We start from the raw sequence: 42,133 nt of genomic DNA, 5'->3' as shown, positions 1-42,133 counted from the left end.
AATTGGAAACCATGGACCGCGACGTCGCGCGCGAGAGCGTGATGGAGGCGATCAAGCTCGCACCGACCCTGGTGCCGGCCGCGGTGCTCGCCGCGAAATTCGAGAGCGAGGCACATCAGGTGCGCCGCGCCATGAAGCTGGTCGAGGCCGCCTGGCTCGCCAATCCGCATCCCGATCTCGCGGATGCCTATGCTCATGTGAAGCTCGGCGATTCCGCGCGGCAGCGCTTGCAGCGGGTCGAGACGCTCGCGGCCAAGACGCCTGCCGACAAGGCTGGTCAGATCGAGGGCCAGCTCGCGATCGCGCGCGCTGCGATCGACGCCGCCGAGTTCGCCCGCGCGCGCGAGGCGCTCGCGCCTTACCTCAACGATCCGACCCAGCGCGTTGCGCTGCTGATGGCCGAGATCGAACGCACCGAGCATGGCGACGGCGGCCGTGCCCGCGCCTGGACCTTGCGCGCGGTGCGGGCCCGCCACGATCCGGCCTGGACTGCGGACGGCTATGTCAGCGACCGCTGGCGTCCGGTCTCCCCGGTCACCGGCCGCCTCGATGCGTTCCAATGGCAGACGCCGGTCGCGAGCCTTCCTTCCGACAAGGGCGCCACGATCGAATCTTCGGCCTTCGAGGAGGCCATGCTGGCGGCCCCACCGCCGAAGCGGATGACGGCGGCTGCCAGCGAAGCTCCGGTGGAACCGCCGGTGGCGGCCCCAGTGCCGGCGCCGGCCGCCCAAGACAATTTGCCCCCTCCGGCCAAGGAACCTGCCAAGGAGGCGGCCAAGGAAACTGCCAAGGAAGAGCCGACGGTCACGGCCTCCGAGCCGGCTGATCCGGCGCCCGCGCCCGCCGAATCATCGCCACCGGCGGCAACGCCGGTGTTCCGGAGCCGGGCCGACCTCGGCAAACCCGGACCGGCCCCCATCCCTGCCGTGATCCCGATCGTCCGCGCGCCTGACGATCCCGGGATCGACGACGAGGGCCCGAGCGATGAATTTACGGAACAAATCGGCACGCCCAAGGCCCAGGCCGGCGGTTGGCGCGGATTCTGGTCCCGCTGGGGCGCGTGAGGCGCATTTCGCACGCCGCTTGTCCTTGCCAATTCGGGCCATGCCCGATATCAGGGGCGCGCGTATCGGAGCCGGCATCGTCCGGGCTCCGGCAGGGTTCGCCGCAATAGCTCAGTCGGTAGAGCACGTCATTCGTAATGACGGGGTCGGGGGTTCGAATCCCTCTTGCGGCACCAGCGTCTCCTTCCCATCCGACCGCCGCAAGCCCGACATTTTGACCAGCGCATCCAGCCTGCTTGAGCACACGGTTCGAGGCCGCAAGGCAGCCTGAGTGATCGTGATCACGTAACCTCAGGCGCGCTTCCCGTAACGTCCAGCCACGCCAACACGGGGAGATTTCACATGCGCAAGTTCATTCTGGTTGCCGCCATGCTCCTGGCTTCTGCGTCGGCCCAGGCAGGCGGGTCCCGCAGTCTGTCGCTGGCCGCGGCAGGCGAGCAGACCTTCGCTCCGCAAACCACGACGACGTCGGCGACCGCCGCTCCGACGCAGGTGAGCGAAGTCGCGCCAGCCACGGAGGCTCCGAAATATTCCGATCGTCCACCGGCCGTGTCGCTTTCTGCGCCGGCTGCGGCCACCGCTCCGGCCGTGACGACGCCCACGACGACCTCCGCGCCGGTCACGACGACCAAGCCCGCCACCAAGACCACGGCAACGGCGGACAAGCCGAAGCACAAGCGCAGCTGGACCGAACGCCGCATCATCAGCGAGCTGCACCGTCACGGTATCTACTGGTGAGGGAGTTGCGTCCTCCGCTCTCGCCGTCATGCCCGGGCGTGTCCCGCCTGCGCGGCCGAAGCCGCTTCGGCGAGGCGAAGGCCCGGGCATCCACGTTTGTTGACGAGAGCTCAAGAACGTGGATGGCCGGGACGAGCCCGGCCATGACGCAAGTTGAAGCTATCTGAGTGGATGGTCGCGCTTACTGCGAAACTGTCTGCACCACGCTTCCGATCGGACGCGCGCTCGAGGTCGGCACCTTCAGGTCCTTCAGCAACGCCTCGTCGTATTCCGGCAGCGTCTGGAAGGTGGTCTTGGCCTTCATCTGCACCACCTTGTAACCGCCGGCCTTGAGCCGCGCGAGCAGGGCCGGCAGGGCTTCGCCGGTGTGCTTCTGGAAGTCATGCATCAGGATGATGCCCTTGCCGAGCTTGTCCAGCCTGGTCATCACGGTCTCGACGATCTTCTCCGGCGTGGCGCCCTTCCTGAAGTCGAACGAATCGATGTCGGTCGAGAACATCGCGACGTTGCGGGTGCCGAAATAGGTCACCATTGCCGGATTGTGCTGAAGCTGCGGGAAGCGGAAGAACGGTGCCGGGTTGGTGCCGAGCGCGAATCTCACTGCGCTAAAACCCTTCTCGACCTCGTCCTTGACCTGTTGCTCGGTCATCTTCTTGCTGTTCAGGTTGACATGCGACCAGGTGTGCGTGCCGACCGTGTGGCCCTGGGCCAGCACCTGGCGCAGGATCTCCGGATGATAGGTCGCGTGCTTGCCGACCGAGAAGAACAGGCCCTTGGTGCATTCATCCGCGAGCGCCTTCAGCACCGCGGGCGTGTTGACCGGCCACGGACCGTCGTCGAAGGTCAGCACGACCTCCTTCTCAGTGAGAAAGTCGAATTGCTTGAAGTGCTCGAAGCCGAAGCCGGGACCACCTGTGGTATCGATCTCGACCACGCGGGCAACGCCCAGCGCGTTCGGATTGGCGCAGGCCTGCTTCTGCTGCACCGGCAAGGCCGGGACGGGCGCCGGGGCAGCTGCCGCCGGCTTGGCCGCGATCGCCGCGGTGGTCTCGACGTCATCCCTGGCGGCGAGCTTCGCCGGTGCCGGCAATGGATCGGCGGCACGGGCGGCAACTGTCTTAGGGGCGCCCTGATCGGCGCGCGCGGAATAATAAAACCAACCGCCGGCGGCGATCACGACCGCCGCAACTACACTGGCCAGCATCAGGCCCAACGCATTACGCATCGCTATTCTTTCCAATTACGCAACCAAACCGGCGGAATTTCCCGCGCGACGAGCCATTAATGCGAAGGAACAGTTAACGTGACACCAACGCGACAGCGGTCGTGGAGGAATTTCAGCGAGGTGCGCCAAAGTGACAGAAGTCACAGAGGCTGTGCCTGCCGTGACTGTCATCACAGTGGAAACCGTTTTGCCGGAGCATCGTAGTTCCCATCAACAACGGGCGCCGTTCCGACGGCACCAATGGGAGCTTCAAATGACCAAGTCTTCTTCTGCCAAACCTCTTTCTGCCAAGTCCCTGACCACCAAGATCCGCGACACCGGCCTGGCCCTGGGCTTTGCCGCCATCGCGTCGATCGTCTCGACGACCTCGAGCTTCGCCTTCTCGGCCGAGGCCCAGCAGATGTGCACCGGCGATGCCTTCCGACTCTGCTCGGCGGACATCCCCAACATCCCGAAGATCACGGCGTGCATGATCAAGCATCGTTCCGACTTAAGCGCCGGCTGCCGCGCGGTGATGGACAAGGACCTCGCCAAGGGCGCGTCGCGCAAGGTCGCTGACGCGCAGGACAAGCAGTAAGCAACACGGCGATCGTTGCGTCGGTTAGCTCCCCTCGCGATGTGCTCCGGCGTCAAGCCGGGGCCATGCGGCGGCACGTTGCAGCCAGTCAACAAAGCCGTTGCGGCCTCGGGATCATCGCACTAGCTTCGCCCGCACATTTCTTCCGGGTAAGAGGCATTGCGCGATGGCCAGATTTCTTTTCATTATTCCTTTGCTCCTGTGCGCATCGAGCGCGTTCGCGCAGCTGCAGCCCGGCCACGATGCCTGCGCGCGTGATGTCAGCCGCTTCTGCCGGCCCGTGATGAACAATGGCGATGGCGCCGTGCTCGCCTGCCTGAAGCAGAATCGCACCCGGCTGAGCAAAGGCTGCGACAAGGTGCTGACGGATCACGGGCAATGACCTTTGTCGTCCCGGCGCAGGCCGGGACCCATAATCACAAGCTGCAGTTTGGCGAAGACTGGGAGTTGCGATCGTCCTCGGTACAGCCAGCCGCGCGCGATCGATGCATCACGCGGTTTGGGTCCCGGCCTGCGCCGGGACGACGATAGAGTCTGACAAGAACTTAAGTGCTGCTTCCCGCTGCAGTCGCGACCACCGGCAGAACCTCGCTATTGGCGCGGTCCGGCGTCTCCTCTTTCCAGCGCACCGAGCCGAACGGACGTTCAAGCATGCGCCGGATCCGCACCGGCTCGGGACCGATGTGGAAATCGATCGCCTGCTGATGCAGCGCGCGTTCGGACTGGGTCGAACGGTTGCGCTGGCGTAAGTAGTCGAGCCAGGTCGGACAATGATAGCGCTCGGTCCATAATTCCGGATCGGCGATGTCGCGCGCGATCGACCAGCCATAGGCACCGTTGCGTTGCCGGGAGAGCTGCACGTCCTGCATCACATTGTGGAAGGCGCGGGCATTCTCCTGGCTCACCCGGTATTCGATCTCGACCACGAGTGGCCCACTGCGGCCGGTCAGCGACAGCTTCACCTCGGGATCGGCCAGCACCTCGGCATCCTCGTTGCGCGCGCCGACGCGCGGCATCGCCAGCCAGATGCCGAGCAGCGGCGAGATCAGCATCAGGCTGGCCGCGACCAGAAGCGCGACCTCGACCCCGGCATAGTCGGTGAGATGGCCCCAGCCCCACGCGCCGATCGCGATGCCGCCCGAAATCGAGGCCTGGAATGCCGCAAGCGAGCGACCGGCGACCCAGCGCGGCGCCGAGAGCTGCACGCCGATATTGAACAGCGCCACCGCGGCCATCCAGACCGCACCGGCCAGCACCAGCGCGGTCGCCGTCAGCACCGGCTCCGTGCTCAAGGCCAGCGCGGCCATCGCGAACGCCATCGAGATGGTGCAGGCGCGGATCGCCGCCTCGCCGCTCATGCGCTTGCGCAATTCATGGATGTTGAGCGCGCCGACCACCGCGCCCATGCCGAACGCGCCGAGCATGATGCCGTAGGTCTGCGCGCCGCCATGCAAGAGGTCGCGCGCGACCAGCGGCATCAGCGCCATCACGGCGCCGCCGATCAGGCCCATCACCAGCGTGCGCAGCAGCACGATCTTGATCGGCGGCGAGTTGGTGATGTAGCGGAAGCCGGAGACCATGGCGCGGTTGAGCTTTTCCCGCGGCAGGCGCGAGGGCTCGGTGCTGCGTCGCCAGAGCAGCAGCACCACGAGCAGCGGCAGATAGAGGACCGCGTTGCAGGCAAACGCAGCGACTGCGCCGGCTGCGGCGACGATGACGCCGCCGACCGCGGGACCGAAGCTGCGCGCGATGTTGTAGCTGATGCCGTTCAGCGCCACCGCGGACGGCAATGCATCGGGCGGCACCTGCTCGCTGACCGAGGACTGCCAGGCGGGTCCAAACAATGCATTGCCGCTGCCGACGACGAAACAGAACGCCAGCAGCGTTTCCGGGGTGATCAGCTTGAGCCCGGCCAGGATGGTGAGCGCGGTGGCGCCGGTCAGCGCGATCGACAGCGAGACCAGGGTGACGATGCGGCGGTCATACATGTCGGCGATGGCGCCGGCCGGCATCGAGATCAGCATGATCGGCAACATCAGCGCGGTCTGCACCAGCGCCACCTTGTCGGCCGAGGCCGCCATCTGTGTCATCGCCCAGGCGGCACCGACGCCCTGGATCAGGAGGCCGAGATTGGAGAGCAGGCTGGCGAGCCAGATGCGCCGAAACACGGTGTACCGCAGGGGTGCGGTGATGCCCTCGGCGGCAATTCTCTGGCGGTTCGTCTGCTCGGTCATATCCCCTTCCATATCGGGTGTCAGAAGTGGTCTTGGCGATTCCGGCAAATTCAGTGATGCCTGCGAAAGTCCTTCGCTGTCCAGTGGTTAGGCCGGTATAAGCGGTGCAAAGCGGCGTTTGCCGGGGAGGAACAGATGAAGCTGTCGCGACGGACGATCCTGCAAGGGGTCAGCAGCTTGCCTTTCGCAGTTGCGAGCTTGCGGGCGGGCGCGATGGCCCAAACCGCACCTGCCGCGACGCCAAGCACCGAGCTGCCGCCGATCCTGTTCGTCCACGGCAATGGCGACTACGACGCGCTCTGGATGACGACCTTGTGGCGGATGGAATCCAACGGCGTCGCGCGCGATCGCATGGCGGCGATCAATTTCACCGATCCGCTGGCGCGGAGCGACGACAAGGTCGAGCTGGCGAACCGGTCCTCGACCGAGGACCAGCGCCGCGAGCTCACTGCCGCCATCGCTGACCTGAAGCGCCGCACCGGCGCGTCCCGCGTGGCGCTGGTCGGCAGCTCGCGCGGCGGCTATGCCATCCGCAACGTCCTCAAAAATGGCGGTGCGGGGGACGTCAGCCACGCCGTGTTGTGCGGCACGCCCAATCACGGCGTGTTCGCGACCGACGACCAGCCCAACAACGAGTTCAACGGCCGCGGCGCATTCCTGCGCGGCTTGAACGAGGGCGAAAGCGAGGTGACGCCGGGCACAGCTTTTCTCACCCTGTGCAGTGACGGTCTGGACAAATATGCCCAAGCCGACGGGCGGTTCATCGGAAAGCCCGGCGTCCCGACCGGTGTTACCGCCGAAGGGCCGGAGCTGAAGGGCGCCACCAACCTCGTGCTTGGTGCGCTCGATCATCGCGAGGTTGCGTTTCATCCGCGAGCTTTTCGGGAGATCTACAAGTTCATCGCCGGCCGCGAGCCCACGCGCATCGCGATTGTGCCGGAGCCAAGCGTGAAGTTGAGCGGTTTGGTCACGGGCACGCCGGGCGGCGTGTCGACCAACCGTCCGGTGGCGGGCGCAACCGTCGACGTCTTCCGCGTCGACCCTGATACCGGAGAGCGCAAGGGCAGCGCGCTGCACAGCGCAAAGACCGGTGCCGACGGCCGCTGGGGGCCGGCGCAGGTTGATCCAGCCTGGTCGCTCGAATTCGTCCTGGTATCGTCCGACGCGCCGACGACGCACATCTACCGCTCGCCATTCCCGCGCTCGTCCGACGTCGTGCACCTGCGGCCCGCCCGCCCGCTCGGGCCGACTGACAAAGATGCGGGGGCCGTCGTGATCATGTCGCGGCCGCGCGGCTATTTCGGCCTGCCGCGGGACGTGGTGCTGCTCGACGGCAAGGAGCCGGCCGACGTCAAACCGGGCGTGCCCACGGATGCGGCAGCAACCCTGCGGCTTCCGGCCAGCGAGGTCGGACGTAACATCGTGGCCCAATTCGGCGAAGAACGGATTGTGGCACGCGCCTGGCCCGCCGCCGAGAACAGGATTGCGATCGCCGAGCTGACTTACTAGCTATTTACCTGCGTCACTTCTGCGGGAGCGAGCCATGAACATCGCCAGCGTGCGTCGGCCCCTCATCCCTCCGACGCCGCCGCGCGCGCCGGATGATATGTCGTTCTTTGGCAAGCTCGCGGTGATCCGGCAGAACATGATCGCGACCTGGGGACAGCGTGCCTATGAGGAAGACGTGATCCCGGGTCGCTTTTTTCTCCGCAACAGTTTCATCCTCAACCAGCCGGACGCGATCCGGCACGTCCTGCTCAGCAATTACGAGAACTATACGCGCACGCCGGCGGGCATCCGCATGCTGCGCCCCGTGCTCGGTGACGGCCTCCTGATTGCGGAAGGTCATTCCTGGACGTTTCAGCGCCGCACGCTCGCGCCGGCCTTTACGCCGCGCGCCACCGCAAATCTCGTCCCGCACATGACGGCGGTGCTCGACGAGACCATCACAAAGCTCGATACGCGAGTAGGCGAGCAGGTCGATCTGCGCGAGGTCATGCAGCGCATGACGCTCGAGATCGCCGGACGCACGATGTTCTCGTTCGGCATGGACCGGCATGGCGCGACCTTGCGCAACTTCATCATGGAATATGCCGCACGGCTGGGACGGCCTTATTTCCTCGACATGGTGCTGCCCGTGTCCTGGCCGAGCCCGATGGATCTTGCACGGGCGCGCTTTCGCAAGCGCTGGACCGAATTCGTTGCCATGCTGATCGCCGAACGGCGTGCGGCGGGCAAGAAGGACGGCGCGCCGCCGCGAGACCTGTTCGATCTCATGGACGAGGCGCGGGATCCTGAAACTGGCAAGGGCTTTTCCGACGAACAGCTCGTCGACGAAGTCGCGACCATGATTCTCGCGGGTCACGAGACCACGGCGACGGCGCTGTTCTGGGCGCTCTATCTGCTGTCGCTCGACCCTGACACGCAGGAGGAGGTCGCCACTGAGGCCCGCGGCGAACATCTCGACAGCATCGCCGACATCGATCGCCAGAAGTTCACCCGTGCCGTGATCGAGGAGACGATGCGGCTCTATCCGCCCGCCTTCCTGGTCGCGCGTGCCGCGCGCGATAAGGACAACGCGGCCGGCATCGAGATCGGCAAGGGCGATATCATCATGATCGCGCCGTGGCTTTTGCACCGGCACGAGAAACTGTGGGATCAGCCGAACGCATTCATTCCAAAGCGCTTCATGTCGGCGGAGCCCGATCGCTTCGCATATCTACCGTTCGGCGCGGGGCCACGCGTCTGCATCGGCGCGCCGTTTGCGCAAGCCGAATCGGTGCTGGCACTGGCCCGGCTGATCGGCGCGTTCCGCGTCGAGCTTGCCGATACCGTTCCCGTGATCCCGCATGGCGTCGTCACGACCCAGCCGGACCACTCACCCATGTTCCGCATCACCCGTCGGTAACGGACGCTCGTCTGGCCGATGGCGTGATCCAGCTTAGACAGAGCCCCGCCATGAGCGACATCCAGGCCCAGTTTTCCGTTCTGAAGCAGACCGCCGATGCAAAGGTGGTCGATGCGATTGCGCGCCTCATCGAGGACGGCGAGGACCACGAGCTCAATCGCGTCAATGTCCTCGATTTTTCCAGGCATCACGGCCTCGACGAAGAGCGCGTCATCTCGGCTTTCCTGCATTCGGCCAGGCTTGGTCTGTTCGATCTCGGCTGGAACGTGCTGTGTCCGGGCTGCGGCGGCGTGCTGGGCGCTCACTCGACGCTGAAGGCGCTCAAGCCCGACGACTATCACTGCGCGCTCTGCGCCTGCGGCTACAAGGCGTCCGTCGACGACCAGGTCGAGGTCTCTTTCACCGTGAATCCGCGCGTCCGGCGCATCGCGGCGCACGATCCCGATACGCTTCCGGTGTGGGAATATTTCAAGCAGGTGTTCTGGAGCTCCGGCGTCGACTTCAACAAGGAATCGTTTGCGACGCTGGCCAACGAGGTGACGCTGGATACGATGGAGCTGCCGGCCGGCGAGAAGGCGACGATGTCGCTGCAATTGCCGAGTGATTTCGTCATCATCTTTGAGCCGGTGACGCACGCCGCTCATTTCATCGATGTCCAGGGCGAGCCGACCAAGGACCGCCAGCAGCTCGCCATCATGTACAACAAGGTGCAGGCCCCGACGGGGACCACGACCATGCGGCCGGGTCCGCTGCGCCTGTCGCTGGAAAACCAGGCCGGTGTGCGCGTTCTGCCGTCGGTGTTCATCGCGGCCGAGGCGCTTCATCACCTCATCGGCAAGCGCAAGCCGTTCCTCACTGCCAAGCGGATGCTGTCGAACCAGACCTTCCGCGACGTCTTCAAGGCGGACAATCTCAGTCTCGACCAGCGGCTCCAGATCACCTCGCTGACGTTCCTGTTCACCGACCTGAAGGGATCGACAGCGCTTTATGAGCGCGTCGGCGATCTCGCCGCCTTCGATCTCGTGCGCGCGCATTTCCACGCGCTGCTCGAGATCATCTCCTCCGAGAAGGGTGCGGTGGTGAAAACGATCGGCGATGCCGTGATGGCGACCTTCGTCCGTCCCGAGCACGCCATCGTCGCGGGCCTGCGGATGCGCGCGGCGATGGACGAACTCAACAAAAAGCGCGGCACCGCCGACCTCATCGTCAAGATCGGCATCCATGAAGGTCCGTGTCTTGCGGTGATGCTGAACGAGCGCCAGGATTATTTCGGCCAGACCGTCAACATCGCCTCGCGCGTGCAAAGCCTGTCGACCGCGCAGGAAATTCACATCACCGGCCCGGTGCTCGATGCGCCCGCGGTCGCTGAAATCCTTCAGCAGCGCGAGATCAAGCCGATCCAGAAACAGGCCGCGCTGCGCGGCATCGCCGACAAGATGGTGGTGTATGAGATACCGTGAGGGATGCGAGGACGTCGCCGCATACTCCGTCATTGCGAGCGCAGCGAAGCAATCCAGAATCTCTCCGCGGGGGCAGTCTGGATTGCTTCGCTGCACGCAATGACGTTGTGGAGGCAGGTATGGGCCACGCTCTCCCGTCGTCATGCCCGAACATGATGTGAACGAGGCCGCCCATATTGCCGAAACGTAATGTAGCGCGCGGAACTGACGCACATTGCGCCGGTTGAGTTTGCTGCTCATATGATACTGGTAACGGCCGCCCTCGCGGCTTTATCGATCTCGGTAGGACTTTATGCTCGACGGCCTGCGCCAATTCATTGCCGACATTGTTGCTCCCCATGATCAGGACCGCGCATTTGGCGACAGCGACTATCGGCTGGCGGCCACGGCGCTGCTGATTCACGTGGTCTCGCTGGACGGACAGCCGAGCGCGGCCGAGCAGCGCAAGCTGCACAGCCTGATCGAAAGCCATTTTGGGCTCGATCGCGGCACCGCGGATCGGCTGATCGCCGACGCCACCCAGGTCGAGGGCGAGGCGGTCGATCTCTATCATTTCACCAGCGTCATCATGCGCTCGCTCGACGAAGAGGGTCGCAAACGCATCGTGCAGATGATGTGGGAGCTGGTCTATGCCGACGGTCAGGTCAGCGAATTCGAGGACAACGTCGTCTGGCGCGCCTCCGACCTGCTCGGGATTTCGCAACGCGACCGGATCGACCTGAAGCACGCGGTCGCGGACCGTGTCGGCGGCCAAGTCAAGGACAACGCTGTCGGCGGCTGACGGCTCTAGACACGACGAATCGCGGCCTGCCCGGACACATGACGAAACTTTAATTTATCCGCCGCCTGCGCTGAATCCGCCTGCAAATCAACGGTTTTTCAGCGCGGCCTGTCGTTCTGCTCAAGCGGCCATGCTGGCGGCGCAGCTTGCATGTCGCGCGCGGCCTGTGCTCTCGTTCCGCCATTGCGGGGCCAAAAACTTGAATTCAAGAGTCTTCGATCGTGACTGAGCGGGTGACGCTGATCACCGGTGCCTCGGCGGGCATCGGCACGGAGCTGGCGCGTGTGTTTGCTGCCAATGGGCATCGCCTCGCATTGACGGCGCGCCGGGCGGATCGGCTGGAGTCGCTCGCCACTGAGCTGGCCGCCAGGGGCGGCAAGAAGCCGATCGTGATCGCCTGCGATCTCGAGCAAGCGGATGCCGGGGAGAAGATCGCGGCAGCACTTGCCGCCGAAGGCGTCGAGCTCGATCATCTCGTCAACAATGCCGGCTTCGGCGTGTTCGGCGATGCGATCGAGCGCGATCGCGTCGCGCAGCTCGGCATCGTCGATGTCAACGTCCGGGCCCTGACGGATCTGTCGCTGCGCTTTGCCGATCAGCTCATCAAGAACAAGGGCGGTCTTCTCAATGTCGGATCGGTCGCCGGCTTTCTGCCTGGCCCCGGCATGGCCGTCTACTACGCGTCCAAGGCCTACGTAATTTCGTTCACCGAAGCCTTGCGGGCGGAGCTCGCGCCGCGCGGCGTTCGCGTCACCGTACTTTGCCCGGGTCCGGTGCCCACCGAATTCCAGGCGCGCGCCGGTGTCGGCTCCCAACATGATACGGCCGTTCTCAACGTCTCCGCTGCCGATGTTGCACGCGATGCATATCGTGGCCTGATGGCCAACAAACGGGCAGTGCTGCCTGGTCTGGGCATCAAGATTGTGCCGTTGGCGCTGCGTTTCTTCCCGCGCGGCTTCATCCTGGCCGCCACCAGCCGGTTTCAGAGGCGCAGGCACTAGAGAAAACTTTGAAGCACCCGTAGTGGCCCGGAGCTTGCTTCAATCGGTATGTGTGCGCGAACTCACACGATGTTAACCATCGCTTAGCTATGCTGGCGGTCTGAACCGATAGCACTCGCAGAGGCCATGTCGTTCCGGACGGACAGGTTTGGTGACGCAGAATTGGTGCCCTTCCGAAGGAGGACGCCGGGCGCGGCCGCCGCCGCTTCCGAAGCCCGGTTGCCGGTTCTGATCGTCCTGCACCAGGAATCCTCGACGCCCGGCCGGGTCGGCAATGTGCTGCGCGCGCTCGGCCATCGCCTCGACATTCGCCGACCCCGCTTCGGCGATCCCCTGCCCGCCACGCTCGATCGGCATGCCGGCGCCGTGTTCTTCGGCGGTCCGATGAGCGCCAATGATTCCGACGACTATATCCGCCGCGAGATCGACTGGATCGAAATTCCGCTGCGTGAGCAGCGTCCGTTCCTTGGCATCTGCCTCGGCGCGCAGATGCTCGCGATGCAGCTAGGGGCCCGTGTCGCGCCGCATGCGGATGCGCTGACCCAGATCGGCTATTACCCGATCAGGCCGACTGCTGCGGGCCACGCGCTCTGCCCGGATTGGCCTGCGCAGGTCTATCATTGGCATCGCGAGGGATTTGAGCTGCCGGTTGGTGCCGAGCTGCTCGCGGAAGGTGATGATTTTCCGGTGCAGGCGTTTCGGGCCGGCAACGCCTTCGGCGTGCAGTTTCATCCGGACGTGACCTACGCGATGATGCATTGCTGGACCACGCGCGGCTATGACGGCTTCAGCGCGCCCGGCGCGCGGCAGCGGCATCATCATTTCGCGGATCGTGCCGTCTACGACCTCGCGGAGCGCGCCTGGCTCGATCACTTCATCAATGGCTGGGTGGCGCGCCGGCCGGTGCTGGCGCAAGCCGCCGAGTGAATCGCGCCTGCGCGCAAGCCCCTGCCTCGTCCCTTTATATGCTAGGCTCTTTCCCAACGCGCGCATGCGAAATTGCGCCAGCAAGCAAAGGGAGGGCGCCATGGCCTATGAACACATTCTCTATGAGGTGAGCGACAGGATCGCGACCATCACGCTCGATCGCCCGGACCGCATGAATGCGTGGACGCAGACGATGGAGCGCGACGTGCGTCACGCGATGGAAGCCTCAAGCGCCGACGACAATGTCCGCGTCATCGTGCTCACCGGCGCGGGCCGCGCCTTCTGCGCCGGCGCCGACATGGATGCGCTGAAAGGGCTCGATCCCAATGACGTCGGGCGCGCCTCGAATCTGCCGCCGTTCGACATGAACCGTCGCCCGGACTGGCAGACGCGCTACGGCTTCTATCCGTCGATCGGAAAGCCCGTCATCGCCATGCTCAACGGCGCGACCGCCGGCATCGGCCTCGTCCACGCGCTCTATTGCGATCTGCGCTTTGCCGCCGACAACACGGTGTTCACGACCGCCTTCGCACGGCGCGGTCTGATTGCCGAGCACGGCATCAGCTGGATGTTGCCGCGCATCGTCGGCCACGCCCATGCGCTGGATCTGTTGCTCTCGGCAAGGCGCGTGAGCAGCGACGAAGCGTTGCGGATCGGGCTGGTGAACCGGCTCTGTCCTCCCGAGAAGCTGCGCGAGGAGACCTATGCCTATGCGCGCGACCTCGCCGATTTCGTCTCACCGAGCGCGATGGCCGTGATCAAGCGGCAGCTCTACGAGGTGCCGTTCCAGACCCTGGCCGAGGCGACGATCGACGCCAACCGGGAGATGATGGTGGCGCTGAACGGCAGCGATTTCCGGGAGGGCGTGGCGAGTTTTATGGAGAAGCGGCAGCCGAGGTTCACGGGGAGGTAGGGGACTCGTCCCGATAGAGCCCGCCGTCGCCCTTCGGGCTATGGCGAGGCAGCCTTCGTTCACTTCGCTACGAGGGACTTCCCGGGCTTGCCTAGCCGTAGCTCGCGAAGCGAGCGAAGGCTGGTGGAGCCAGGCGGGATCGAACCGCCGACCTCGTCATTGCGAACGACGCGCTCTCCCAGCTGAGCTATGGCCCCTTTGCTGGCCGCTCTGGTGAACGCGGCCGACAACCGGGCGCCATTTAAGTCCCCGCCAAGGTCAAGTCAAGGACAGGTGTAGCCCCGTTTTAGCCATCCGGGTGCCGACTTCCCTTGTTTGGGTCGGGGGGAACCGATATCAAGCAAACGGCGTCAATCCCGACCGGAGCCAGAGTTTTCAAAAGCCATGCGTGCCGTTCTCGACATCGTCATCATCGTGCTCGATCTCTACGTCTGGCTGCTGATCGCGGCCGCGATCCTGTCCTGGCTGATTGCCTTCAACGTGGTGAACACCCGCAACCAGTTCGTCTCGGCGGTGGCGGAGTTCCTGTATCGGATCACCGAGCCCCTGCTGACACCGATTCGCAATTTCCTGCCCAGTCTCGGCGGCCTCGACATCTCGCCGATCATCCTGATCCTGCTGATCATGTTCATCGAGCGGGTGATCCTGTACTACGTTTACCCGAACGTGATCTAAGCGGGCTGGAGCGCCTTGGTTGCCAAAGAACCCTGGCGCATCTCTGCCGCAGGCGTCAGCATCGCGCTGCGGGTGACGCCGCGCGGCGGCCGCGACGACGTCGACGGGGTCGAGCAGCTCTCCGACGGCCGCAGCGTGCTCAAGGTGCGGGTGCGTGCGATCGCCGATGGGGGCGAGGCCAACAAGGCCGTTCTGGTGCTACTGGCGAAATCGCTTGGCGTGCCCAAGGCCAGCGTAAAATTGCTATCGGGAGCTACCTCGCGGTTGAAGCAGATCGCGGTCGACGGCGACCCGGTGCGGCTCGGAGAAGCCCTGCGCCAGCTCGTGTCGGCTAAATCGAAAGACTGAGGGAACTGACATGACCGCCAACATCATCGATGGAAAAGTCATTGCCGCGGAGCTTCGCGGCCGCGTCGCCGAGGAGGTCGCCCGCGTCAAGCGCGAGCACAATCTGGTCCCCGGCCTCGCGGTGGTGCTGGTCGGCAACGACCCCGCCAGCGAGGTCTATGTCCGCTCCAAGCACACCCAGACGCAAGGCGCCGGCATGGCCTCATTCGAGCACAAGCTGCCGGCCGACGTCTCCCAGGCAGATCTGCTGGCGCTCGTCGCAAAGCTCAACCGCGATCCGGCCGTGCACGGCATTCTGGTGCAACTGCCGCTGCCGAAGGGGCTGAACACCGAGGCCGTCATCAACGCCATCGATCCTGCCAAGGATGTCGATGGCCTGCATCCGAACAATGCCGGCCGGCTCGCCGGCGGTTTTGAGGCGCTGTCGCCCTGCACGCCGCTCGGCTGCATCATCCTGACCAAGAGTGTGCACGCCTCGCTCGAAGGCATGAACGCCATCGTCCTCGGCCGCTCCAACCTGGTCGGCCGTCCGTTGGTGCAATTGCTGCTGAACGAGAACGCCACGGTCACGATCGCGCATTCGCGCTCGCGCGACCTGCCCGGCCTCGTCAAGCGCGCAGACCTCGTCTATGCCGCGGTCGGCAAGCCGGAGATGGTGCGCGGCGACTGGCTGAAGCCGGGCGCGACCGTGATCGACGTCGGCATCAACCGCATCCCCAAAACAGACGGCAAGACGCGCCTCGTCGGCGACGTCGCCTATCAGGAAGCGCTTGGGGTTGCCGGCGCGATCACGCCGGTGCCGGGCGGCGTCGGCCAGATGACGGTCGCCTGCCTGCTGGTGAACACGCTCCGCGCCGCCTGCGCGATCGCAGGGCTGCCGAAGCCGGCGGTGTAGTTCAAGCTGTCGTGCGCCGGACGCAGCGCAGCGTGAAACGATGCGCTGCAGAGCCGGGGCCCAGTGCAAGTGGCACCATGGGTCCCGGCTCTGCGACGCGTCACTTCGTGCCGCATCGCGTCCGGGACACCAAAATTCAGGCCTTCTTCTTCTCGCGATCGATGCCCTCGAGGATCAGCTTGTGCGCTTCCTCCGGGCCGCCCCAGCGCAAAATCTTCACCCACTTGCCCTTCTCGAGATCCTTGTAGTGCTCGAAGAAGTGCTGGATCTGCTGGAGCGTAATATCCGGCAGGTCGGAATAGCTCTTCACCTTGTCGTAGCGCTGCGTCAGCTTCGATGACGGCACCGCCAGAATCTTCTCGTCCCCGCCGGCTTCGTCTTCCATGAACAGCACGCCGACCGGGCGCACGCTCATGACGGCACCGGGAATGATGGCGCGGGTGTTGATGATCAGCACGTCGCAGGGATCGCCGTCATCCGACAGCGTGTGCGGGATGAAGCCATAGTTCCCGGGGTAACGCATCGGCGTGTAGAGGAAGCGATCGACGACGAGCGTGCCGGCCTCCTTGTCCATCTCGTATTTGATCGGTTCGCCGCCCACGGGGACTTCGATGATGACATTGACGTCGTGGGGTACGTTCTTCCCGATCGAGACCGCATCGATACGCATTCAAGGCTCCGTTGTTGCCGAGGTGAAATCGCGCCCGGCAGCGATTTTGGCGCTGTCATACGCGGGCTTGGCCCGCTGATCCATCGCGTTTTTGTGAAATAATGAATCCGGCGATCACCGGCGCAAAAGGCGGGCGGTATCGACGGATGGAAAACGCTGCCGATTCAGGTTTCAGCAGCTCAATTGGTCCAAGCGAAGGCAACCTTGTCGAGCGACTTCGGCCCGAACCGCTCCGAGGAGCGCGCCACCATTCGGCCGCCCAGGGCACGGTAGAACTCGGTGGCCGGATCGTTGTCCGAAAGCGCCCACACCACCATGCTCTTCAGGCCGCTCTGCATCAGGTCGCGGCGGGCGGCGGCGAACAGGCGGCGGCCGAAGCCGAGGCCCTGGAATTCCGGCCGCAGATAGAGCTCGTAGATCTCGCCGTCGAAATGCAGGCTGCGGGCGCGGTTGCGGCCGTAATTGGCATAGCCCGCGATCTTGTCGCCGAACACCAGCACGCTGACGCGGCTGCCCTTGCGAATCGCACTGTCCCACCACTGTGGACCGCGGCGGTTGATCAGCTTTTCCAGCTCGGCGCCGGGGATGATGCCCTGATAGGCCGAGCGCCAAGCTTCGTCATGGGTCGACGCCACCGCAGTTGCATCTGCGGCTTTGGCCGGCCGGACCTCGATCAGGGTTGTGCTCATGGAGGCGATCAAACCAAGTCGCCGCGCCGGCGGCAAGACCTATCGTTAATTATCGGTTAACGTGTGGACTTTCTGCATCAGTATTTCAACCCTGTTGTCCCGAAAGAGGACAAGCCGGCGTTTTGGATGGCAGTGGCCCGCCATGTGTCGGTGTAAAACTCGCTGCGGCAACGAATGAATGGCAATGGCAGCGCAGAAAGTCTGCCCGGAGTGATTCGTTCCTATTAGTGTGGCCATTGCTGTTCGTGTCCGCCTCCTCTGGCAATTCATGCGGCTCCTCATCACCCCTGCGGTTCTGTCTTTGCTCGCCGTGCTGACTGCGTCACCTCTGTGCGCTCAGGTCACGTTTGGTCCATTGGGCGAGGAGGGCGAACCGTTTCGCCGGCAAGAGTGGCGCGTGCCATCGCCGGATACCGGCATGGCCGCGCATGCGCTGCTGTTTCGTCCCCTCGGTGCCGGCCCGTTCCGGCTCGCGGTCATCGCCCACGCCTCGACGCAGAATGGCTTACGTCGCGCGCAAATGCCGCGGCCGGAATACCGCGCGCTCTCGGCGTATCTCGTCGCGCGCGGCTTTGCCGTGCTGGTGCCGGAGCGGCTCGGCCATGGCGCGACCGGTGGCCGCTATGTCGAGGACCAGGGCAGCTGCGACGAGGCGGATTACGCGCGATCGGCCCGCGCGACGGCCGACCAAATCTCGCTCGCGCTGGACTATCTGCGAAAGCAGGAATTTATCCGCAAAGATGCCGCGATCGTGCTCGGCCATTCCGCGGGCGGCTGGGGTGCGCTGGCGCTCGCCAATGCCGATCCGAAGGCGGTCTCCGCGATCATTGCATTCGCACCGGGGCGCGGCGGCCATGCCAATGATGAGCCGAACAGGATCTGCGCGCCGCAAACGCTCCTTGCGGCCGCAGCCGAATTCGGCAAGGCCGCGCGCATTCCCGTCACGTGGCTCGTTGCGGACAATGACAGTTACTTCGCACCGGCATTTTCCCAAAGGTTGGTCGAGGCGTTTCGCGGTGCTGGCGGCAAAGCCGACTTCCGCACCCTGCCGGCCGTCGGCAGCGAGGGTCATTGGATGGTCGAAACCGAGGTCGGCGTCAAAGCCGCAAGCGGCGATCTCGCGCGTGCGCTGGACCAGCCCAAGCCAATGGCGACCAAGAAGCCATGACGCTGTATTTCCTGGTCAAATTTCTGCATGTGCTCGGCGCCATCGTCATCCTCGGCACCGGAACCGGCATCGCCTTCTTCATGCTGATGGCGCATCGCACGCAGGACGTGGCATTCATCGCGCGCACTGCCGCCGTGGTCGTGATCGCGGATGCGATCTTCACGCTGTCGGCCGTGATCCTCCACCCGGTCACGGGCGGCCTGCTGATGATGCTCTCGGCGACGTCGCTCACCGAGCGCTGGTTGCTGACTTCGCTGGCGCTGTATACCGTCGCAGGCCTGTTCTGGGTCCCCGTCGTCTTCATGCAGATCGAGATGCGCGACCTCGCGCGCAAGGCGGCCGAACAGTGCAACGCGCTTCCGAAGCGCTATTTCGTTCTGTTCCGCCGCTGGTTCTTATTCGGCTTCCCCGGCTTCGGCGCGACGATGCTGATCCTCTGGCTGATGATCGCAAAACCGTTTTGAGGGGCGCAATGAGTAAGCGAACCATCTTGCTGTTCGGCGCCTCCGGCCTGATCGGCCGCTTCGTCACCGACGATCTGCGCGCGCGTGGCTTTCGCGTTGTCGGCGTGGCACGCAGCCTGTCGCCGGCGCAGCAGATGAGCGCGCTGGACATCGAACTGCCGATCCTCATCCTCGATGCGGCTGCGCTGGCGCGTCTCCTCAGCGAACATGCCGTCGATGTCGTCGTGAACTGCCTCGGCGTGCTCCAGGACGGGCCCGGCAGCGACACAAATGTCGTGCATCGTGATTTCGTTGCGCGCCTGGTTCGGGCGATTGGCGCTAGCGGCCGTGCGATCCGCCTGGTGCACATCTCGATCCCCGGGGTGGTGGAGGCGGATCGCACCGCCTTCGCAACGACCAAACGCGAAGCCGAACGTCTGATCGCGGCCTCCGGCATTCCCCATGCCGTCCTGCGGCCGGGCTTCGTGGTTGCGCCGTCAGCCTATGGCGGCAGCGCCATGCTGCGTGCGCTCGCCGCTTTTCCGATCAACCTGCCGGATAAGGAAATGGCAACGCTCTTCCAGCCCGTCGCGGTCGAGGACATCGCCGCCACCATCGCCTGGCTCGCCGCGCGCGATATCGACGACGCCTCCGTGAAAGCCGTGAGCTGGGACCTGATGCAGGCAGAACCGGTCACGATGGCCGGCATCATCAAACAGTTTCGCCACGCGTTCGGCACGGCCACCTGGCCGCGTCTCGTGATGCCGGCCCTCCTGCTCGATCTCGGCGCCAAAATCGGCGATTTAGCCAATCATCTCGGTTGGATGCCACCGCTGCGTTCCACCGCTATCGCGGAGTTGCGCCGTGGCGTGACCGGCGATCCCTCGGCGTGGATCGCAGCCACGGGCATCGCGCCGAAGACATTGGCTGGGACGATCGGCCGCCATCCCGCAAGTATCCAGGACAAATGGTTCGCACGGCTGTTCCTGATCAAGGCGCTGATCTTCGCAAGCCTGGTCGCATTCTGGCTCGTCTCGGGTTTCATCGCGCTGTTCGTGTCCTATCGTGCCGCCGCCGGAATCTTGATCGCGCATAACTTCCCGCCCGCGCTGGTCGATCCCATCACCATCGGCACCAGCCTGATGGATATGAGCATCGGCGTGCTGATCGGCTTTCGCCGCACCGCGGCGATCGGGCTCGCTGCAGGCATCGTCGCCTCGCTGGGCTACATGGTGGGTGCAGCCATCCTCACGCCCGATCTCTGGATCGAGCCGTTAGGTGCTTTGGTGAAGACCGGACCAGCCATCGTGCTGATGCTGGTGGCTCTCCTGACGCTGGATAATCGCTGATGAGCAAATGGCCCGACGACGACGTGATCCTGTATGACGGCGTCTGCATCTTCTGCTCGCGCTGGGTTCGTTTCGTTGCCAAGCGCGACACGGCGAAGCGGTTCCGTTTCACGCCGATCCAATCGGACTACGGGACCCGGCTCGCGAAGACGTTCGGCATCGATCCGCACGATCCAGATACCAATGCGGTAGTCCATGGCGGCGAGGTGTATTTGAAGTCGGACGCCGCGCTGACCGTGCTGTCGCTGCTCCCTGGCTGGGGCTGGGTGCGCGCGTTGTTCGCCGTGCCGAGGCTGTTAAGGGACCCCGTCTACAGCCTTGTCGCACGCAACCGCTATCGCATCTTCGGCAAGTACGACACCTGCTTCGTGCCCGATGCCGATTTACGGGCGAGGGTGATCGAGTGACGCGCTCACTGCGAGCGTAGCGAAGCAATCCAGGATCTTGCCGCGGCGGCAGTCTGGATTGCTTCGCTGCGCTCGCAATGACGGAGGTCGTGGCTAGGGCTTGCGAAGGGCCGCGAGCGCCTCGTTGGCCGCCCGCTCCCCGCTGTCCCGCGCTCCATGCGCCGTCGTGAAGAAATTCGGCGACGTTGCCTCTCCGGCGAAGAACAACCGTCCGTCCACTGGCTCCGCGAGCACAGCACGATCTCCGGCGTGCCCGGGCAGCGCATGTGAATAGGAGCCTCCGGCGAAGGGATCGCGCGCCCAGCGCGACTCATACAGCGGCCTCAGCTTGCGCCGGATGTCGTTGCCGAGAAAACCCGCGATCTCGTCGATGCTCTGCGCGGCGATGGCGCCTTCGCCGGCGTCTTCCAGCTCGCGCGCAAAGCTGCCGCCGAAAAAGCCTTCGATGCAGGGCTGGCCGAACGGGCGGATGTGGTAGGTGCCCATCTCGGTGCGCATGGTGGCGCCGCGCAGATTGCCTTCGATCGGGAAGGCTTCGGCGCCATCGAGCGCCAGCGTCACCTTGTCGTCGACGCCGAGCGGCAGTCCGGCGGCGGCATCGATCTTGGCCGGCAACGGTGGTGAAAAACGGATCGTCTCATCGGCGATCAGATTGGTCGGGACGGTGACGATCACCTTGTCCGCGGTCAGCGTGCCCCGCGATGTTTCGAGCCGGATGCGCTGACCGGAATGATCGACCAATGTAACGTTGCAGCTCAGGGCCACCGTGACCGGCGCGCCATAGGCGGCAATCAGCGTGCCATAGCCGCGGCGGACGCGCCAGTTGAGGTCACTGTCCTCATAGGCGTCCCAGTCCAGCGTCGACATGTCCTCCAATTCGCAGCCATTGACGTAGGTCGAGACCGCATCGATCATCGGATTCCAGCGGTTGCCCGGCTCGAGGCTCAGGCTCGCGGGTCCGTCCTTGCCCTTTTGCGCGGCCTGCCAGAGGCGCTCATAGAACGCCTCCATCGCGCGCATGAAATCGTCGCGATCGGTTTGCGGAAAGGCGTTGCCGAAGGCGCGCTCGCGCCAGGGCGGCAGGGCCGTGTTGACCTCGAATCCGAGCTGCTTCGCGATTAGAGCGAAGGAGTTCTTGTCGGCCGAGTGCAGCCAGCCGCAGCCGACGTCGAAGACGACCTCGGGCGAGGCCTGCACCGTCCAGGCGCGGCCGCCGAGCCGGTCACGCGCCTCCAGCACGATCACGGAGAGGCCGCAGCCCGCCAGCGCGTGCGCGGCGCCGAGGCCGGCGGCACCGGCGCCGATGATCGCGACGTCGACGGAGGAGGGGAGGGAAGTCATAGGCGGGCTCTAGCACGTTCGCTGAGTGTGCTGAAGCCGCCGCAAGCATAGCCGTCATCACCCGCCTTGTAGCGCAATTGCGTACTGGAGCGGATGATTCAGCATTCCAGAGACAGTTTCGTAGGGTGGGCAAAGGCGCCCTTGCGCCGTGCCCACCATTGTCGATCGGGATTTCAAGTGGTGGGCACGCTTCGCTTTGCCCACCCTACGGCACTACGGAGACCAGTGGCTTTACGCCACCGCTTCCTTGGCCTTCTCCGCGCGCTTGCGCTCGTTCGGGTCGAGGTGCTTCTTGCGCAGGCGGATCGACTTCGGCGTGACCTCGACGAGCTCGTCGTCCTCGATATAGGCGAGCGCCTTTTCCAGGGTCATGCGGATCGGCGGGGTCAGGCGCACCGCTTCGTCCTTCGATGTCGTGCGGATATTGGTGAGCTGCTTGCCCTTGAGCACGTTGATCTCGAGATCGTTGTCGCGGGTGTGCTCGCCGACGATCATGCCGCGATAGACCTTCCAGCCCGGCTCGATCATCATCGGGCCGCGGTCTTCCAGCTTGAACATGGCATAGGCCACGGCGTCGCCCTGGTCATTGGAGATCAGGACGCCGTTGCGGCGTCCCTGGATCTCGCCCTTGTACGGGGCATAGCCGTGGAACAGGCGGTTCATGATCGCGGTGCCGCGGGTGTCGGTGAGCAGCTCGCCCTGATAGCCGATCAGGCCGCGGGTCGGCGCGTAGAATACCAGGCGCTGGCGGTTGCCGCCGGACGGCTTCATCTCGATCAGCTCGGCCTTGCGCTCGCTCATCTTCTGCACGACGACGCCGGAATGCTCCTCATCGACGTCGATGACGACCTCCTCGATCGGCTCCATGGTGGCGCCGGTGGCCTCGTCCTTCTGGAACACGACGCGCGGGCGCGACACCGAGAGCTCAAAGCCCTCGCGGCGCATGGTCTCGATCAGGATCGCAAGCTGCAATTCGCCGCGGCCCGAGACTTCCATCGCGTCCTTGTCGGCGGCTTCGACGACGCGCAGCGCGACATTGCCCTCGGCTTCGCGCAAGAGACGGTCGCGGATCATGCGGCTCGTCACCTTGTCGCCTTCGGTGCCGGCGAGCGGAGAGTTGTTGACGATGAACGACATCGACACCGTCGGCGGATCGATCGGCTGCGCCGGCAGCGGCACTTCCACGGTCGGATCGCAGAACGTGTCGGCAACGGTGCCCTTGGTCAGACCCGCAATCGCAACGATGTCGCCGGCTTCGGCTTCATCGAGCGGCGTACGCTCCAGGCCACGGAACGCCAGGATCTTGGTGATACGCCCGGACTCGACCAGCTTGCCATCGGCGTTGAGCACCTTGACCTGCTGGTTCGGCTTGAGCACGCCGGAAGAAATGCGGCCGGTGATGATGCGGCCGAGATAGGGGTTAGCCTCCAGGATGGTGCCGATCATCTTGAACGGACCTTCCTCAACCTTCGGCGGCGCGACGTGGCGCAGGATCAGGTCGAACAGCGGCTCCATGCCCTTGTCCTTCGGACCTTCGGGGCTCTCGGCCATCCAGCCCTGCTTGGCCGAGCCGTAGAGAATCGGGAAGTCGAGCTGCTCCTCGCTGGCATCGAGTGCCGCGAACAGGTCGAACACCTCGTTGATGACCTCGGTCGGGCGCGCGTCGGGACGGTCGACCTTGTTGATGACGACGATCGGCTTCAGGCCGACCTTGAGCGCCTTGGAGACCACGAACTTGGTCTGCGGCAGCGGGCCTTCGGCTGCGTCCACGAGCACCAGCGCGCCGTCCACCATGTTGAGGATGCGCTCGACCTCGCCGCCGAAATCGGCGTGGCCGGGGGTGTCGACGATGTTGACGCGGGTGTCCTTCCACTGCACCGAGGCCGCCTTGGCCAGAATGGTGATGCCGCGCTCGCGCTCCAGATCGTTGGAGTCCATGGCGCGCTCAGTCACCTTCTGGTTCTCGCGGAACGTGCCGGATTGCTGGAGGAGACGGTCGACCAGGGTCGTCTTGCCGTGGTCGACGTGGGCGATGATGGCGACGTTGCGGAGGTTCATGAGTGAGCTTCTTTGCGTTCGAACAATGGGTTAAGCGCGATCTCGCCGGTCGGACCGGGACCTCTTCTCGAAACAACGCTGGAAGACTGGAAACGGGCGCTCGCCGCCCAAAAAGGAAGCCCGGCCATATCAGACCGGGCGCCCTACGCGTTGCGGCGCAATATATGCAAAAAACGCCAAAAAACAATGTGTTCTTTGGCCGTTGGTTGACTGAATTTTGTCCGGGAATCTCCGGGGGTTAGGGCTGAGTTCCGGGATGGGCGGGGGCCTTTCGCCCCCTGATGGCCGCCCAGATCAGGACGACGCCTCCGATGCCGACGACCAGTCCCAGGAAGACCAGCGGCGCGATGTCCGAGTCGATCTTGCCTCCGTCGATCACCGAAGCTCCGCCGAACAGCAGGGCGCATAGACCCGGAAGCAGCAGGATCACCCCTGAAATCACCATGAACGCAGTGAGGCAGCCGCTGCGTGGTTCAACGGGCGTCGGGACGGGCGGCAGAACCGGTGGTGGCGTATCGCTCATCGTGGTGCCTCCTCGCTCTGCCTTGCCTCGCGATAAGTCTGCCCTTCGAGCCCGGCGCGGATACGGCCGATTGCGCCGTTGCGATAGAACAGATTGTAGGTGTCGAACGGAATGATCGCGCCCTGCTCGGTCACGAAATGGATGCAGCTGCGCTTGACGTTGCCGATACAGAAATTGAAGCGATCGAGAAACTGCACGATGGTGACGCGGAAGACGTTCTCGTAAGTGAGACCTTGCGGCACCTCGAAGCTCGGCAGGCAGCACAGCAATTCGCAGACGCGCTCGCTGGTGTTCAGTGGGCCCGATGACAGCGAAAATAGATCGACGAATTTCTCCCGCAGCACCGGATATTTCTCCGGGCTGATCGTGTTGGGCATCACCGCGACGAGCTGCTCCTGCGGTAACAGCGATGTCAGCGGCAGCACCTTCTCGCCATTGCGCAGGCCATAGCCGATCGAGATGCTTTCGGGGTTGCAGGGCAGCGGAATCATGTCCTTGTCGCCAAACACGCCGGTCTCGACGACGCGCTTGCGGATCTCCGACAGCATGATGCGGTCGGTATTCTTGGCGAAATTCTCGTTGCGGCCGGCATCCTGCACCGGCTGCAGCGTGACGCCGCGCACGCATGTCCAGGTGAGCGCATGGCGGACGATGTCGCCGATCTCGGCATCGTTGACGCCGCGCTTGATGGTCGCGACCAGCGTGGTCGAAACGCCGTAAAGCTCGAGATTCTCCAGTGCCTGCTGGCGGATTTTTCGCAGGTCTGCGCCGCGCAGATTGATCAGCGCATCGCGCTGCAGCGAATCGAACTGGAGATAGACCTCCAGCCCGCGCTTGTTCTCGGCGAGCCGCGCCACGAAATCCTTCTCGCGGGCAATGCGCAGGCCGTTGGTGTTGATCATGACGTGGCGGATCGGGCGAGCGCGGACGGCCTCCAGAATCTCGAAGAAATCCGGGTGCAGCGTCGGCTCGCCGCCGGAAATCTGCACCAGGTCGGGTTCGCCTTCGCTCGCGACCAGGGCGTCCAGCATCTTCTCGACCGTCGCGAGCGGCGTGAATTTCGTCCGCGTGGGCGAGGATTCGGCGAAGCACACCGGGCAGGTGAGATTGCAGTGCTCGGTGATCTCGATCAGCGCCAGGCAGGAATGCTGCTCGTGGTCGGGGCACAGGCCGCAATCATAGGGGCAGCCGAATTCCGTGCGCTGCTGGAATTGCAGCGGCCGATCGCCGGGCTTGATGAAATCCTTGCACAGGCGCCAATAGGCCGCGTCCGTCGACACCAGCGTCGACTGGACGCCGTGCTGCTTGCAGCGTTTTTCGTACCAGACCTCGTTGCCGAGAATCTGGATCTTGGTCGGCACGAGATCCAGGCAGGTCTCGCAGAGGGACTGGGTCTGGCCCCAGAAGATATAGGGACGCGACTTATGCAACGGCGCGTTCATGCAGGGATCTCGCTTTGGGCGCTGTCGCCAGCATGAATGCGGCGTAGAGCAGGATGGACAGCGACAGCAGGTGAAACAGCGTGAAGGGGCCGATCAGCGTGCCATAGGGCTTGAGGAATTCCCACAGGAAGCGCTGCGTTCCATAATAGATGAGGACGAGGTAGAAACCATTGGTGACCACAAAGCCGTTTCGGTTCAAGACCGCCAGCGCATAGAGAAGCGCGAACACGCCCATGGCGGCGCTCTCGTAGAGCTGCACCGGATGTCGAAGGATGCCGTCGCCGAAATCATGTCCGATGGGCAGCCCCGTCGGCGTGCCGTAAGTGAAATCGTCGAGTCCCGCGAAGTAGCAGCCGAGCCGCCCGATCGCGATGCCGAGCGCCAGCGGCAGGGCAAAACGGGCGCCGGTTCGTACAGTGATGCCTGCGGACCATTTGTAGAGCTCGATCGCCACGATGCCGCCGACAAGCGCGCCCTCGACCGAGCGCGCAATGCCGCTCTGGCCCGACAGCCACAGATTGACCGATCCGAACAAATAGGCACCGAGACCCGCACCGAACACCAGGGCGGCGATGTAGGGCAGTTCGAACGATTGCGCAGGAAATTCCAGGCGTCTTCGCGACAGCCACCAGACGGCAGCTGCAGCCGCCAGCCACGCCGCGATGTCAAAGACGGTGTGAAGGAAAGCCCCGCTCATGCAGGGGAGAACATAGCACGATCACGTTCAAAATAGTGCGCCGCGCATTCTTGTGCCCTCTCCCCTTGCAAGGGGAGAGGTCGGATTGCGCAGCAATTCGGGTGAGGGGGCCGCGGCATCCAGAGACCAGATCCCCTCACCCGGATCGCATCTTCGATGCGCTCCGACCTCTCCCTACGGGAGAGGTGAACCAAAGTCCTGAGCGCGCATCGATTCAACCAAATTCATCCTGCTCTAGCCATCAGGCAAATTTCGGATCGAGCGTGGTCGACCACAGCGCGACGTCGGCGCGGTCGCGCAGTGTCACCGTCATCTGGCCGGAGGCGCCGTCGATCTTGACGTGACCGAAGAACTGCATGCCGGCTGACGGCGGCAGATTCTGGTTGTCTTTGCCCGGTGCCTTGACGAAGCGCACCTCCGGCCCAAACGTGTTGTCGAGCGCGTTCGGACCGAAAGTGCCCGCATGCAGCGGGCCCGAGACGAATTCCCAGAACGGCTCGAAATCCTGGAATTGCGCCTTGTTCGGATCGTAATAATGCGCGGCGGCGTAGTGCACGTCCGCGGTCAGCCATACCGTGTTGCTGATCGGCGCCATCTTGATGAAGCGCAGTATGTCCGCGATCTCGAGCTCGCGGCCGCGCACCGGACCGTCGCCTTGCGCGATTGCCTCCGTGCCACCCTTTGGTGTGTCCGATACGATGAGGCTGAGCGGCATGTCGGAGGCGATCACCTTCCAGGTCGCACGCGAATTGAGCAGACCGCGCTTGAGCCAGGCGATCTGGTCGGGTCCGAGGAAGTAGCTCGCCGGTCCGTAATCCGTTTCCAGATTGGCGCCGTTCGGGCCGCGATAGCTGCGCTCGTCGAGCACGAACACGTCGAGATGTGGGCCGTAAGAGATCTGGCGATAGACCCGGCCCGGCTCATTGATGCTCTCGCGCATCGGATACATCTCGTGGAAGGCGCGGGCCCCGTGCGCGGCGAGCAGCGCGATGTTGCGCTCCTTGTAGATCGCCGGCAGCTCCTTCGAGAGCGACCAGTTGTTGGTGACTTCGTGGTCGTCCCACTGCACGAAGATCGGCACTTCCGCATTGAAGGCACGGAGATTGTCGTCGGTGAGGTTGTATTTGTGCGCGGCGCGGAACTCGTCCAGCGTCTCGGCGACCTTGGCCTTCTCCGGAATGGTCAGGTTCTTCCAGATCTTGCCGTCGGTGAGCTTCACCTCGGATTGGATCGGACTATCGGCGTAGATCGTATCGCCCGAGTGCAGGAAGAAATCCGGACGGTGCTTGCGCATCGCGGCGAAAGTGAACATGCCGCCGTCGTCGGGGTTGATGCCCCAGCCCTGGCCGGCGACGTCGCCGCCCCAGACGAAGCTGACGTCGCGGCGGTCGGCGGGCGCGGTGCGGAAGCGGCCGGTCACCGGCTCGCCCTCGACCGCGCCGTGCGAGAGATCGCGGAAGCGGACGCGATAGAAGATGTCCTGTCCGCCCGGCAGGTTCTCGATCAGCATTTTTGCGGTGAAGTCGCTCTCGGGCAGCGCCGCGATCGGCGGCAGCGCGCGGGCATCCCTGAACGTATCAGTCGTCGCCACCTCGACCAGCATCTGCGCCGGCCGGTCGGTGCGCGCCCACACCACGCCGCCGTCGACGGTGACGTCGCCCGATTGCACGCCATGAGTCACTGCCGGCCGGTCGGCCGCGCGCGACAGGTAAGGCATCGCGACTGCGCCAAGCGCGCCGGCGCTGGTGGTGAGGAAACGGCGGCGGGAGAATTTGATGTTCATGGAGGATGATTTCGAACTGGGATCACAGGAAGACTCGTCATTCCGGAGCGCGCCATCAGGCGCGAGTCCGGAATCCATTTCCCGTCGCGGATGCGGCGCCATGGATTCCGGGCTTGCGCGTTGCGCGCCCCGGAACGACGGTGAACGTATATTGAGACAATGTGACGCAGCAATAACGCGCAGGCGCTACGCGTTGCCGGCCGCTCTGAACTGCGCGCTCGCGCGTTGCAGGTTCTGCGGCAGGCTGAACAGCACCGCCTTGCGGTCGGCAACGGCCGCATGGAACTGGTCGAGTGCGATGTTGAACGCGGTGAGCGCAGCTTCCTCGATCGCGCCGTGATCGAAGCAGCGCAGCGTATCGCGCAAGATCTCGTCGGCCTCGGTTTGCATCTGATCTAGCTCTTCGGTGGTCTCGCTCTTGCGCGCAGCGGCAATCATGTCGAGCAGGCGGTCGCGCAAATGGCTGTTGTTGTCGCGCTCGTCCTTCTTCAGATAGCCCGCAAACCAGGCTCCGATCGAGCCCATGGCGGAGAGCGCCATCAGGCTCCACCAGATGTAATCGCTGTATTTGTCGAGAAAGGTCTTTTCCTCGCCGTCGACGAAGGCGGCGGCGCCGGGATGCACGGGGATCACCGCATCCTTGTCGGTGTCGGGCGTCTCGATCTTCGCTGCCAGCGGGAATTCCGTCACCAGTTGCTGGCGCACGGCGAAGAGCTGGCGCGTGAACGCCGCGATGGTGGTTTCGGACACACCTTTGCGCGCCACGATGTGGTGTGAGAAGCTGATCGTCTTGACCTCTTCGTCCGGACGATCGGGTGAGCCGCCGTAAGTGCCTGCGGGAATCTCCGAGGATTCGTAGACCGGATGGTTCTGCGCGATCGCGTCGGCGGAATCGATGGCGAGGAAGGTCGGCGTGCCACCCTCCCTGACCGATGCCGCGATCGCGTCCGCCGTGATCTTGCTGTTGACGGGACCGGCCGCGAGATAGACGTCGGCCTTCTGCGCCTTGATCGCCTCGGCAACCTCGTTGGCTGGGAATTGCACGATCTCGACCTTGGCGGGATCGACGCCGTATTGCTGCAGGATCACCTTGAGCAGGTTGACGTTGGCCTGGGTGCGGCCGATGACGCCGATGCGATGGCCGGCGAGCTGTGCGATCTTGGTGACCTTCGCGCCCTTCTTCTTGCCCTTGCCTGCTACGGCCCACAGCACCGCGACGTTCTTGCGCAGCGTCGCGACAGCCTGTGCGTTCTTCGGCACATCGAGGTCGCCGCGCACGATGGCAAGATCGACCTTGCCTTCAGCGAGGGCATTGGCGCTGGCGGTGGCGCCGTCGGTCTGGATCGGGCGCAGCCGCACCTGGCTCTTGTTCTGCGTGAAAGCCTGGGTCAGCGCCTGCACGACCTTGATGTCATCGCTGTTGGCGGGACCAACCGCGATCTTCAGCGTCACAGGCCGCATCGCGAAGTAGTAACCGCCGGCGAGCGCACCGACGATCGCAAGCACGAGCGCCAGAGACACGAGCGCGGTCTTCCGCGCCGCGGATCGCGGCGAAGGCGGAGAGGGCGTTTCGGCCAGGTTCAATCCCCCGGTCATCGATCTCCCAAACAGGCGCTTGAGGCTCAGTTTCATCTTGGCCGGCGATTTTCGCCGGCAATTGTAGCAAATTTCTTGTCCGGAGGGGTTACATCTCCGTCATGGTTAGCGGATCGACGAAATCGGCATGAACCGGGCCGCCGGCACGGTGTTAGGGTAAAGTTCCCCTGAACGACGGAGGCGATCATGGCAGAGCGGCTATCGGCGGAGGCGCGCAAGCAGGCGCTGGGCGCAATACCGGGCTGGGGCGAGATTTCCGGCCGCGACGCCATCGGGAAGACCTTTGTCTTCAAGGATTTCAGCCAGGCCTTCGGCTTCATGACCCGCGCGGCGCTGGTCGCCGAGAAGATGGATCACCATCCCGAATGGCGCAACGTCTACAAGACGGTGGAGGTGGTGCTGTCGACCCATGACGCCGGCGGAGTCACCGCGCTCGACATCGATCTGGCCAAGGCGATGAACGCCATCGCCGGCTGACAGCTGGGCGACACTTGGCTGACGTCTTGCAGGCCGCAGCCTCATCCCCATCTTGTGATCAGCAGGCGATGCGGCGATCCGTCGCTCCGCCTGAACGGGGAGTTTTTGAGCATGGCTGCCGAACACAGCGTCGGCTTCGAGCCCGCCGATCGGCTCGCGCAAGACCGGGAGGGCGTTCGCCGCCGATTCTGGCGCAAGCTGAAGCGCGTCGCCGCGCAACTGCCGTTCGCCGAAGACCTGATCGCCGCTTATTACTGCGCCTTCGACCGGCAGACGCCGCGCCATGTCCAGGCCTCGCTGCTCGGAGCGATCGCCTATTTCATCCTGCCATTCGACTTCGTCGCTGATGTGATGCCGATTCTCGGTTTCGCCGATGACGCCGCCGTGCTCGCCGCCGCCATCCGCATGGTCGCCGGTCATATCACGAACGAGCACCGCGCCGCCGCCCGTGCCGCGCTGAGGCGCGGGGTGGATGAGGCGGCGGAGTAAGCGTTGTTGGCAACGCGCCGTCGCCATATCCTCCGGCGTCGTCCTGGCGAAAGCCAGGACCCATTACCCCGTTCGGTAATGGTTGCGCACGCTGGTCACTCCGACTTTTCGCAAAACTCCACCCTGTGGTAATGGGTCCTGGCTTTCGCCAGGACGACGCAGAGAGAGGAGTGACGGCGCCACTACTTCTTTTCCCCCGCCCGCGCCTTCTCCGCGTCCCATGCCTGGAATTGCTTGAACAGCGCTTCCTTGTCCGCATCGGACACCTGCGCGGCCGCCGGGCTCTGCTTCAGGAATGCTTCGAAGCGCTGGCGCGTCACCGGTTCGACGCCGTGCTTGTCGAGCCATTGCTGCGCCACCGGCAATCTGTTCCAGCCCGACAGCGGCGCCGCGAGCGAGACCTCCTTCCACTTGGGATGGAAGGGCGGGTTCTGCAGCGTCGGAAATTTCGTGAAGAACGCGTCCACGAACAACGCAAGCTTGCGATAGCGCTCGGTATTGGGCCCCCAATTATACGCCGCAAGCACCGCAGGGACTGCAATTGTGTCGACGCTCTCGCCCTCCCTGATCAGGTTCGGATAGTCCTTGGCGGTCAGCGTTGCCGGCAGATAGTCGCTCTGGAGCGGCTTTGCATAGTCGACTTTCGCGAGATGGAAACGGCCGTCATTGCCGAAGGTCGAGACCGACTTGTACGGCTTGCCGCCGACCACGATGACGGCGTCGATCTCGCCGGCCTTCAGCTTCTCCATCGCGATGCGCTGCTCGACATAGACGAATTTCGCCTTGATCCCGAGCCGCTCGAACACGGTGAGCGCCGTGACGAAGGTACCGCCGTTCGGCAGGTCCACGCTCACCGTCTTGCCTTCGAGGTCTTTGAGCGTCGCGACCGATCTCGGCGCGATCACCTGCATCTCCTCATTGTAGAGCTTCGTGACGTAGGTGAACTGCTTCTTGATGTCCTTGGCAAAACCCTTGCGCTCGAGATAGTCGAGCGTGTCGGCGCGCACGATGCCGAGATCGACACCTTGCAGGAACAGGATGTCGGCGACGCTCTGCACCGAGCCGCGGCCGACGATCGGCAGCACGCGGATCTTGTTGCCATCGTCGAGCACGGAAGCGAGATCGGCGCCGAATTGCACATAGGTCCCGCCGATCGTGCCGGTGATCAACGTGACCGTGTTGGCGTTCAACGCCTGCTTGGTCGAGGTCGAGCCGAACTGGAAGATGGCCTTCAGGCCGTCCGAGACCTTGGCCGGATCGTATTCGGTCTGGTCGGCGCGTGCCGCAAAGGCACAGATCGTCATGATGGCGGCAAGCGCCATTCCCAAAGCGTTACGCATGATGTCCTCTAAAAATGACTAGTTCTGAAGCTGGACAAGGCGCTGCCGCGCCTCCGTCGATCCGAGTGCCGCGGCCTTCTGGTACCACTCGCGCGCGGCGGTCGCGTCGGCGGCGATGCGCCGCGCGTCGCTGGTGCCGAGCACGGCCGGGTCATAGGTCTGCGCCAGCAGGAACGCCGCCGTGGCATCCTGTGCATTGGCCGCGCGTTCGAGCAGCAGGCGGGCTGCAGAAATGTCGCCAACCCCCAACAGGCCCTTCGCGCGCGTCATCAGCCCGGCCAGGGTGTCGGCGTCGAGCGTCTTGGCCGGCAGAGGAGGCGCAGGCGGCGGCGCCACCGGCGCGGGCTGAGGCACAGGCGTCTGGGCTTGCAGCGCGGTCTGATAGGCGGTCGCGATCGCTTCGCGGCTCGGCGTTGACGGTGCAGGGAGATCCTGCGCGTCAGCGCTCGCCAGCCTTGCGTCGGTCACATGCGCCGGATCCTTGCGCGGGCTCTGCGGTACGGCCAGCGCGTTGGCCGAGGCCACCACCTGCTCCAGCGCGACACCCACCGAGCCACCGGCATCGAAGATGCCGCGAAGGTCGGACTGAAACAGCGCGGCCAGAACTGCCAGGGTGGATGCGACGAGAACGGCTGCCAGAACGCCCGCAAGAACACGCGGGACAATTCTGACCCGGGGACGCAATTCCAGCGGGGTATATTCGTCCGGGTCCGGAGCACCGAGCGGATCGGACAGGAACAGTGGAATTGGATCGTCCGGTGACAGATCGAGCCGTGCGGCGCGCGCACGGATGTAGGATGCGGTGGACGGATGTGATGCGGCTTGATCGGAATCGAATGCCCTCGATTCCCTGGACGGACGAAAGGCCGTCGTCTCCATGGTGATGCTCCCCAAGACTGACACGACGCGGGGCATACCGGTTTCAGTTTTTTTGTTGTTGTCCAGGAGCGCCCAGCAAACTGGAACCGGTAAATCGCAGTTTGAATCAGTCCAAAAAGCGACGGCGATTGGGGCGAATCGGGAAAAATTTGGGTTTGATTCGGGCGAGGTTGCGGAATGCACCGCAATTTTGCCAGCGGTGGTTGAGGGGACCTTACCAAGTGGCGGCGTGCGAGCGGGGTGCCATCAACTCAGCTGTCATGCCCAGGCTTGACCGCGGCATCCAGTCGCCGCGGCCTGTCGATCAATCGCAATCGTCTCGGAGCGCTCGATCGCCCGGTCAAGCCGGGCGATGACAGTTGAGTGTGTCAGCCTCGTGATGACACTGTCATCACGGGTGCAGAATCACCTTCCCCATCGCCTGACGTCCCGCGAGCACCTTCAACGCGTCCGCGGTCTGCGCCAGCGGGAAGGTGCGGTCGACATGCGATGAGATCTTGCCTTCCGCCGTCCACTTCACGAGCTTCTCCAGATTGGCGCGGTTCTTGGCCGGGTTGAGCCGGGTCCAGGCGCCCCAGAACACGCCGCGGATGTCGCAGCCCTTCAGCAGTGCGAGGTTCAGCGGCATCTTCGGAATGTCGCCGGCGGCAAAGCCGATCACGAGGAAGCGGCCTTCCCAGGCGATCGAGCGCAGCGCCTGCTCCGCATAGGCGCCGCCCACGGGATCGAAGATGATGTCGACACCTTTGCCATCGGTGAGCTTGCGCAAGCCTTCCTTCAAATCTTCCTTGGCGTAGTTGAGCGTCAGCTCTGCGCCGTGCGCCCTGGCGAATTCGAGCTTCTCGTCCGACGAAGCGCAGGCGATCACCTTCAGGCCCATCAGCTTGCCGAGCTCGCAGGCAGCAAGGCCGGTGCCGCCGGCTGCGCCCAGCACCGCGAGCGTCTCGCCGGGCTTCGGGCTCGCGCGATCTTCCAGCGCATGCAGCGCGGTGCCGTAGATGATGATGATGCCGGCCGCGCGATCATAATCGAGATTGTCCGGAATCTTCACGATCGATGCCGCCGGCAGCGCGATCTTCTCGCGTGCGCCGTTGTGGCCGCAGGAGGCGACGACGCGATCGCCGATCTTCAGGTCGGTGACGCCAGCGCCGATGCTCTCGATCACGCCGGCGACCTCGGCAGCCGGCGAGAACGGGAACGGCGGCTTGATCTGATACTTGCCCTGGATCATCAGGATGTCGAAGAAGTTCAACGCCGCCGCCTTGATCGCGATCACGGCTTCGCCGGGCCCCGCCACCGGATCCGGCACGTCAGCCAGAACGAGATCGTCGGGCTGGCAATATTGCGAGCAGAGGATGGCTTTCATGGCGGCACCTGTAGCGTTTCGAGTGGAATTATAGTTGGCCCGGTTTTGCCGGATTTGGACGCGGGCGACAATCCGGATTTTTTGCCAAAGCGACGCGCCGGCCTATCCTCACGTCATTGCGAGTCATCGGGCCGCGCTTCGCGCGGACCCGTTGGCTCGCAATGACGGAGTGTGTGGCAACAGCGAGGATTCAAACGATGTTTGAAACAAGCCTGCTCAAGGACAAGCGCATCCTCATCACCGGCGGTGGCTCGGGCCTCGGCGCTGCGATGGGTCGTCGCTTCCTCGCGCTTGGCGCCGAGCTCGCGATCTGCGGTCGCAAGCTCGATCGGCTCGAGGCACCGGCGAGTGAGATGCGCGCACAGACCGGCGGCAAGGTCACGACCATCGCCTGCGATATCCGCGACGGTGCGGCCGTCGACAACATGATGGATCAGATCTGGCGCGAAGCGCCGCTCGATATCCTCGTCAACAACGCCGCCGCGACCTTCATCGCGCAGAGCGAGCATCTCTCCTTCCGCGCGGCGGATGCGATCCTCGCGCCCACGCTGCACGGCGCGATGTATTGCACGCTCGCCGCCGGCAGGCGCTGGATCGAGGGCAAGCATGGCGGCGTCGTGCTCTCGATCCTCTCGACCTCGACCATCACCGGCCGCGCCTTCACCGTGCCGTCGGCGATGGCGAAGTCGGCGGTGCTGGCGATGACCAAAAGTCTCGCCGTGGAATGGGGTCCGAAGGGCATCCGCACCGTCGCCATCGCGCCGGGACCATTCCCGACCGCCGGCGCATCGGGGCAGCTCCGCCCCGAGGGCCGCGACGAAGGCTGGGCCGCGCGCAACCCGCTCGGCCGTACCGGCGAGCATGGCGAACTTGTCGATCTCGCCAGCTTCCTGGTCTCGGACCGGGCCGGCTATATCAATGGCGAGATGGTGGTGATCGACGGCGGCGCGCATTTGCGCAGTTCCGGTGCCGAGGACCTGCTCGGCTGGAGCGAGGCGCAATGGGCAGAGCAACGCGCCGCGCGATCCAAGGCTTAGTACTGACAAACCCGCTAACTGCCTTCCCAAATTGGACTTTCCCGGTTATCCCTGCCCGGGGACAAAACGCGGCCGGGCCATCTTCCAGTCACAATATTGAGGGAACCACTCCAGCATGTGGCGGGTGCTATCTTTCGTTTTGATGATCGGCATGATGACGTGCGGGGTCGCCGATCTCGCGCGGGCGCAGACGGCGCAACCGGCGCCCAAGTCTGCTCCAAAAGAGGCGACACCGAAGCCAGCCGCGCCGTCGGCCAATACGACTGCCAATACCCACGCAAAGACGGCTGCAAAGCCAGAGAGCAAACCGGCCGCCCCGACCGCGGCGGTTGCGGGCGGCGCGGAGCCGACCCTGATCGGCCAGTTCGGCACCTGGGGCGCCTATTCGGCCACGCCCAACGGCAAGAAGGTCTGCTTCGCGCTGGCCAAGCCCTCGTCGTCGAAGACCAACCCGCCGAACCGGCCGCGGGATCCCGCCTATGCGTTCGTGTCGACCCGGCCGGCCGAGAAGGTCAATAACGAAGTCTCGGTCATGATCGGCTATGCGCTGAAACCGGGCTCGGAATCGACGGTCGAGGTCGGCGGCGCTGCTTTCGCCATGTATACTCAGGGCGACGGCCTCTGGATCAAGAACGCGGCCGAGGAGGAGCGGATGGTCGAAGCCATGCGTAAATCCGCCGATCTCGTGGTCAAGGGAGTCTCGGCCAAGGGCACCGAGACGACCGACACGTTTTCGCTCAAGGGCCTCGCCCAGGCGCTCGACAAGATCGCCCAGGACTGCCGGCGGTAAGGCTGCGGGCGATAAGGTCGCAATCGGCTGTTCCGGTTGCTATATAGGGGTTATCCCAAAGGTGCTGCCGTCATGGCCGGGCTTGTCCCGGCCATCCACGCGCTGGCTCCGGGCGGGAAAGAACGTGGATGCCCGGGACAAGCCCGGGCATGACGAGACAGCAGCAATCTCAGGCAACCGATGACCGAGCCGCACAACGCAACATTGGTGGAGAAGACTCCGCTCGAAACCTATGTGCCGCCGGCAAAACCGTCGCTGATCGGCCTGTCGCGCACCGAGCTCGCCGATCGCCTCGGCGAGATCGGCGTTGCACCAGCGCAGCGCAAGATGCGCGTGCAACAGCTGTGGCACTGGCTCTATTTCCGCGGCGCCCAAAACTTCGACGAGATGACATCGATCTCGAAAGGCATTCGCGCCGAGCTCGCGCAGCATTTCACGGTCGACCGGCCCGAGGTCGTGGCCGAACAGATCTCCAACGACGGCACGCGGAAATGGCTGCTGCGGCTGCCGAGCGGCGACAATGTCGAGAAGGCGCATGAAGTCGAGTGCGTTTACATCCCCGAGACCGATCGCGGCACGCTCTGCGTCTCCTCGCAGGTCGGCTGCACGCTGAACTGCGCGTTCTGTCACACCGGCACGCAGCGTCTGGTCCGCAATCTCACCGCCGGCGAGATCGTGGGACAGGTGATGGTCGCACGCGATCGCCTGAATGATTGGGCCGATCGCGAGGACGGCACGCGCCGCGTCACCAACATCGTGATGATGGGCATGGGCGAGCCGCTCTACAATTTCGACGCGGTGCGCGATGCGCTGCTGATCGTCGGCGACAACGAAGGCATCGGCATCTCCCGCCGCCGCATCACGCTGTCGACCTCGGGCGTGGTGCCGAACATCGTCCGCGCCGGCGAGGAGATCGGCGTCATGCTCGCGATCTCGCTGCACGCGGTGCGCGACGAGCTGCGCAACGAGCTGGTGCCGCTCAACCGCAAATATCCGATCAAGGAGCTGCTGCAGGCCTGCCGCGATTATCCCGGTGCCTCGAACGCGCGCCGCATCACCTTCGAATATGTGATGCTCAAGGGCGTCAATGATTCGCTCGATGACGCGAAGCTGCTGGTGAAGCTGCTCAAGGGCATTCCGGCCAAGATCAATCTGATCCCGTTCAATCCCTGGCCCGGCACGGCATATGAATGTTCGGACTGGGACCAGATCGAAAAATTCTCCGAATACATCTTCAACGCCGGCTATTCCTCGCCGGTGCGCACCCCGCGCGGCCGCGATATCCTCGCCGCCTGCGGCCAGCTCAAGTCGGAGACGGAAAAGCTCTCGGCCAGGGAACGCCAGGCGCTGCGCGCCATGGCGATGACGGACTAGCGGATCATGCTCGCGCTCTCGCATCCTCGTCATTGCGAGGAGCGTAGCGACGAAGCAATCCAGACTGTCTCCCCGGACGCATCTCTGGATTGCTTTGCTTCGCTCGCAATGACGGTCACGATGGCTTTGGCGTCATGTCCCTGATCGGCCGCCTCGTCGTCATCTTCATCGGCTTCCTCGCCGCCTGTTTCGTCGGCGGCATGATCGTCGTCGTCGCGCTGCTGTTTCCGGAATTCGCTGATCTCGGCGCAGGTCCCGTCGATCAGGGCACGATCGACATCCTGCTCGGTTTCGGCTTCATCTTCGTCTCGGGCTTTGCCTTGGTGCCGGCGGCGGTGATCGTCGCCATCACCGAAGCGCTCTACATCCGCAGCGCGCTCGCTTACGCCGTCGGCGGCGGCCTCGTCGGGCTCGCCTGCTATCTCGGCCTCGTTCCCTTTCACGCCGACACGTTGCAGTTCGAGGGCATCGTGCGGCGCCACCTGGAGATCATGACCGGAGCCGGCATCGTTGCCGGCGTGGTCTACTGGTTGATCGCCGGCCGGAACGCCGGCGCCTGGCGCGATCCGCCGCCCCCGCGCCGGCCGCCCCCGCCGCTGCCGTCGAATTCAAGGCCGGATGCGCTGTGATTGCGCTTGAGTTGGATTGAGGCGAAGCAATGCGCAACATACTCAGTGTCGTCCCGGCCTAGTGCGCAATTGCGCACGGGGGGCCGGGATCCATACCCCCTGGGAGAAGTTGTTGCAGGGAGCTGGTAACCACTAGTCTCCGTCAAACCGCTCCCTGTGGTTATGGGTCCCGGCCTTCGCCGGGACGACACCGTGGAGGCATAGCGCTCGGGCAAAATCGCGCTCGCTTGCGGCACCGACTCCGGGGTTTCCATCCCCGCCCCACTCCGCTAAACCGCGCGGCATGAACCGGACTGGACTCTTCGTCGCCCTGGCGCTGTGGCTCGTGATCGGCCTCGTCTTCGGCCTCTATCCCGAGCTCGATCTCAAGCTCGCCTCGCTGTTCTTCGATCCCCAGACCAAGACCTTCCCGCTCAAGCTGAACGGCTGGGCCAGCTTCGCACGTGACGCGGCGATGTGGGTCGCCTGGGCCTTTGCATTGCCGTCGCTCGTCGCGCTCGTGGTCAAGATGGTCCGGCCCGACCGGCCGCTGATGGTGTCGGGGCGCGCGATCATTTTCCTGCTGGTGACGCTGACGATGTCGGCCGGCATTCTCACCAACCTGACCTTCAAGACCTATTGGGGACGTCCGCGTCCGGTGGTGGTGACGGAATTTGCCGGCGACCAGCAGTTCGTGCCGTGGTGGGATCCGCGCGGCGGTTGCGCGCGCAACTGCTCGTTCTTCTCGGGCGAGGGCGCGACTGCGTTCTGGACGCTGGCGCCGGCCGCGCTGGCCCCGCCGGCATGGCGGCCGCTCGCCTATGCCGGAGCGGTTATCTTCGGCGCTGTGACCAGCGGGCTGCGTATGGCCTTCGGCGGACATTTCTTCACCGATGTGGCGATTGCCGGCCTCGTCAGTTTCGTGGTGATCTGGTTTGCCTACGCGCTGATTTACCGCTGGCCGCCGACCCGCTTTTCGGACGAGGCGGTCGACGCCGCGCTGACCCGGCTGAACTGGCCCGCCTACCAGCTCCGCCAGCGCCTGTTCGGCCGCAAGACGGGTCCCGAGCCGTCGATCTGAGCCATTAAATGGGTGCCGAGGCGTGCGAAATTTGATATTCGCGCGGTCAAACCCGCCCTGACATCAGCCCTTGTGACCCGATTGGAAGCGCCATGACCACCATCCTGAAAAGCCTGCCCAAGGGAGAGAAAGTCGGCATCGCTTTTTCGGGCGGGCTCGACACCAGTGCGGCGCTGCTCTGGATGAAGCAGAAGGGCGCGCGCTGCTACGCCTACACCGCCAATCTCGGCCAGCCGGATGAGGCCGACTACAACGAGATCCCGCGCAAGGCGCAGGAATTCGGTGCCGAGAAGGCCCGGCTCGTCGATTGCCGCACGCAGCTCGTCCACGAAGGCATCGCCGCGATCCAGTCGGGCGCCTTCCACATCTCCACCGGCGGCATCACCTATTTCAACACCACCCCGCTCGGCCGCGCCGTCACCGGCACGATGCTGGTCGCGGCGATGAAGGAAGACGGCGTCAACATCTGGGGCGACGGCTCGACCTTCAAGGGCAACGACATCGAGCGCTTCTACCGCTACGGCCTGCTCACCAATCCCGGTCTGAAGATCTACAAGCCCTGGCTCGACCAGCAGTTCATCGACGAGCTCGGCGGCCGCGCCGAGATGTCGGCGTTCATGACGGCTCAGGGTTTTGCCTACAAGATGAGCGCCGAGAAGGCGTATTCGACCGACAGCAATCTGCTCGGCGCGACGCACGAGGCCAAGGATCTCGAGAGCCTCGACAGCGGCATCAAGATCGTCAACCCGATCATGGGCGTGCCGTTCTGGCGCGACGACTGTGCCGTCAAGCCCGAGAAGGTCGTGGTGCGTTTCGAGGAAGGCCAGCCGGTTGCGCTCAACGGCCGGACTTTCTCTGATCCCGTCGCGCTGTTCCTCGAAGCCAACGCCATCGGCGGTCGCCACGGCCTCGGCATGAGCGACCAGATCGAGAACCGCATCATCGAGGCCAAGAGCCGCGGCATCTACGAAGCCCCCGGCATGGCGCTGCTGCACATCGCCTATGAGCGCCTCGTCACCGGCATCCACAACGAGGACACCATCGAGCAGTACCGCATCAGCGGCATGCGTCTCGGCCGTTTGCTGTATCAGGGCCGCTGGTTCGACTCGCAGGCCCTGATGCTGCGCGAGACCGCGCAGCGCTGGGTCGCGCGCGCTGTCACCGGCGAGGTCACGCTGGAGCTGCGCCGCGGCAACGACTATTCGATCCTCAACACCGAGAGCCCCAACCTCACCTATGCGCCGGAGCGGCTCAGCATGGAGAAGGTCGAGGACGCCGCCTTCACGCCGGCCGACCGCATCGGCCAGCTGACCATGCGCAATCTCGACATCGCCGACACGCGCACCAAGCTGAAGCTCTACAGCGACACCGGCCTGCTCTCAGGCAGCGAAGGCTCGCAGATCTTCCGGCTGGAGAGCGACAAGGGCTGAGATTCTCGTAGCCTGGATGGAGCGCAGCGAAATCCAGGAATCTTGCCGCTCGTCGAGAACCCCGGATTACGCTGCGCTCCATCCGGGCTACCATCGATTCCGGGAGGGGGTTGCTTCGTTCGTCATTGCGAGCGAAGCGAAGCAATCCAGACTTCATCCGCGACGGCACTCTGGATTGCTTCGTCGCAAGAGCTCCTCGCAATGACAGAAACAAAAATGGCCGGGATCGCTCCCGGCCATTTGCGTTTGTGGTCCCGTCTCAGCGCGGCGGCGCGGTGCCGGGCGGGGGCGGCGGCAACGAGGCCTGGCCGCCGTTGAGCAGCGGCGTGATGCGGCGGATGGTGACGCGCCGGTTGATCAGGCTCGGCCCTTGCGTCTGCTCCTTCAGATACTGCTCGCCGTAACCCTGCGACGTCAGGTTCTCCGCGGGTACATTGAACTGCTGCGTCAGCAATTCGGCCGCGGACTGCGCACGACGGTCCGACAGCGACAGATTGTCGACGTCGTTGCCGACCGCGTCGGTGTGTCCCTCGATCAGGAACACCTCGCGCGGGTTGCGCTGGATCGCCTGGTTGAGGCCGTCGGCGATCACCTGCAGCCGGGCCGCCTGGTCCGGCGGGATGGTCCACGATCCCGTCTCGAAGTTGATCGTGTTGACGTCGATGCTCGGCATCTGCATGCGAACATTGGGGCTGTAGCGGATCTCGTCGAGCGAGTAACGCCGTTCGATCCGCTGCACCGGCGGTGCCTGCATGGTCGCGTAGATCACGTCCGGCGACGCCTCCTCGGCATCGACGATGTAGCGATCATAGGGAATGTTCACGACCGGCGGCGGCACGTCGACATAGAAGCCGCCGACCGCGCGCGGATCGCGGTAGCTGTTGTCGATGATGACGATCTCGCGCCCGCCGGGATCCCTGCGGATTCGCCGCAGCAGCGAACCGTCTGCACCGACCACGGTGATCACCTCGCTGCCGTCGGGACGGACCACGACGGTGCGGGTTTCGCCGCCGATAGTGTCGGTGCGGATGTCGCGGGCGCCGTAGCGGAAGCGATAGAGATCGTTGCCGCGGACATAGGCCTGCCCGCCCGGATCGCGGATGATGATGCGGTCCGGCTCGGTGTAGACCGTGCGGCCGCCTTCAATGACCTCGCGCCGCTGGTTGTGGAGGTCGGCGATGGTGGCGCCGATCACGGCGCCTGCCACCACGCCTGCACCGACCGCGAGCGGCGTCAGGTCACGCTGTGGCGGACGCGGCGGTGGCGGCAAGGGTGCTGCGACCGTCGGTGCGGCCCGGAAGGCCGGCGCAACCGTGGGCGGAGCGTATTGTGCCCGGTTCGGCGGCGGCG

40 protein-coding genes, 2 tRNA genes and 1 pseudogene are annotated in these 42,133 nt (G+C 64.5%); 27 read left to right on the top strand and 16 right to left on the bottom strand.

Going from position 1 to position 42,133, the window contains the following annotated elements; genetic code table 11:
• The 3 genes and pseudogenes from CWO91_RS24955 to CWO91_RS24945 all read left to right on the top strand — a co-directional run.
• Positions 1 to 1,064 (top strand): annotated as a pseudogene (locus CWO91_RS24955) (hypothetical protein); the annotation flags it as partial.
• A gap of 100 nt (positions 1,065 to 1,164) precedes the next feature.
• Positions 1,165 to 1,240, top strand: a tRNA-Thr gene (locus tag CWO91_RS24950).
• A 166-nt stretch (positions 1,241 to 1,406) separates the two neighbouring features.
• Positions 1,407 to 1,802 carry a hypothetical protein gene (locus tag CWO91_RS24945; RefSeq protein ID WP_130217185.1) on the top strand — a complete coding sequence of 132 codons (396 nt, stop codon included), beginning with the start codon at positions 1,407 to 1,409 and terminating at the stop codon, positions 1,800 to 1,802.
• A 181-nt stretch (positions 1,803 to 1,983) separates the two neighbouring features.
• Here CWO91_RS24945 and CWO91_RS24940 read toward each other — a convergent pair whose 3' ends face one another.
• Positions 1,984 to 3,027 carry a polysaccharide deacetylase family protein gene (locus CWO91_RS24940; protein ID WP_130217183.1) on the bottom strand — a complete coding sequence of 348 codons (1,044 nt, stop codon included), beginning with the start codon at positions 3,025 to 3,027 and terminating at the stop codon, positions 1,984 to 1,986.
• 253 nt (positions 3,028 to 3,280) lie between these two features.
• Between CWO91_RS24940 and CWO91_RS24935 the strand changes: the two genes are divergently transcribed.
• Positions 3,281 to 3,604 carry a hypothetical protein gene (locus tag CWO91_RS24935; protein ID WP_130217181.1) on the top strand — a complete coding sequence of 108 codons (324 nt, stop codon included), beginning with the start codon at positions 3,281 to 3,283 and terminating at the stop codon, positions 3,602 to 3,604.
• Positions 3,605 to 3,770: 166 nt separating this feature from the next.
• Positions 3,771 to 3,986: a cysteine rich repeat-containing protein gene (locus CWO91_RS24930; protein ID WP_130217179.1), complete on the top strand. Its 216-nt coding sequence runs from the start codon at positions 3,771 to 3,773 to the stop codon at positions 3,984 to 3,986.
• A gap of 163 nt (positions 3,987 to 4,149) precedes the next feature.
• On the opposite strand, the gene CWO91_RS24925 is transcribed toward CWO91_RS24930, so the two are convergent.
• Positions 4,150 to 5,838 carry an MFS transporter gene (locus CWO91_RS24925; RefSeq protein ID WP_130217177.1) on the bottom strand — a complete coding sequence of 563 codons (1,689 nt, stop codon included), beginning with the start codon at positions 5,836 to 5,838 and terminating at the stop codon, positions 4,150 to 4,152.
• A gap of 135 nt (positions 5,839 to 5,973) precedes the next feature.
• On the opposite strand from CWO91_RS24925, the gene CWO91_RS24920 reads away from it, so the two are divergent.
• The 7 genes from CWO91_RS24920 to CWO91_RS24890 all read left to right on the top strand — a co-directional run bounded on the left by CWO91_RS24920 (position 5,974) and on the right by CWO91_RS24890 (position 13,828).
• Complete coding sequence (locus CWO91_RS24920) at positions 5,974 to 7,347, top strand: hydrolase (protein ID WP_130217175.1); 1,374 nt, start codon at positions 5,974 to 5,976, stop codon at positions 7,345 to 7,347.
• A 34-nt stretch (positions 7,348 to 7,381) separates the two neighbouring features.
• A complete protein-coding gene (locus CWO91_RS24915) occupies positions 7,382 to 8,746 on the top strand; it encodes a cytochrome P450 (RefSeq protein ID WP_130217173.1) in 1,365 nt (454 codons plus the stop codon).
• A 50-nt stretch (positions 8,747 to 8,796) separates the two neighbouring features.
• Positions 8,797 to 10,206 (top strand): adenylate/guanylate cyclase domain-containing protein, encoded by a 1,410-nt coding sequence (locus tag CWO91_RS24910; protein ID WP_130217171.1) that lies wholly within the window; start codon positions 8,797 to 8,799, stop codon positions 10,204 to 10,206.
• 292 nt (positions 10,207 to 10,498) lie between these two features.
• Positions 10,499 to 10,987, top strand: coding sequence for a TerB family tellurite resistance protein (locus CWO91_RS24905; RefSeq protein ID WP_130217169.1), 489 nt, complete (start codon positions 10,499 to 10,501; stop codon positions 10,985 to 10,987).
• A gap of 221 nt (positions 10,988 to 11,208) precedes the next feature.
• The gene (locus CWO91_RS24900) at positions 11,209 to 11,988 is read left to right on the top strand and encodes an SDR family NAD(P)-dependent oxidoreductase (RefSeq protein ID WP_130217167.1); all 780 of its coding nucleotides are present in this window, start codon (positions 11,209 to 11,211) and stop codon (positions 11,986 to 11,988) included.
• A gap of 126 nt (positions 11,989 to 12,114) precedes the next feature.
• The gene (locus CWO91_RS24895) at positions 12,115 to 12,915 is read left to right on the top strand and encodes a glutamine amidotransferase (RefSeq protein WP_130217165.1); all 801 of its coding nucleotides are present in this window, start codon (positions 12,115 to 12,117) and stop codon (positions 12,913 to 12,915) included.
• 100 nt (positions 12,916 to 13,015) lie between these two features.
• Positions 13,016 to 13,828, top strand: coding sequence for an enoyl-CoA hydratase (locus CWO91_RS24890; protein WP_130217163.1), 813 nt, complete (start codon positions 13,016 to 13,018; stop codon positions 13,826 to 13,828).
• Positions 13,829 to 13,949: 121 nt separating this feature from the next.
• On the opposite strand, the gene CWO91_RS24885 is transcribed toward CWO91_RS24890, so the two are convergent.
• Positions 13,950 to 14,025, bottom strand: a tRNA-Ala gene (locus CWO91_RS24885).
• Positions 14,026 to 14,212: 187 nt separating this feature from the next.
• On the opposite strand from CWO91_RS24885, the gene CWO91_RS24880 reads away from it, so the two are divergent.
• The 3 genes from CWO91_RS24880 to folD are packed head-to-tail and all read left to right on the top strand — an operon-like array spanning position 14,213 to position 15,746.
• Positions 14,213 to 14,503, top strand: coding sequence for a YggT family protein (locus CWO91_RS24880; protein ID WP_130217161.1), 291 nt, complete (start codon positions 14,213 to 14,215; stop codon positions 14,501 to 14,503).
• A 15-nt stretch (positions 14,504 to 14,518) separates the two neighbouring features.
• Complete coding sequence (locus tag CWO91_RS24875) at positions 14,519 to 14,851, top strand: DUF167 domain-containing protein (protein ID WP_130217159.1); 333 nt, start codon at positions 14,519 to 14,521, stop codon at positions 14,849 to 14,851.
• 10 nt (positions 14,852 to 14,861) lie between these two features.
• A complete protein-coding gene (gene folD / locus CWO91_RS24870; RefSeq protein ID WP_130217157.1) occupies positions 14,862 to 15,746 on the top strand; it encodes a bifunctional methylenetetrahydrofolate dehydrogenase/methenyltetrahydrofolate cyclohydrolase FolD in 885 nt (294 codons plus the stop codon).
• A gap of 136 nt (positions 15,747 to 15,882) precedes the next feature.
• Here folD and ppa read toward each other — a convergent pair whose 3' ends face one another.
• On the bottom strand, positions 15,883 to 16,416 hold the full coding sequence (gene ppa, locus CWO91_RS24865; RefSeq protein WP_128944614.1) for an inorganic diphosphatase: 534 nt from the start codon (positions 16,414 to 16,416) through the stop codon (positions 15,883 to 15,885).
• Between the two features lie 179 nt (positions 16,417 to 16,595).
• Positions 16,596 to 17,105 carry a GNAT family N-acetyltransferase gene (locus CWO91_RS24860; RefSeq protein ID WP_008136728.1) on the bottom strand — a complete coding sequence of 170 codons (510 nt, stop codon included), beginning with the start codon at positions 17,103 to 17,105 and terminating at the stop codon, positions 16,596 to 16,598.
• Between the two features lie 268 nt (positions 17,106 to 17,373).
• Here CWO91_RS24860 and CWO91_RS24855 point away from each other — a divergent pair, with 268 nt between their 5' ends.
• The 4 genes from CWO91_RS24855 to CWO91_RS24840 are packed head-to-tail and all read left to right on the top strand — an operon-like array spanning position 17,374 to position 20,472.
• The gene (locus CWO91_RS24855) at positions 17,374 to 18,273 is read left to right on the top strand and encodes a dienelactone hydrolase family protein (RefSeq protein WP_130217155.1); all 900 of its coding nucleotides are present in this window, start codon (positions 17,374 to 17,376) and stop codon (positions 18,271 to 18,273) included.
• On the top strand, positions 18,270 to 18,737 hold the full coding sequence (locus CWO91_RS24850) for a DUF2269 family protein (RefSeq protein WP_130217153.1): 468 nt from the start codon (positions 18,270 to 18,272) through the stop codon (positions 18,735 to 18,737). Before CWO91_RS24855 ends, CWO91_RS24850 begins: the two co-directional genes overlap by 4 nt.
• Positions 18,738 to 18,745: 8 nt before the next feature.
• Positions 18,746 to 20,065, top strand: a complete 1,320-nt coding sequence (locus CWO91_RS24845; protein ID WP_130217151.1) for an SDR family oxidoreductase — start codon at positions 18,746 to 18,748, stop codon at positions 20,063 to 20,065.
• Positions 20,065 to 20,472, top strand: a complete 408-nt coding sequence (locus CWO91_RS24840) for a thiol-disulfide oxidoreductase DCC family protein (RefSeq protein WP_130217149.1) — start codon at positions 20,065 to 20,067, stop codon at positions 20,470 to 20,472. Before CWO91_RS24845 ends, CWO91_RS24840 begins: the two co-directional genes overlap by 1 nt.
• Before the next feature lie 93 nt (positions 20,473 to 20,565).
• Here the strand turns inward: CWO91_RS24840 and CWO91_RS24835 are convergent, their stop codons facing one another.
• From CWO91_RS24835 to CWO91_RS24805, 7 genes are all read right to left on the bottom strand, one after another.
• Positions 20,566 to 21,813, bottom strand: a complete 1,248-nt coding sequence (locus CWO91_RS24835) for a flavin monoamine oxidase family protein (protein WP_130217147.1) — start codon at positions 21,811 to 21,813, stop codon at positions 20,566 to 20,568.
• Positions 21,814 to 22,044: 231 nt separating this feature from the next.
• The gene (gene typA / locus CWO91_RS24830; RefSeq protein WP_130217145.1) at positions 22,045 to 23,871 is read right to left on the bottom strand and encodes a translational GTPase TypA; all 1,827 of its coding nucleotides are present in this window, start codon (positions 23,869 to 23,871) and stop codon (positions 22,045 to 22,047) included.
• Positions 23,872 to 24,109: 238 nt separating this feature from the next.
• Positions 24,110 to 24,394 (bottom strand): hypothetical protein, encoded by a 285-nt coding sequence (locus CWO91_RS24825; RefSeq protein WP_128930583.1) that lies wholly within the window; start codon positions 24,392 to 24,394, stop codon positions 24,110 to 24,112.
• On the bottom strand, positions 24,391 to 25,836 hold the full coding sequence (locus CWO91_RS24820) for a radical SAM protein (protein WP_130217143.1): 1,446 nt from the start codon (positions 25,834 to 25,836) through the stop codon (positions 24,391 to 24,393). Before CWO91_RS24820 ends, CWO91_RS24825 begins: the two co-directional genes overlap by 4 nt.
• Positions 25,817 to 26,533, bottom strand: coding sequence for a prolipoprotein diacylglyceryl transferase (locus CWO91_RS24815; RefSeq protein WP_130217141.1), 717 nt, complete (start codon positions 26,531 to 26,533; stop codon positions 25,817 to 25,819). The genes CWO91_RS24820 and CWO91_RS24815 overlap by 20 nt, the downstream gene beginning before the upstream one ends.
• Positions 26,534 to 26,774: 241 nt before the next feature.
• Complete coding sequence (locus CWO91_RS24810) at positions 26,775 to 28,316, bottom strand: alkaline phosphatase D family protein (RefSeq protein ID WP_130217139.1); 1,542 nt, start codon at positions 28,314 to 28,316, stop codon at positions 26,775 to 26,777.
• A 186-nt stretch (positions 28,317 to 28,502) separates the two neighbouring features.
• Positions 28,503 to 29,948, bottom strand: coding sequence for a TAXI family TRAP transporter solute-binding subunit (locus CWO91_RS24805; protein WP_130217137.1), 1,446 nt, complete (start codon positions 29,946 to 29,948; stop codon positions 28,503 to 28,505).
• A gap of 150 nt (positions 29,949 to 30,098) precedes the next feature.
• Here CWO91_RS24805 and CWO91_RS24800 point away from each other — a divergent pair, with 150 nt between their 5' ends.
• Positions 30,099 to 30,389, top strand: a complete 291-nt coding sequence (locus tag CWO91_RS24800; RefSeq protein WP_130217135.1) for a 4a-hydroxytetrahydrobiopterin dehydratase — start codon at positions 30,099 to 30,101, stop codon at positions 30,387 to 30,389.
• Positions 30,390 to 30,500: 111 nt separating this feature from the next.
• Positions 30,501 to 30,878 carry a YkvA family protein gene (locus CWO91_RS24795; RefSeq protein WP_165405682.1) on the top strand — a complete coding sequence of 126 codons (378 nt, stop codon included), beginning with the start codon at positions 30,501 to 30,503 and terminating at the stop codon, positions 30,876 to 30,878.
• Between the two features lie 182 nt (positions 30,879 to 31,060).
• On the opposite strand, the gene CWO91_RS24790 is transcribed toward CWO91_RS24795, so the two are convergent.
• From CWO91_RS24790 to CWO91_RS24780, 3 genes are all read right to left on the bottom strand, one after another.
• Positions 31,061 to 32,218: a TAXI family TRAP transporter solute-binding subunit gene (locus CWO91_RS24790; RefSeq protein WP_130217131.1), complete on the bottom strand. Its 1,158-nt coding sequence runs from the start codon at positions 32,216 to 32,218 to the stop codon at positions 31,061 to 31,063.
• An 18-nt stretch (positions 32,219 to 32,236) separates the two neighbouring features.
• Complete coding sequence (locus CWO91_RS24785; protein ID WP_130217129.1) at positions 32,237 to 33,097, bottom strand: hypothetical protein; 861 nt, start codon at positions 33,095 to 33,097, stop codon at positions 32,237 to 32,239.
• A gap of 391 nt (positions 33,098 to 33,488) precedes the next feature.
• A complete protein-coding gene (locus tag CWO91_RS24780; protein WP_130217127.1) occupies positions 33,489 to 34,463 on the bottom strand; it encodes an NADPH:quinone oxidoreductase family protein in 975 nt (324 codons plus the stop codon).
• A 197-nt stretch (positions 34,464 to 34,660) separates the two neighbouring features.
• On the opposite strand from CWO91_RS24780, the gene CWO91_RS24775 reads away from it, so the two are divergent.
• From CWO91_RS24775 to argG, 6 genes are all read left to right on the top strand, one after another.
• The gene (locus CWO91_RS24775) at positions 34,661 to 35,500 is read left to right on the top strand and encodes an SDR family oxidoreductase (RefSeq protein WP_130217125.1); all 840 of its coding nucleotides are present in this window, start codon (positions 34,661 to 34,663) and stop codon (positions 35,498 to 35,500) included.
• A 115-nt stretch (positions 35,501 to 35,615) separates the two neighbouring features.
• Positions 35,616 to 36,290, top strand: coding sequence for an invasion associated locus B family protein (locus CWO91_RS24770; protein ID WP_130217123.1), 675 nt, complete (start codon positions 35,616 to 35,618; stop codon positions 36,288 to 36,290).
• A gap of 180 nt (positions 36,291 to 36,470) precedes the next feature.
• The gene (rlmN, locus tag CWO91_RS24765) at positions 36,471 to 37,664 is read left to right on the top strand and encodes a 23S rRNA (adenine(2503)-C(2))-methyltransferase RlmN (protein WP_130217121.1); all 1,194 of its coding nucleotides are present in this window, start codon (positions 36,471 to 36,473) and stop codon (positions 37,662 to 37,664) included.
• 134 nt (positions 37,665 to 37,798) lie between these two features.
• Complete coding sequence (locus tag CWO91_RS24760; RefSeq protein ID WP_130217119.1) at positions 37,799 to 38,293, top strand: hypothetical protein; 495 nt, start codon at positions 37,799 to 37,801, stop codon at positions 38,291 to 38,293.
• A 283-nt stretch (positions 38,294 to 38,576) separates the two neighbouring features.
• A complete protein-coding gene (locus CWO91_RS24755) occupies positions 38,577 to 39,353 on the top strand; it encodes a phosphatase PAP2 family protein (RefSeq protein ID WP_130217117.1) in 777 nt (258 codons plus the stop codon).
• A gap of 92 nt (positions 39,354 to 39,445) precedes the next feature.
• A complete protein-coding gene (gene argG, locus CWO91_RS24750) occupies positions 39,446 to 40,783 on the top strand; it encodes an argininosuccinate synthase (RefSeq protein ID WP_130217115.1) in 1,338 nt (445 codons plus the stop codon).
• 259 nt (positions 40,784 to 41,042) lie between these two features.
• Here argG and CWO91_RS24745 read toward each other — a convergent pair.
• Positions 41,043 to 42,133: OmpA family protein (locus CWO91_RS24745; RefSeq protein WP_245471352.1), on the bottom strand; the 1,091-nt coding region annotated here is incomplete at its 5' end.

The organism is Bradyrhizobium genosp. SA-3, assembly GCF_004212635.1.
Classification (GTDB): Bacteria; Pseudomonadota; Alphaproteobacteria; order Rhizobiales; family Xanthobacteraceae; genus Bradyrhizobium.
The sequence above is the reverse complement of the archived record's forward strand: the minus strand, read 5'-3'. Positions and strand labels throughout refer to the sequence as shown.

Bases quoted from the DNA above. Each gene is read 5' to 3' on its own strand.
- CWO91_RS24945 (WP_130217185.1), top strand. From the start codon at position 1,407: ATGCGCAAGTTCATTCTGGTTGCCGCCATGCTCCTGGCTTCTGCGTCG.
- CWO91_RS24940 (WP_130217183.1), bottom strand. From the start codon at position 3,027: ATGCGTAATGCGTTGGGCCTGATGCTGGCCAGTGTAGTTGCGGCGGTC.
- CWO91_RS24935 (WP_130217181.1), top strand. From the start codon at position 3,281: ATGACCAAGTCTTCTTCTGCCAAACCTCTTTCTGCCAAGTCCCTGACC.
- CWO91_RS24930 (WP_130217179.1), top strand. From the start codon at position 3,771: ATGGCCAGATTTCTTTTCATTATTCCTTTGCTCCTGTGCGCATCGAGC.
- CWO91_RS24925 (WP_130217177.1), bottom strand. From the start codon at position 5,838: ATGACCGAGCAGACGAACCGCCAGAGAATTGCCGCCGAGGGCATCACC.
- CWO91_RS24920 (WP_130217175.1), top strand. From the start codon at position 5,974: ATGAAGCTGTCGCGACGGACGATCCTGCAAGGGGTCAGCAGCTTGCCT.
- CWO91_RS24915 (WP_130217173.1), top strand. From the start codon at position 7,382: ATGAACATCGCCAGCGTGCGTCGGCCCCTCATCCCTCCGACGCCGCCG.
- CWO91_RS24910 (WP_130217171.1), top strand. From the start codon at position 8,797: ATGAGCGACATCCAGGCCCAGTTTTCCGTTCTGAAGCAGACCGCCGAT.
- CWO91_RS24905 (WP_130217169.1), top strand. From the start codon at position 10,499: ATGCTCGACGGCCTGCGCCAATTCATTGCCGACATTGTTGCTCCCCAT.
- CWO91_RS24895 (WP_130217165.1), top strand. From the start codon at position 12,115: ATGTCGTTCCGGACGGACAGGTTTGGTGACGCAGAATTGGTGCCCTTC.
- CWO91_RS24890 (WP_130217163.1), top strand. From the start codon at position 13,016: ATGGCCTATGAACACATTCTCTATGAGGTGAGCGACAGGATCGCGACC.
- CWO91_RS24880 (WP_130217161.1), top strand. From the start codon at position 14,213: ATGCGTGCCGTTCTCGACATCGTCATCATCGTGCTCGATCTCTACGTC.
- folD (WP_130217157.1), top strand. From the start codon at position 14,862: ATGACCGCCAACATCATCGATGGAAAAGTCATTGCCGCGGAGCTTCGC.
- ppa (WP_128944614.1), bottom strand. From the start codon at position 16,416: ATGCGTATCGATGCGGTCTCGATCGGGAAGAACGTACCCCACGACGTC.
- CWO91_RS24860 (WP_008136728.1), bottom strand. From the start codon at position 17,105: ATGAGCACAACCCTGATCGAGGTCCGGCCGGCCAAAGCCGCAGATGCA.
- CWO91_RS24855 (WP_130217155.1), top strand. From the start codon at position 17,374: ATGCGGCTCCTCATCACCCCTGCGGTTCTGTCTTTGCTCGCCGTGCTG.
- CWO91_RS24850 (WP_130217153.1), top strand. From the start codon at position 18,270: ATGACGCTGTATTTCCTGGTCAAATTTCTGCATGTGCTCGGCGCCATC.
- CWO91_RS24845 (WP_130217151.1), top strand. From the start codon at position 18,746: ATGAGTAAGCGAACCATCTTGCTGTTCGGCGCCTCCGGCCTGATCGGC.
- CWO91_RS24840 (WP_130217149.1), top strand. From the start codon at position 20,065: ATGAGCAAATGGCCCGACGACGACGTGATCCTGTATGACGGCGTCTGC.
- CWO91_RS24835 (WP_130217147.1), bottom strand. From the start codon at position 21,813: ATGACTTCCCTCCCCTCCTCCGTCGACGTCGCGATCATCGGCGCCGGT.
- typA (WP_130217145.1), bottom strand. From the start codon at position 23,871: ATGAACCTCCGCAACGTCGCCATCATCGCCCACGTCGACCACGGCAAG.
- CWO91_RS24825 (WP_128930583.1), bottom strand. From the start codon at position 24,394: ATGAGCGATACGCCACCACCGGTTCTGCCGCCCGTCCCGACGCCCGTT.
- CWO91_RS24820 (WP_130217143.1), bottom strand. From the start codon at position 25,836: ATGAACGCGCCGTTGCATAAGTCGCGTCCCTATATCTTCTGGGGCCAG.
- CWO91_RS24815 (WP_130217141.1), bottom strand. From the start codon at position 26,533: ATGAGCGGGGCTTTCCTTCACACCGTCTTTGACATCGCGGCGTGGCTG.
- CWO91_RS24810 (WP_130217139.1), bottom strand. From the start codon at position 28,316: ATGAACATCAAATTCTCCCGCCGCCGTTTCCTCACCACCAGCGCCGGC.
- CWO91_RS24805 (WP_130217137.1), bottom strand. From the start codon at position 29,948: ATGAAACTGAGCCTCAAGCGCCTGTTTGGGAGATCGATGACCGGGGGA.
- CWO91_RS24800 (WP_130217135.1), top strand. From the start codon at position 30,099: ATGGCAGAGCGGCTATCGGCGGAGGCGCGCAAGCAGGCGCTGGGCGCA.
- CWO91_RS24795 (WP_165405682.1), top strand. From the start codon at position 30,501: ATGGCTGCCGAACACAGCGTCGGCTTCGAGCCCGCCGATCGGCTCGCG.
- CWO91_RS24790 (WP_130217131.1), bottom strand. From the start codon at position 32,218: ATGCGTAACGCTTTGGGAATGGCGCTTGCCGCCATCATGACGATCTGT.
- CWO91_RS24785 (WP_130217129.1), bottom strand. From the start codon at position 33,097: ATGGAGACGACGGCCTTTCGTCCGTCCAGGGAATCGAGGGCATTCGAT.
- CWO91_RS24780 (WP_130217127.1), bottom strand. From the start codon at position 34,463: ATGAAAGCCATCCTCTGCTCGCAATATTGCCAGCCCGACGATCTCGTT.
- CWO91_RS24775 (WP_130217125.1), top strand. From the start codon at position 34,661: ATGTTTGAAACAAGCCTGCTCAAGGACAAGCGCATCCTCATCACCGGC.
- CWO91_RS24770 (WP_130217123.1), top strand. From the start codon at position 35,616: ATGTGGCGGGTGCTATCTTTCGTTTTGATGATCGGCATGATGACGTGC.
- rlmN (WP_130217121.1), top strand. From the start codon at position 36,471: ATGACCGAGCCGCACAACGCAACATTGGTGGAGAAGACTCCGCTCGAA.
- CWO91_RS24760 (WP_130217119.1), top strand. From the start codon at position 37,799: ATGTCCCTGATCGGCCGCCTCGTCGTCATCTTCATCGGCTTCCTCGCC.
- CWO91_RS24755 (WP_130217117.1), top strand. From the start codon at position 38,577: ATGAACCGGACTGGACTCTTCGTCGCCCTGGCGCTGTGGCTCGTGATC.
- argG (WP_130217115.1), top strand. From the start codon at position 39,446: ATGACCACCATCCTGAAAAGCCTGCCCAAGGGAGAGAAAGTCGGCATC.